The sequence below is a fragment of the Nocardia elegans NBRC 108235 genome, from assembly GCF_001612845.1.
GTDB lineage: Bacteria > Actinomycetota > Actinomycetes > Mycobacteriales > Mycobacteriaceae > Nocardia > Nocardia nova.
Window position 1 is genome coordinate 1 of the sequence record NZ_BDBF01000026.1, and the last position, 57,671, is coordinate 57,671.

General features: G+C 68.7%; 53 protein-coding genes and 2 pseudogenes (1 of these 55 running past the window's edge). 30 read left to right on the top strand and 25 right to left on the bottom strand.

The window, feature by feature from the left end:
• The coding region (locus NE2_RS18940) for a lycopene cyclase family protein (protein WP_063027985.1) at positions 1-779 on the bottom strand (779 nt) is incomplete at its 3' end.
• Positions 780-924: 145 nt separating this feature from the next.
• On the opposite strand from NE2_RS18940, the gene NE2_RS18945 reads away from it, so the two are divergent.
• Positions 925-1,785, top strand: a complete 861-nt coding sequence (locus NE2_RS18945) for a hypothetical protein (RefSeq protein WP_146165170.1) — start codon at positions 925-927, stop codon at positions 1,783-1,785.
• Positions 1,786-1,806: 21 nt separating this feature from the next.
• Here NE2_RS18945 and NE2_RS18950 read toward each other — a convergent pair whose 3' ends face one another.
• From NE2_RS18950 to NE2_RS18960, 3 genes are all read right to left on the bottom strand, one after another.
• A complete protein-coding gene (locus tag NE2_RS18950; RefSeq protein ID WP_030514570.1) occupies positions 1,807-2,571 on the bottom strand; it encodes an SDR family oxidoreductase in 765 nt (254 codons plus the stop codon).
• A gap of 11 nt (positions 2,572-2,582) precedes the next feature.
• The gene (locus NE2_RS18955; RefSeq protein WP_063013937.1) at positions 2,583-4,013 is read right to left on the bottom strand and encodes a DUF1003 domain-containing protein; all 1,431 of its coding nucleotides are present in this window, start codon (positions 4,011-4,013) and stop codon (positions 2,583-2,585) included.
• A gap of 228 nt (positions 4,014-4,241) precedes the next feature.
• A complete protein-coding gene (locus tag NE2_RS18960; protein ID WP_063027989.1) occupies positions 4,242-5,123 on the bottom strand; it encodes an alpha/beta fold hydrolase in 882 nt (293 codons plus the stop codon).
• 219 nt (positions 5,124-5,342) lie between these two features.
• Here NE2_RS18960 and NE2_RS37690 point away from each other — a divergent pair.
• The 8 genes and pseudogenes from NE2_RS37690 to NE2_RS19005 all read left to right on the top strand — a co-directional run.
• Positions 5,343-5,885 (top strand): annotated as a pseudogene (locus NE2_RS37690) (AfsR/SARP family transcriptional regulator); the annotation flags it as partial.
• A gap of 514 nt (positions 5,886-6,399) precedes the next feature.
• Positions 6,400-7,119 carry a hypothetical protein gene (locus NE2_RS37190; protein ID WP_233429825.1) on the top strand — a complete coding sequence of 240 codons (720 nt, stop codon included), beginning with the start codon at positions 6,400-6,402 and terminating at the stop codon, positions 7,117-7,119.
• Between the two features lie 30 nt (positions 7,120-7,149).
• Positions 7,150-7,377, top strand: coding sequence for a hypothetical protein (locus NE2_RS18980; RefSeq protein WP_063027997.1), 228 nt, complete (start codon positions 7,150-7,152; stop codon positions 7,375-7,377).
• Between the two features lie 18 nt (positions 7,378-7,395).
• The gene (locus NE2_RS18985) at positions 7,396-7,716 is read left to right on the top strand and encodes a hypothetical protein (protein ID WP_063027999.1); all 321 of its coding nucleotides are present in this window, start codon (positions 7,396-7,398) and stop codon (positions 7,714-7,716) included.
• A gap of 20 nt (positions 7,717-7,736) precedes the next feature.
• A complete protein-coding gene (locus NE2_RS18990; RefSeq protein ID WP_063028144.1) occupies positions 7,737-8,639 on the top strand; it encodes an SDR family NAD(P)-dependent oxidoreductase in 903 nt (300 codons plus the stop codon).
• A gap of 1 nt (position 8,640) precedes the next feature.
• Positions 8,641-9,561, top strand: coding sequence for a ferritin family protein (locus NE2_RS18995; protein WP_063028001.1), 921 nt, complete (start codon positions 8,641-8,643; stop codon positions 9,559-9,561).
• Positions 9,561-11,081 (top strand): flavin-containing monooxygenase, encoded by a 1,521-nt coding sequence (locus NE2_RS19000; protein WP_063028003.1) that lies wholly within the window; start codon positions 9,561-9,563, stop codon positions 11,079-11,081. The genes NE2_RS18995 and NE2_RS19000 overlap by 1 nt, the downstream gene beginning before the upstream one ends.
• A 99-nt stretch (positions 11,082-11,180) precedes the next feature.
• Positions 11,181-11,939 (top strand): MerR family transcriptional regulator, encoded by a 759-nt coding sequence (locus NE2_RS19005; protein WP_063028005.1) that lies wholly within the window; start codon positions 11,181-11,183, stop codon positions 11,937-11,939.
• A gap of 17 nt (positions 11,940-11,956) precedes the next feature.
• Here the strand turns inward: NE2_RS19005 and NE2_RS19010 are convergent, their stop codons facing one another.
• Positions 11,957-12,676, bottom strand: a complete 720-nt coding sequence (locus NE2_RS19010; RefSeq protein ID WP_063028007.1) for a TetR/AcrR family transcriptional regulator C-terminal domain-containing protein — start codon at positions 12,674-12,676, stop codon at positions 11,957-11,959.
• A gap of 200 nt (positions 12,677-12,876) precedes the next feature.
• Here NE2_RS19010 and NE2_RS19015 point away from each other — a divergent pair, with 200 nt between their 5' ends.
• Positions 12,877-13,530 (top strand): TetR/AcrR family transcriptional regulator, encoded by a 654-nt coding sequence (locus NE2_RS19015; protein WP_063028009.1) that lies wholly within the window; start codon positions 12,877-12,879, stop codon positions 13,528-13,530.
• On the opposite strand, the gene NE2_RS19020 is transcribed toward NE2_RS19015, so the two are convergent.
• Positions 13,523-15,121: a GMC oxidoreductase gene (locus NE2_RS19020; protein WP_063028011.1), complete on the bottom strand. Its 1,599-nt coding sequence runs from the start codon at positions 15,119-15,121 to the stop codon at positions 13,523-13,525. The genes NE2_RS19015 and NE2_RS19020 overlap by 8 nt on opposite strands.
• A gap of 289 nt (positions 15,122-15,410) precedes the next feature.
• Here NE2_RS19020 and NE2_RS19025 point away from each other — a divergent pair, with 289 nt between their 5' ends.
• On the top strand, positions 15,411-15,980 hold the full coding sequence (locus NE2_RS19025; protein WP_030514558.1) for a TetR family transcriptional regulator: 570 nt from the start codon (positions 15,411-15,413) through the stop codon (positions 15,978-15,980).
• 11 nt (positions 15,981-15,991) lie between these two features.
• Here NE2_RS19025 and NE2_RS19030 read toward each other — a convergent pair whose 3' ends face one another.
• The 7 genes from NE2_RS19030 to NE2_RS19060 all read right to left on the bottom strand — a co-directional run bounded on the left by NE2_RS19030 (position 15,992) and on the right by NE2_RS19060 (position 23,345).
• Positions 15,992-17,263, bottom strand: coding sequence for a cytochrome P450 (locus NE2_RS19030; protein ID WP_063028014.1), 1,272 nt, complete (start codon positions 17,261-17,263; stop codon positions 15,992-15,994).
• A 15-nt stretch (positions 17,264-17,278) separates the two neighbouring features.
• Complete coding sequence (locus NE2_RS19035; protein ID WP_063028016.1) at positions 17,279-17,719, bottom strand: hypothetical protein; 441 nt, start codon at positions 17,717-17,719, stop codon at positions 17,279-17,281.
• A gap of 19 nt (positions 17,720-17,738) precedes the next feature.
• A complete protein-coding gene (locus NE2_RS19040; RefSeq protein WP_063028018.1) occupies positions 17,739-18,242 on the bottom strand; it encodes an SDR family NAD(P)-dependent oxidoreductase in 504 nt (167 codons plus the stop codon).
• A 52-nt stretch (positions 18,243-18,294) separates the two neighbouring features.
• The gene (locus NE2_RS19045) at positions 18,295-19,947 is read right to left on the bottom strand and encodes an MFS transporter (RefSeq protein WP_063028020.1); all 1,653 of its coding nucleotides are present in this window, start codon (positions 19,945-19,947) and stop codon (positions 18,295-18,297) included.
• 121 nt (positions 19,948-20,068) lie between these two features.
• Positions 20,069-21,082 (bottom strand): TIGR03617 family F420-dependent LLM class oxidoreductase, encoded by a 1,014-nt coding sequence (locus NE2_RS19050; protein ID WP_063028021.1) that lies wholly within the window; start codon positions 21,080-21,082, stop codon positions 20,069-20,071.
• A 49-nt stretch (positions 21,083-21,131) separates the two neighbouring features.
• Positions 21,132-22,052, bottom strand: coding sequence for an SDR family NAD(P)-dependent oxidoreductase (locus NE2_RS19055; protein WP_030514553.1), 921 nt, complete (start codon positions 22,050-22,052; stop codon positions 21,132-21,134).
• A gap of 69 nt (positions 22,053-22,121) precedes the next feature.
• Positions 22,122-23,345: a cytochrome P450 family protein gene (locus NE2_RS19060; RefSeq protein WP_245931469.1), complete on the bottom strand. Its 1,224-nt coding sequence runs from the start codon at positions 23,343-23,345 to the stop codon at positions 22,122-22,124.
• A 280-nt stretch (positions 23,346-23,625) separates the two neighbouring features.
• On the opposite strand from NE2_RS19060, the gene NE2_RS35770 reads away from it, so the two are divergent.
• Positions 23,626-23,775, top strand: a complete 150-nt coding sequence (locus NE2_RS35770; protein WP_157110946.1) for a hypothetical protein — start codon at positions 23,626-23,628, stop codon at positions 23,773-23,775.
• A gap of 18 nt (positions 23,776-23,793) precedes the next feature.
• On the opposite strand, the gene NE2_RS19065 is transcribed toward NE2_RS35770, so the two are convergent.
• Positions 23,794-25,596, bottom strand: a complete 1,803-nt coding sequence (locus NE2_RS19065; RefSeq protein WP_063028023.1) for a thiamine pyrophosphate-requiring protein — start codon at positions 25,594-25,596, stop codon at positions 23,794-23,796.
• A gap of 114 nt (positions 25,597-25,710) precedes the next feature.
• Complete coding sequence (locus tag NE2_RS19070) at positions 25,711-26,691, bottom strand: SDR family oxidoreductase (protein ID WP_063028025.1); 981 nt, start codon at positions 26,689-26,691, stop codon at positions 25,711-25,713.
• Positions 26,692-26,921: 230 nt separating this feature from the next.
• Between NE2_RS19070 and NE2_RS19075 the strand changes: the two genes are divergently transcribed.
• The 5 genes and pseudogenes from NE2_RS19075 (at position 26,922) to NE2_RS19095 (ending at position 33,661) form a co-directional block, all read left to right on the top strand.
• Positions 26,922-29,840, top strand: coding sequence for an FAD-binding and (Fe-S)-binding domain-containing protein (locus tag NE2_RS19075; RefSeq protein WP_084494165.1), 2,919 nt, complete (start codon positions 26,922-26,924; stop codon positions 29,838-29,840).
• Positions 29,837-30,943 (top strand): enolase C-terminal domain-like protein, encoded by a 1,107-nt coding sequence (locus tag NE2_RS19080; RefSeq protein WP_063028027.1) that lies wholly within the window; start codon positions 29,837-29,839, stop codon positions 30,941-30,943. Before NE2_RS19075 ends, NE2_RS19080 begins: the two co-directional genes overlap by 4 nt.
• A 38-nt stretch (positions 30,944-30,981) precedes the next feature.
• Positions 30,982-31,556 (top strand): annotated as a pseudogene (locus tag NE2_RS36590) (Orn/Lys/Arg family decarboxylase); the annotation flags it as partial.
• Positions 31,557-31,646: 90 nt separating this feature from the next.
• A complete protein-coding gene (locus NE2_RS19090) occupies positions 31,647-33,278 on the top strand; it encodes an ABC-F family ATP-binding cassette domain-containing protein (protein ID WP_063028031.1) in 1,632 nt (543 codons plus the stop codon).
• 140 nt (positions 33,279-33,418) lie between these two features.
• Positions 33,419-33,661 carry a helix-turn-helix domain-containing protein gene (locus NE2_RS19095; RefSeq protein WP_051042699.1) on the top strand — a complete coding sequence of 81 codons (243 nt, stop codon included), beginning with the start codon at positions 33,419-33,421 and terminating at the stop codon, positions 33,659-33,661.
• Between the two features lie 70 nt (positions 33,662-33,731).
• Here NE2_RS19095 and NE2_RS19100 read toward each other — a convergent pair whose 3' ends face one another.
• Entirely contained in the window at positions 33,732-34,232 is a 501-nt protein-coding gene (locus NE2_RS19100) for a cupin domain-containing protein (protein WP_030514543.1), read from the bottom strand.
• 71 nt (positions 34,233-34,303) lie between these two features.
• Here NE2_RS19100 and NE2_RS19105 point away from each other — a divergent pair, with 71 nt between their 5' ends.
• Complete coding sequence (locus NE2_RS19105) at positions 34,304-34,807, top strand: MarR family winged helix-turn-helix transcriptional regulator (protein ID WP_174553958.1); 504 nt, start codon at positions 34,304-34,306, stop codon at positions 34,805-34,807.
• A gap of 7 nt (positions 34,808-34,814) precedes the next feature.
• On the opposite strand, the gene NE2_RS19110 is transcribed toward NE2_RS19105, so the two are convergent.
• The 6 genes from NE2_RS19110 to acnA all read right to left on the bottom strand — a co-directional run bounded on the left by NE2_RS19110 (position 34,815) and on the right by acnA (position 42,664).
• On the bottom strand, positions 34,815-35,774 hold the full coding sequence (locus NE2_RS19110) for an MvdC/MvdD family ATP grasp protein (protein WP_063028033.1): 960 nt from the start codon (positions 35,772-35,774) through the stop codon (positions 34,815-34,817).
• An 11-nt stretch (positions 35,775-35,785) separates the two neighbouring features.
• Positions 35,786-36,259, bottom strand: a complete 474-nt coding sequence (locus tag NE2_RS19115) for a hypothetical protein (protein WP_228817436.1) — start codon at positions 36,257-36,259, stop codon at positions 35,786-35,788.
• Positions 36,260-36,434: 175 nt separating this feature from the next.
• Positions 36,435-36,839, bottom strand: coding sequence for an acyl-CoA thioesterase (locus tag NE2_RS19120; RefSeq protein WP_227462786.1), 405 nt, complete (start codon positions 36,837-36,839; stop codon positions 36,435-36,437).
• Between the two features lie 86 nt (positions 36,840-36,925).
• A complete protein-coding gene (locus NE2_RS19125; RefSeq protein WP_228817434.1) occupies positions 36,926-39,076 on the bottom strand; it encodes a prolyl oligopeptidase family serine peptidase in 2,151 nt (716 codons plus the stop codon).
• Positions 39,077-39,129: 53 nt separating this feature from the next.
• Positions 39,130-39,696, bottom strand: a complete 567-nt coding sequence (locus tag NE2_RS19130; protein WP_030514537.1) for a TetR/AcrR family transcriptional regulator — start codon at positions 39,694-39,696, stop codon at positions 39,130-39,132.
• A 172-nt stretch (positions 39,697-39,868) separates the two neighbouring features.
• Entirely contained in the window at positions 39,869-42,664 is a 2,796-nt protein-coding gene (acnA, locus tag NE2_RS19135; RefSeq protein WP_063028035.1) for an aconitate hydratase AcnA, read from the bottom strand.
• Positions 42,665-42,937: 273 nt separating this feature from the next.
• Here acnA and NE2_RS19140 point away from each other — a divergent pair, with 273 nt between their 5' ends.
• From NE2_RS19140 to NE2_RS19185, 10 genes are all read left to right on the top strand, one after another.
• Complete coding sequence (locus NE2_RS19140) at positions 42,938-43,561, top strand: Rv1476 family membrane protein (protein WP_233429826.1); 624 nt, start codon at positions 42,938-42,940, stop codon at positions 43,559-43,561.
• A gap of 404 nt (positions 43,562-43,965) precedes the next feature.
• Positions 43,966-45,384: an NlpC/P60 family protein gene (locus tag NE2_RS19145; protein WP_063028037.1), complete on the top strand. Its 1,419-nt coding sequence runs from the start codon at positions 43,966-43,968 to the stop codon at positions 45,382-45,384.
• Between the two features lie 96 nt (positions 45,385-45,480).
• Positions 45,481-46,557: a phospho-N-acetylmuramoyl-pentapeptide-transferase gene (gene mraY / locus NE2_RS19150; protein WP_063028039.1), complete on the top strand. Its 1,077-nt coding sequence runs from the start codon at positions 45,481-45,483 to the stop codon at positions 46,555-46,557.
• A gap of 191 nt (positions 46,558-46,748) precedes the next feature.
• Positions 46,749-47,918, top strand: coding sequence for a chaperone MoxR1 (gene moxR1, locus NE2_RS19155; protein ID WP_369801501.1), 1,170 nt, complete (start codon positions 46,749-46,751; stop codon positions 47,916-47,918).
• A gap of 26 nt (positions 47,919-47,944) precedes the next feature.
• The gene (locus NE2_RS19160) at positions 47,945-48,922 is read left to right on the top strand and encodes a DUF58 domain-containing protein (protein ID WP_063015014.1); all 978 of its coding nucleotides are present in this window, start codon (positions 47,945-47,947) and stop codon (positions 48,920-48,922) included.
• On the top strand, positions 48,919-49,923 hold the full coding sequence (locus tag NE2_RS19165; protein ID WP_063028046.1) for a VWA domain-containing protein: 1,005 nt from the start codon (positions 48,919-48,921) through the stop codon (positions 49,921-49,923). Before NE2_RS19160 ends, NE2_RS19165 begins: the two co-directional genes overlap by 4 nt.
• A gap of 57 nt (positions 49,924-49,980) precedes the next feature.
• Complete coding sequence (gene fabG1, locus NE2_RS19170) at positions 49,981-50,700, top strand: 3-oxoacyl-ACP reductase FabG1 (RefSeq protein ID WP_063015016.1); 720 nt, start codon at positions 49,981-49,983, stop codon at positions 50,698-50,700.
• Positions 50,701-50,761: 61 nt separating this feature from the next.
• Positions 50,762-51,598, top strand: coding sequence for an NADH-dependent enoyl-ACP reductase InhA (gene inhA / locus NE2_RS19175; RefSeq protein WP_030514528.1), 837 nt, complete (start codon positions 50,762-50,764; stop codon positions 51,596-51,598).
• A 20-nt stretch (positions 51,599-51,618) separates the two neighbouring features.
• The gene (locus NE2_RS19180) at positions 51,619-52,668 is read left to right on the top strand and encodes a ferrochelatase (protein WP_063028047.1); all 1,050 of its coding nucleotides are present in this window, start codon (positions 51,619-51,621) and stop codon (positions 52,666-52,668) included.
• A gap of 56 nt (positions 52,669-52,724) precedes the next feature.
• Complete coding sequence (locus NE2_RS19185) at positions 52,725-54,338, top strand: FMN-binding glutamate synthase family protein (protein WP_063028049.1); 1,614 nt, start codon at positions 52,725-52,727, stop codon at positions 54,336-54,338.
• Here the strand turns inward: NE2_RS19185 and NE2_RS19190 are convergent, their stop codons facing one another.
• Complete coding sequence (locus NE2_RS19190) at positions 54,339-55,088, bottom strand: S1 family peptidase (protein ID WP_063028051.1); 750 nt, start codon at positions 55,086-55,088, stop codon at positions 54,339-54,341. It lies immediately after the preceding gene.
• A gap of 51 nt (positions 55,089-55,139) precedes the next feature.
• Between NE2_RS19190 and NE2_RS19195 the strand changes: the two genes are divergently transcribed.
• Both NE2_RS19195 and NE2_RS19200 read left to right on the top strand, forming a co-directional pair.
• Positions 55,140-55,631, top strand: coding sequence for a pyridoxamine 5'-phosphate oxidase family protein (locus NE2_RS19195; RefSeq protein WP_063028053.1), 492 nt, complete (start codon positions 55,140-55,142; stop codon positions 55,629-55,631).
• A gap of 75 nt (positions 55,632-55,706) precedes the next feature.
• Positions 55,707-56,576 (top strand): hypothetical protein, encoded by an 870-nt coding sequence (locus tag NE2_RS19200; RefSeq protein WP_063028055.1) that lies wholly within the window; start codon positions 55,707-55,709, stop codon positions 56,574-56,576.
• Here NE2_RS19200 and NE2_RS19205 read toward each other — a convergent pair.
• Together NE2_RS19205 and NE2_RS19210 are read right to left on the bottom strand one after the other, a co-directional pair.
• Entirely contained in the window at positions 56,573-57,382 is an 810-nt protein-coding gene (locus NE2_RS19205) for an Rv1486c family protein (protein ID WP_063015025.1), read from the bottom strand. The genes NE2_RS19200 and NE2_RS19205 overlap by 4 nt on opposite strands.
• Before the next feature lie 83 nt (positions 57,383-57,465).
• Positions 57,466-57,671, bottom strand: partial view of an arylsulfatase gene (locus NE2_RS19210; RefSeq protein WP_063028057.1) — the final stretch only. The gene runs 2,149 nt beyond the window's last position; 206 of the gene's 2,355 nt are visible here — the last part of the coding sequence; the start codon falls outside the window, past its right edge — the gene reads right to left on this strand; it ends in the stop codon at positions 57,466-57,468.

Here is a 57,671-nt window from a genome sequence, read left to right on the forward strand (position 1 = left end):
AGTGCGGCGCCGACGCTGTATCCGGTCGCCGGATGCAGCAGTCCACCCGCCGCCCCGAAGACGCCGTCGCGAGCCCGGCCGCCCTCGACTGGGAAGCGCACCCGTTCGATCGGTGCGTCCGCGCCGAATTCGATTCCCCGGCAGCGCAATCGGTGTTCCAGGCGGCGCCGCAGCTCGTCCTGGCCGATCGCCGGCCGTCCGGCCAGGCAGGTCTCCTCGAACAGCACCCGGCCGCCGCCCAGTGGGATTGTGTACAGGAACGACGCCGGTTCATCGGCCTCGGTGCCGTTGTCCCGGGACCAGTCCATGAAGACGGCCGGTTCGCGATCACGGTGCAGCACAACGCCGTAGGCGGTCTGCTCGGCTCGTCGCACGTCGCGGGCCAGTCCGCGGGCGTCGACCACGCGGTGCGCGGTCAGTGTCCGGCCCGAGGCCAGCCGCACGCGGTCGGGCCGCTCGATGTCCAGGATCCGGTCGGCGATCACCCGCACGCCGGACAGGTCCAGCGCGTCCTGCAGCGCCGCGGTGTCGAAAACCTGATAGGTACGGGCGATCTCGACCTCGCGGATACCCCGGGCGAGCGGCCGCTCGATCGTCGCGGCCACGACCCGGGCCGGCAGCCAGTCCGGCAATTCGTCGGCCCACGTGCCGTAGGTCGCGGGCCACCGGCGCCACGGATGCGGATCGATCGCGGTCACGGCGAGTCCGCGGACGGCCGCGCGATGCGCCAGCGCCCGCCCGGACGGGCCGAGCCCGCAGACGATGAGATCGGCACTCATGCCGCCATTGCAGCAGATCGGACGGACGCGGTGTGACCGGCCGTCGCATCACGGGGGGTATGTCGGGTCCGGTAGGGTCGACCCACGATGCCCGGGGGGACCACAACCGCGGAGGGCGCTGCCCCGGGACGCGGAAGGTGGCAAGATGACGTATCCCCCCGGATCCGGGCCGTACGGTTACGGCCCGCAACAGCCCCACGACGCGGGGTGGGGGCGCGACCCGAACCGGCCCGGCTCGGGTTGGGACGCGGCACCGGGCGGGTGGGAGACGCCGGCGTGGGATCAGCAGATGCCCGCGCCGAACTGGGGGCAGCCCGCGCCCGGCGGCTATCCGACTCCGCCGCCGCCGAAGAACAACAGCGGGCTCGTCGTCGGCATCGTCTTCGGCGTGATCGCGCTGCTGGTGATCGCCGTCGGCATCGTGGTGGTCGCGACTCGCGACTCCGGCGGCGACGACCGGGCCGGCGGAACCAGCACGCCCTCGCTCGTGCCCGCCACCACCGACGCCCGGACCACCACCGCGGCCCCGACCACCAGCGCGAGTCCCGGCACGTCCGGGCACCTGAGCTATCAGGAATACGGGCACGACTGGAACTTCAAGGCCGGCGATGTGGAACTACACGCCGACTGGATCGAGGGCCGCGACCATCCCAGCTGCGCCGATATCGAGGTCGGAGGCAAACTCACGTCGCTGGGCTGCCGGTACGCGGCGGAGATGGTGTACAAGGCCGAGGGCGGTTCGCTGATGTTGACCCAATTCATCATGGGGATGTCGAGCAGCGACACCGCCGCGGCCGCACCCGGCGCGTATACCGACGACGACCTGAAACTGCGGCCCGGTACCTACATCTCGAACTTCACGACCGGCAAGTGGAAGGACGACGCCGAGAAGCAGTTCCTCGTCGTCACCTTCGCCACCGCGACCAGTTCGGTGGACGAGGGCACCGTGAAGAAGTACCTGAAGTACCGGCACGACGACATCCTCGGCGCCCTCGCCTTCCGCTGACGGGGTGTGCGGTCGCCCGGTTCAGATACCGCCGGTTGCGAGCAGGCCGCCGTCGACCCGCACCACTTCGCCGGTGATCCACGCGGCCTGATCGGAGACCAGGAATCCGACCAGCGCGGCCACATCCTCGGGCGTGCCCAGGCGTCGCAGCGGATAGGTCGCGGCCACCGCCTCCTCGTTGTCGGTGACCAGCGCGTCGGCGAATTTCGTCTTGACCACGCCCGGCGCGACGGCGTTCACCCGGATCGACGGACCCAGCTGCCAGGCCAGTTCCTCGGTGAGCCGGATGAGGGCCGCCTTGGACGCGCCGTAGGCGGCGATCACACCCGTCGAGCGGATGCCGGCCACACTCGCGAGGTTCACCACCGCGCCGCCGTGCTCGCCCATCCACGCCCGGTAGGCCTGCTGCACATAGCCCAGCGCCGCGACCACATTGACGTCGAAGATCTTGCGCACCGCCCCGAGATCGGCCTCCATCAACGACCCGTAGACGGGGTTGATGCCGGTGTTGTTGATCAGGATGTCCAGGGATCCGAATTCGGCGACGGCGGTGTCCACCTGCTCGGCCCGCGCCGCCTCGTCACCCGAATTGCCCGCCAGCGCAACGACTTTTCCCGGATGACCGAGCGCGCGCAGCCGGTCGGCCGCCTCGGCCAGCGGTTCCGGTTTGCGGGCGGTGATCAGCACGTTCGCCCCACGTCGCAGCAGCTCCGCCGCCACCGCGTACCCGATACCGCGGCTCGCACCGCTGACCAGCGCACCCTTACCCAACAGATCCTCGCTCATGGATCGCGACCTTACGTCAGGTGAGCGCGGGCGGCGTCGCGGACCCGGGGCGGGGTGCTGCGCAGCACCTGGAAGCCGGCACCGGAGACCATGACCGGGATGCGCCGGGCCGCCTGCAGGTAGCGGATCCGCGCAGAGCGGGGCAGCTCCGGCCACGGCAGCGGTTCGGCGTCGTCGGGGTCGGGGTGGGCGGCTCCGCCGAGCAGGGCGCGCCGATCCGCGATCCGGCGTTCGTAGTCGAGCCGCGCGAGCAGCCCGATCTCGTCGTCGTCGAAGGTGACCGCGAAGGCCGGATCGAAGGCGGGCACCATGAAGCAGCCGATCGCGGCGAGATCTTCGCCGATACCGCGGGCCTGCAGCCGATAGGTGCGGCGGTCCTGGTCGCTGAGTTCGTTCCAGTGGCGCAGGGCGGCGGCGTCGGCCGGCGCCTCACCGGTGGTCATGACGGTGTGAGCGCGGGCCTGGTGGTCGACCCGTTCGCTGGTTTCGTGCAGCGCGCGCCCGAGTTGTTCGCTGACCCGGTCGGTGACGTATCCGGTGAGGCTGTCGATGACGCGGTCCTGTGCGGTGAGCCGGGCCTTCATCCGCCGGCATTCGTGCAGAACCGCCTGCGCGTCGAGGAAGGTCTGCTCGGAACGGCGGTCACCGGTGCGCCCGAGCACGTCCTGGCCCACCATGATCACGATCATGAACACCAGTTGCGCGAGCGTGGACAGAAACGCCATGAAGGCGAACGGGTACGGGTCCACCCGCTGAATTCCCGCCTGCGCCAGCACAACCCACAGAATCTGCGAGCCGAGCGCGAGATAGAAGCCCCACACGCTGCCCAGTCGCTCGGTCAGCCACACCGCGATCCGGTCGTTGGTGCTGACCGCCTGGTCGGCGGCCTGCGGCGGCGGCTGCACCCGATGCCGTTCGATCCACGGATGCGGTGTCGACTCGAGCAGGCTCAGGCCCCGGCTGAGCGCGCGGTCGTGGTGGTCCAGATGCGCCTGCAGATCCGCGACCTGGGCGAAGATCGCCTCGGTGTTCTCGTAGGTCTGCACCGACCGGCGGTCGGCGGCGGCGCTGAGCACCCGCTGGCCCACCAGGATCACCAGGCACAGGATCAGCTGCGCGACATTGTCGACGAACAGCAGGAACGGGAACGGATACGGGTCTACCGGGCGCAGCGGCCCCCAGGTCGCCAGCGCCATCCAGGCGCTGAACCCGATGAGCACCAGATACAGCGCGGGCATCGATCCGATCCAGCGGGTGAGGACGGCCGCGACCGCGTCGTTGACGCCGATGCGTTCGTCGGCCATCGTCACCGCACCGGTGTGCGTCTCGAAATCCAGAGCGGTATCGACATCGGCGTCGGTGGGCGCAATCGCGGTCGCGCCGCTGTGCGCGTTAGGTTCGCCGCCGCTGCGTATCTCGTCGGCCCGGCTGTCGCTGCTCACCTCTACGGCCCCCTCGCCTGCGCTCGTCCGATACCGCGCACTGTACGTGCCCGCTATGGCACGTGCGCATCCGCTACGCGGGGGAGCAGGTCATGTGGCGGTGAAACCCGCAGTGGTGCAGGGGTTTCAGTTTTCGGCGCCGGCAGCTCGCCCGCGCCGAGGAAAGCCGGCGGTTCCCTCGTCGGCAACTGCCGGCCTCCCTCGGCCGCGATATGCCCGGCGTGTCGCTCAGCGCCGCAGGAGATCGGTGATCACATCGACCACCGCGTCCGGCGCCTCCTCGGCCATGAAATGTCCCAGCGCGAGGGTGCGGTGGTCGAGGTCGGTGGCCCATTCACGCCATACCGCGGCCGCGTCGTAACCGAGTTCGGCGCCCCAATCCTGCTGAATCACGGTGACCGGCATGGTGAGTCGGTGTCCGGCGGCGCGGTCGGCCCGGTCGTGGTCGAGATCGACGGTGGCCGAGGCACGGTAATCGGCGACGATCGAATCCACCGCGCCGGCACACGCGCGCAGGTACTCCCGGCGGACGTCGTCGGGAATCGCGTCGGGGCGCAGGCACCAGGCGTCGAGGAAATGGCCGAAGAAGTCGTCGGCGCTCGCGCGGATCATGCGCTCGGGCAGCCCGGGCGGCTGGGCCATCAGATAGAGGTGGAAGGCGACCGCGGCGGTACGGCCGTGCAGGACCTCCCACATATCCGATGTCGGCAGTACATCCAGCACCGCGAGATGGGAGATCCGATCGGGACGGTCGAGTCCGGCGCGAATCGCCACCAGGGCGCCGCGGTCGTGTCCGGCCAGCGCGAACCGATCGAATCCGAAGTGGTCGGCCAGCGCGATCACATCGGAGGCCATCGTGCGTTTGGCATAGGTGCCGGAATCGGCGGCGACCGGTTTGTCGCTGTCGCCGTAGCCGCGCAGGTCCGGGCACAGCACCGTGTGGTCGCGGGCCAGCGCCGGTGCGACGTGACGCCACATCAGATGCGTCTGCGGAAAGCCGTGCAACAGCACGATCGGAGTACCGGAGCCGGCGTGCGCCACGGACAACGCGACATCCTCGGCGACCGGAACGCGATCGTAGTAAAGACCGGGGACGGTGGGTGCGGACATGCGGTGACGATCCCTTCTCTAGGCTGGTTCGGTGCGATATCCATGCTCGGCGGCGGCAATGAGCAACCGATGAGTGCGCAGCTCACCGGCTCCGACGCGGCACCGACGGCCGGTGTCCTGGGCCCGGTGCGGGCCGTCGCCGCCGACGGGACGCCGCTGCCGCTGCACGGCCCCCGGCATGCCGAGGTGCTGGCCCGCCTGATCGCCGCCGGCGGACGGATGGTGCCGGTGCCGGCCTTGGTGGCAGACCTGTGGGAGGACCCGCCGCCGGGCGCGGTCGCCGCCGTGCGCACCTTCGTCGCCGCCCTGCGCCGTGCCCTGGAACCCGGCCGCGCGCCGCGCACCCCTTCCCGCGTGGTCGTCACCGAGGGCGCCGGATACCGCGTGGTGCTGCCTCGCGATCACGTCGACGCCTGGTATTTCGACGATCTGGTCCGCGCGGCGGCGAATCAGGCCGGGCCGCAGCGGATCGAGACGCTGGAGACGGCCCTCGCGCTCTGGCGCGGAGACGCCTACGGCGACTACCGGTGGGCGGCCGGAGACATCGCGAAGCTCGATGAATTACGTTCTGCGGCAGTGGAAATGCTCGCGGAGGCGCGGATCCGCCAGGGACGGCCGGAACAGGCCGTCGCCGAACTCGAAACCTATCTGCACGAGCATCCCGTGCGGGAGCGAGCCTGGCTGCTGCAGGCGCGAGGACTGTGGCAGGCCGGGCGGCGGGCCGACGCGCTGGCGGCGCTGCGGCGGGCCCGATCCCGGCTGGGCACGGAAGCCGGATTGGATCCCAGCGCCGAACTGATCGCCCTCGAACGCGAAATCCTCACCGGAGAAACGGAATTCGGTGAGCGCCGATTGTGGCGTGACACTGTCGCCGCCTACGGTGCCACCGGCCCGCGCAGCCGCATCACCTCCGCCGCCGATCTGCTGCGCGGCCTGGCCCTGACCGACGCGACCGGTCTGATGACCGCCCAGGATCGCCGGGCGCACGCCATCGACGACCTGTTCGCGAGTGACGATCCCGAACTCACGGCCACCGCGCTGACCCGCATGGAGGTACCGGGGGTCTGGTCGGTGCTCGATGATCCGGCCCGGTCGGCGCGCGTGGCCGAGGCCGCCCGCACCACCCTCGAACGCTTGGACGACGATGCCGCGCCCGCGCTGCGCGCCCGGCTGCTCGCGCTGTTCGCGATCGAAACCCGTCGGCCGCCGTGGCGCGTCCGGCGCCGACGCCGCGCGAGCGGCCGAACGCATCGCCCGCGACCTGGGGGATCCGGCCGTGCTCGTGCTCGCTCTCGACGCCCGATTCCTGCAGTCCTTCCACACGCCTGGCCGCTGGCCGATGCGGGCGCGGCTCGCCGAGGAGCTGATCACGGTGTCGCGCCGGCACGACCTGTCGACCTACCTGATCTTGGGTCACCTCGTCGCGATGCAGGCCGCGGCCGCGGTGGGCGAGGTGGGCGTCGCCGACGAGCATGCCGCCGCGGCGGACCGGCTCGCGGTGCGCTACGAGCGCGACCTCGTCGGGGTGTTCACCACCTGGTACCGCGCGCTGCGCACGGTCCTCACCGACCGGCCGGAACCGGAAGTGGCAGACGCCTACGAACGCGCGCTCGCCACCCTGCCGGGCTGCGGCATGCCCGGTGTCGCAGCGGGTCTCGCGCCGCTGACCGGCCTGTGCCTCGCGCTGCGGGCAGGCCGGGACCCGGCCGAATTCGCCGCGGCCGACTTCGGGCCGAACACTCCGTATGTCGCCGCGCTGCTCGAACCCGAGCGCGCCCACGAACTGCTGCGCGCGGCGCCGGCGCCGGCGCCGGACCACTTGGCCGAATTGCGTTGGGCGCTATTGGGAATCGCCGCCGACCGATGCTCGGACCGGAGTACCGCGCGTCAGGTGCATCGCGCCCTGTCCCCGGCGCGCGGCGAACTGCTCGGAGCGGGCACCGGCATGCTGAGCCTCGGTCCGGCCGGTGCACTGCTCGATCGTTCGGCACCGTAACGAAACATCCGGCGTGGCGATCCCTCGGATGTGAGTATCAACGGCCTCTCGGCCGCCCAGCAGCGCGCCGCGTTGCGACGCCTGGTGGTGGCCTTCGGTGAACTGAACACCATCGTCGAACTCGCCGCGAACGAAGCCTCTCCGGACCTACGCGAACACGCCGAACTCGCGCGGGACATGCTCGGCGCCCTGGTCACGGAGGTGGCCCAGCCGGGGCGCGACCAGCCATGCTATCTGCCATTGACAAATGGCACATAGGTAGCTGATGCTCGGTATATGGAGACGAGAAGGTCAACGGAGACCTCACCGTCGGCCACCGCACCGGTCCCGTCGTCACCGTCGCTGCGTTCGCGGCTGGCGCTGACCGCGGGACGGTACGGGGTACGGCCGATCAACTGCCTGCTGCCGGCGAATCCGCTCGGCATCGCCGCGGCCCGTGGGCTGGTCGCGTCGATCATGGCGATCTGCGGGCCGGTGCTGCCGCTGGCCGTACCGGAGGCCGCGGCGGCGTTGCACCGCGCGGCCGCCTTCATCACCGGGGTACTCGCGCGATCCCGTGCGGCACAACCGGTATCGAGTGCCCGAGAGGCGGGATAGTGATGTGGATCGTGGATGCGATGGCGGGGGCGAATGCGGCGCTGCGGTCGGTGATCGGCGGCGACCGCAGTACCTATGACGCGAAGGCCGTCGTCACCGGAGCCGGCAGCGGGATCGGGCGTGCCTTCGCCCTCGAGCTGGCCCGGCGCGGGGGAGAGGTGATCTGTGCCGACATCGACCTCGGCCGCGCCGAGGAGACGGTCGCGCTCATCGACCGGATCCATGGCCGCCGCGCGTACGCGTATCGCTGTGACGTCGCCCAGCGCGCGGAGATGGAATCGCTGGCGCAGCACAGCGAAGCGATCTTCCACGGCCCGCCGACCCTGGTGATCAACAACGCCGGTGTCGGCATCGGCGGAAAGCCGGTGGGCGACATCGGATTCGAGGACTGGCAGTGGGCGCTGGGCATCAACCTGTGGGGTGTGGTGCACGGATGCGAACTGTTCGTGCCGCGGCTCCGCCGGGCCGGGCGCGGCGGCATCATCAATGTGGCCTCGGCGGCCGGATTCGCCGCCGCACCCGCGATGGCCCCGTACAACGTCTCCAAGGCGGGCGTGGTGTCGCTGTCGGAAACCCTCGCCGCCGAACTGTCGGGCACCGGCGTCACCGTGACGGTACTGTGCCCGACCTTCGTGCGCACCAACGTCGCCCGCGACGGGCGCATCACCGCCGGATCGGCCCGCCTGGCCACCGAACTGATGCGCTGGACCGGCTTCTCGCCCGGCCACGTCGCGCGCATCACCCTCGACGCCCACGAGCGCGGCCGCCTGCATGTGCTGCCGCAGCTGGACGCGGTGGTCGTCTGGCATCTCAAACGACAATTCCCGGCCACCTACACCCGGGCCCTCGGCGTGCTGAACCGATATCTGCCGCAAGCGGATTCGGCTCCGGCATCGGCCGACAGCGAGAAGACAGGAGTCTGACATGTCCTTCGACTTCGACGATATGCTGGCCAAGATCAAGTCCCGGCAGTGGGCGCTGGCCGATATCGAGTGGGACGCACCGGGCGCGGAACTGATCGATCCCGAACTGCACGCGAAACTGACGCCGTTCATGGCGGATCTGATGTGGATCGAGAACGTCGGCGCGCGCGGCTTCGCGGCGATGGCGAAGAAGGCCCCGACGCAGACACTGCGCGAGATCTACCGGTACTTCCACGCCGAGGAACAGCGCCACGCCAATGCCGAACTGGCCCTGATGCGCCGCTGGGGCATGCTCGACGGCGACGAGATCCCCGAACCGAATATCAACGTCAAGCTGGTTATCGACTTCCTCGACAAATACGCCGACGGCATGTCGCTGTCGTTTCTGGGCACGGTGATTCCGATGCTGGAGGTGGCACTCGACGGCGCGCTGATCAAATTCGTCACCGACGAGATCGCCGATCCGATCGCCCAGGAGGTGTTCCGCAAGATCAACTCCGACGAATCCCGGCATCTGGCCACCGATTACGCGGTGATGGAACTGCTCGGGCACTCCACCGCCCGCAAACTCGCGATCGATCTGGTCGGAGGCTGGGTGAAGCCGTCGCTGATGATCGGCGTGCTCAGCTATGTGCCGCTGCTGAACAAGATGCGCGACAACATCGTCGCGATGGGCGTCGACGAGGACAAGCTGTATGCCGCGATGCGCCGGTTCAAGGCGGTCGGGGAGCGTACCCCCGTGGTGAACCGGGTGCCGATGTACCGGATCGTCAAGATGCACAGCGACTGGGTGATCAACCGCGACCACCCCTACCACCTGCTGGCCGACACGCTGGTGAAGGTGACCGCCCGCATCCCCGACCGGGTGCTGCCCGCGCAGCCGACCTGGTCGAAGGAACTGACCTACGAGCCGGTCGCGTGATGAGCGGGAACACCGTGCTGGACGTCGCGATCGTCGGAGCCGGATTCGCCGGGATCGGGGCGGCGATCCGGCTACGGCAGCGCGGAATCACGAATATCGCGATCTTCGAACGGGACCGGCGGGTCGGCGGCACCTGGCGCGACAACACCTATCCGGGGGCGGCCTGCGATATTCCGTCGCGGCTGTACTCCTACAGTTTCGCGCCGAATCCGGAGTGGTCGCAGACCTATTCCGGCAGTGCGGAAATCCTCGGCTACATCGATGCGATGGTCGAGAAGTTCGCACTCGGCGCATCGATTCGCTTCGGGCACAACGTATCCGGATTGGCCTACGACGAGGCGGCGGGAGAATGGGAGATCGCCTTCGACGCCGGCCGGCCACCGGTGCGGGCCCGTTCGGTGGTGCTCGCGTCCGGGCCGCTGGCCAATGCGAGCCTGCCGGACATCCCGGGTCGCGACAGCTACGAGGGGCATATGATCCACTCCGCCCGCTGGGATCACGACTACGACTTCACCGGTAAGAAGGTGGCCGTGGTCGGCACCGGCGCCAGCGCGGTGCAGATCGTCCCGGAACTGGTCGAGCGGTCCGGGTCGGTGAAGGTCTTCCAGCGCACGCCCGGCTGGGTTCTGCCGCGGATCAACCGGCACACCACCGGCCTGACCCGGCAGCTGTACCGGCACCTGCCGCTCACCCAGCAGCTCGCCCGGCAGGCCTGGTTCTGGGGGCATGAATCGGTGGCGCTGGGCGTGGTGTGGAATACCCCACTGACCAGGATCGTGGAATCGGTGGCACTGGCCCATCTGCACAGTCAGGTCCGCGATCCGTGGTTGCGGCGGCAACTGACTCCCGATTTCCGGGCCGGATGCAAGCGGCTGCTGATGAGCAGCGACTACTACCCGGCGCTGCAGCGCGACAACTGCACCCTGGTCACCTGGCCGATCGCGGGGATGTCGCCGGCGGGCATCCGCACCGCCGAGGGGATCGAGCACCGGTTCGACTGCATCGTGTTCGCCACCGGTTTCGAGGTGTCGAAGGCGGGCGCGCCGATCCCGATCACCGGCCGCGGCGGGCGGGTCCTGGACGACGAATGGCGCAGGGGCGCATACGCGTACAAGAGTGTGACCGTCGCGGGCTACCCGAACCTGTTCTTCACCTTCGGGCCCAATTCCGGCCCCGGGCACAATTCGGCGCTGGTGTACATGGAGGCGCAGATCGACTATCTCGCCGCGGCGATCGGCATGCTGCTCGAGCGGAATCTGCATTCGCTCGAGGTGCGCCGCGACCGGCAGGACCGCTACAACCACCGGCTGCAGCGCCGGCTGCGGGCGACCACCTGGAATTCCGGGTGCCGCAGCTGGTATCTGACCGAGGACGGCTTCAACGCGACCATGTTCCCGGGCTTCGGCAGCCAGTTCACCGGTCAGCTCGCCACCCTCGATCCGCACGACTATGTGCTGATCCCCGGGCGGGGCGGCGCCCGCGCGCCTGTCGCCGATCGGGCGGTGACCTCGTTGGGCTAATGTCGACACGATGCGTCGCGCCCGAGCTGCTCACACGGGCCGGAGGCGGGTGCGACGCGGGTCGGCGTCCGGCACGAGGAAAGGGTGGGCGAGAACGGGATGGCGGAGTACCGCATCGATGAACTCGCCCGCGCCGCAGGCACAACCAGCCGCAATGTGCGCGCCTACCAGGAACGCGGCCTGCTGCCGCCGCCGGTGCGCAGGATCGGGCGCGCGCTGATCTACGACGATTCCCATCTGGAGCGGTTGAAGATCATCGACGTGCTGTTGCAGCGTGGGTTCACCACCGCCCATATCGCCGATTTCATCACCGGCTGGGAAACGGGTAAGGACCTCACCGAGATCCTGGGGCTGCAGCACGCGGTCACCGCCGCGTGGGGGCAGCAGGACGAGACGCTGCAGGTACCGCGCGAATTGATCGACACCTTCCTGGGCGAGGAGGCGGCCGATCCGGAGATCCTGGAACGTCTCGCCGAACTCGGGCTGGCCCGGATCGGCACGGAGACAATCGAATTCACCGATCCGCAGCTGCTGGAGAATTTCGCCGAACTGCACGGCTACGGGTTCCGGCTGGGCCGGCTGGCCGATCTGCAGGCAGCCGTCAGCGGCCGCCTCGACGAGATCGCCCACGACATGATGTCGGTCGCCAAGCAACAGATCGTCGATGCCCACGGCCCCGGCTGGCTGCCCGACACCGACGACGAAATCGCCGAAACCGCGAAGATGCTCAACCATTTACGCGGTCTCGCCGTCACAGCGGTGAACAACACCCTGGCACGGTCGCTGGATCGTGTGCTGCGCGAGGAGCTGGGCGACTATCTCGCCGAGGCCGTGGACCGGCGCGCCAAGGAACACTGACCCGCGCCGGCGTGAAGTCACCGGCCGGAACCACCCGTCGGCGCCACCGCAGCGGCGCCGTGCCGAACCTCCAGCCGCCGTTCCAGGCCCTCGATGATCAGCGCGAGAACGAATTCGAACTGCTCACCGGGGCGGCCGTCGCTCTCGCGCGCGGTCGCGACCGCGCGCAGGAGCGGGAATCCGGACTCGTTTCCCAGCGTGCGCCGCACCGCGGCCGCTTGCGGATCGGCCGGCCCGCCGGTGGCGTCGAGCGCCTCGCGTGCGGCCGAATAGGCCATCGCGGCAACAAGTTTCAGCGTGCGACCGGCTTCGTTCACCTCGAGTCCGGCGCCGACCAACGCGGCCATGATCCGTTCGACCAGTTGCAGTGCCGACAGCCCCGCCTTCCCGTCGAACCGAACGTAGGCGATGAGCGCCCCCACCTGCACCAGAGCATCGACCACCGCGTAGCCGAACGATCGCAGCAGCTCACGCCAGTCCGCTCGCTCGGGCAGGTCGACCCGGCGGAAGCCGGTGTCGAACGCGTCGAACGCGACCAGTTCCAGCAGGCCCTGGCGGTCGCTGACGTGATAGTTGAGCGATTTGCGATGCACGCCCAGCGCGTCGGCCACCGCCTGCATGGTCAGATTCTCCGGCTCCAGGTCGCGCGCGGCGGCGAGGATGAGATGACGGTTCAGCCGGGGCGGGCGTCCGCGAGCACGGGCGGGGGCGGCCACCGCATCATCGGTCTCCGCCATGGGGTCTCGCTGTTCCTCGGGAAGCGACGGTCGGCACGACGCGTCGCACAACGCTGGGCGATCGCGCCGCGATATCGAGGGTAGCCGCTTTTTCCCGGCCGGAGAAAATAATTTGGGAACTTTCCCAGGTCTCGGCGGGACCGTCCGCCGGGTTAGGATCGGCGATCGGTCCTCGGGCGAAGACCGGGTAGGAGTGTGTGATGGCGTCGAAGGCCGCCGGGCAGCGTCGCCGGCCCACTCAGGAGCGCGCCAAGGCGACCCGGGAGCAGATCCTCGACACCGCCGCCCGGCTTTTCGGTGAGCGTGGGATCGCCAACACCTCGACCAACCGGATCGCCGCCGAGGCGGGGATGAGTATCGGCACGGTGTACCGCTACTTCTCCGATCGCACCGTCATCGTCGAGGAGCTGCTCGCGCGTCTGCTCGAGAACATCGAAAAGCGCGCCACCGACAGCATTTTCGACCGCTCGGACGCCAGCATGCACGAGCTGACCGCTCGCCTGCTGAACTCGATCGCCGAGGAACTGGTGGCCAATGCGCTCCTGGTCCGGGCACTCGTCGCCGGGGTGCAGTTCTACAGCAGCGGCATCCCGGAGTTCGAGCCGCGGCTGCGGCTGCTGATCAAGGTGCTGCTGATCCAGGTACTCGGCCCCGGCGACGATCACGAATACGACGTGATGACCTTCGTCATCATCAACACCGGCTTCTCCGCGGTGCTGCGGGCCTCGGCCATCGAATTCGACGAGCGGCAACGCCGCGAGGCCATCGATATGACGGCGCACATGATCGGCGACTGGATCGAAGCCGAGGCCGCGCGGCGCAGCGGCGAGGCGCGCGTGCCGCGCCTCAGATGACGGTGCCGATATCGGTGGCGACGATCCGGTCGAGGGCGCGTTCGGCGACCGCGGCGATGGTCATCGACGGATTGCAGGCCGCGGTACTGCCGGGAATCAGGGCGCCGTCGAGGACGTAGAGACCGCGCGTGCCGTGGACCCGGCCCTCCAGATCGCACACCGTGCCCATCGGCGCGCCGCCCAGCGGATGCCAGGTGCTCGGGGCCGCGGCATTGGTGTCGAGCACCGTACTGCCGGGTCCCGCGATGGCGTGGACGCGAGCGGCGATGCGCTGCTGCAGTGCGGCGTCGGCATCGGCGGGCCAGTACAGTTTCGCGTCGTCGGTGGCCGCGTCGTAGGCGAGATGTCCACGGCCGTCGGTGATTCCGAATCCGACCAGCATGGTCGAATGCGCGTCGACACCGGCCGGCGGAATCGACGCTTGGATCACGGTGTTGGCGATGGCCGGGTCGTCCCACTCCTTGCTGCCGTAGACCACCGGCCCGCCCTGGGCGGTGCCGAAATCCTCGGTCGCGCTGGTCCAGGTGAAGATCCGGTCGCCGTTGTTGCCCCACTGGCCCCCGAGGCCGTCGGGCAGATCCGGGATCTGTCCCTTCGCTCCGGCCCGCAGCAGCAGCTTGGTGGTGTTGATACTGCCCGCGGCCATGATCAGCGCCTGCGCAGTGAGGACGAGTTGTTCCACGACCCGTCCGGCGGTATCGATCCGGTCGACGCTGATCTGCCAGCGGCCGTCGGGCGTCCTCGCCACGTCGGTGACCTCGTGCTGGGTCCGCACGGTGGCACGGCCCGTGGCCTCGGCGCGCGCCAGATAGGTGACATCGACGGAATGTTTGCCGCCGTTGTTCACCCCGAGCGCGCAGTCGCCGTTGATGTAGGACGGTTTCATCTCGCCGCGCACCTCGCGCAGCGCGAAGCTCCAATCGATCGGCATGGGGATCTTCGACAGCTCGTAGCCGGCCGCGCCGACGTTGCGCGCGAACGCCCGGGAGGGCAGATAGGTGGCGCTGTCGATCAGTTCGTCGGGCGCGACATCGGCGCCCAGCATCCGCGCCACCCGGGGATAGTGCTCACGTGCCATCGGCGCGTAGTCGAGTTCGGCGGGGAAGACCGCGGCGAAGGTCGCCTCGGTGGGCTGCAAAGTCATGCCCTGGTACACCAGGGAGCCGCCGCCGACGCCCGCTGCGCAGACCGCGGTCATGTTCTCCCCGACGACGGCCTCCAGCAGGCCGGTGTACGGCTCGACCGCCACCGGCACGCCCAGCACCTGCGGCGCGGACCGGTACCAGAGCATGCGCTTGTCCGGGCGCGACGGATGCGGGAAGGTGTCGGCATTGGGGCCGGTGCGCCAGCGCATCCCGCGTTCGAGGACCAGGACGTCGACGCCGGCCTCGGCCAGCCGCAGCGCGCTGACGCCGCCGCCGAATCCGGACCCGATGATGACGACGCGATGATCTTCCCTGGTCAGCGGGACGGACGTGCGCCGTCTCCCGGTGGTCATCCAGGGCTGGGCGCTCGCGGTGGCCGCCGTGGCCAGAGTCAGACCGGCGGTGGTGGCGCCGAGCAGAAAGGAGCGTCGCTTCATCGGGGGCATGCACTCTCCATCAAGACCTACAGGTACGTAATATCGGTCGCGAGGTTCGCTCCGGCCGCGAAAGCGGGGTGCGTGCCGGACCGGTGCGACCGAATCCAACCGGACAACTGTCTCCGGTTGCTAGCGCAGTCTGTACGACCCGGCCGGTCTCGTCAACTGCAACTTGTTTCAGTTGAGGTCGCGAGGCTCCGCGATCGCGAAATCCGTACGCGCCGAACGACACCGGGCTCGGGCGACGGCGTCGGTCCGCTATGCCGGGTCGCGGCACGCGTGCGGTAACGTCGGGCAGATGACCGCGTCACCCCGGGCCAATCGAGGGCCGAAGGCAGCTGCGGCGAACCGACGGGCGTTGGTTCGCGCGGCGCGGGAGGTGTTCGCCGAGAACGGTTTCGACGCTCCGATGAACTCGATCGCCCGCGCGGCGGGAGTGGGCCCGGGCGTGCTGTACCGGCATTTCCCGACCCGCGAATCGATGATCCTGGCGGTGTTCGACGACAACATCGTCGAGATCGAGGAGGTGGCCAATCGGCCGGGGACCACGGCGGTGGATCTGCTGGATTTCATCGTCGACCAGATCGCGGTCTCGGCCGGCTTCATCGCCACCATCGACCCCACCGGCTTCGACGATCCCCGGCTGTTCGAGGTGTCGCGCCGGCTCGTCGACCTGATCGGCGCCAAATTGGCCGATGCCGATTCGCGTGGTTCGCTGCGACCGGAACTCACCGCCGAGGACGTCGTGACGGCTCTGGCCATGCTGGCGGCCGTGCTGATCAAAACCGAACTTCCGGCGCGCCAGGCCACCGCACGACGCGCCTGGCGCCTGCTGATGCGCGGGCTCAGCCGCGAATCCGGCGACTGAGCTGCGGCTGGTCAGCGCAGGCTGAGCGGCAGGCGCTTGATGCCGTGCACGAAAGCGCTGTGCACGTAGTCCGGTTCGCCGACGTCGAAATCCGGCAGCCGGGTCAGGAGTTCCCGGAACAGATGCCGCAATTCCATCTTCGCGAGTTGCCTGCCCAGGCAGAAGTGCGGGCCGGGACCGCCGAACCCCACATGCGGATTGGGGGAGCGGGAGAGGTCGAATGCGTGCGGGTGGTCGAAAACGGCGGCATCGCGATTGGCGGAACAGTAGAACAACACCAGCTTCTCACCTGCCGCGACCGGTGTCCCGGCAACGTCGGTATCGACGGTCGCGTGGCGCGCGAAATGCATCACCGGTGTCGCCCAGCGCACGAATTCCTCGACCGCGCCGTCGATGCGCTCGTCGAAATCCGCCAGTAACCAGGCCCGCTGCGTGGGATGTGCGGCCAGCGCGGCGAGGGCATGCGAACTCGCCTGTTTGGTGGTGTCGTTCCCGGCAGAGCCGAGCAGCACCGTAAACGCGCCGATCTCCTCGTCGCTGAGGCGGTGCCCGTCGACCTCCGCGGCGACGATCCCGGACATCAGATCCTCCCGCGGCCGCTCGCGCCGGCGCCGCGCGAGATCGATGCCCGCCCCGGTGAGCACCGACAGCTGTCTCATCAGGTGCGGGGCGCGTTCGGCCAGGCTCGCGTATTCCTCGTCGGTCGTGCTGAACAGGCTTTCGACGGCGAAAGCCACCGGTTCCCGGTCTGCCGGGTCCAGTCCGATCATGTCGGAGATGGTGCGCATCGGCAGCTTCTTGGCGTAGGTCGCGGCGAAGTCGACGGTGCCGGCGGCCCGCAGGTCGGCGAGGAGTTCGTCGACCACGACGGCCGCGTTGGCGCGGATCTGAGATTCGATGCGGCGCACCTGTTTCGGGGTGAACGCCGAGCTGATCAGTTTGCGGTAGCGCGTGTGTTCGGGTGGATCCATCGTCAGGAAGAACGAGATGGCGCGTTGCATCTCGGCCGGCATCGGATCCATGCTGATGCCCATCCGGGAACAGAAGATCTCCGGATGGCGGCTGATGTGCTGGATATCGGCATGGCGGGTGACGGCCCAGTAGCCGCGCTCCTCGTGCGGGAAGATCGACTCGACGGGCGGATGCCAGCTCAGGCCCGGTTCCGACCGCAACGTCGCGAAGGTCCGGTCACGGGTGCGGAAGTTGTTGCGCCAAAACGTGGAATCGGAGATATCGAGCTCGTGGAAGCTGCGCCGGGACGCGCCCGGCCGATCGGCGGACATCGGGGACGCCGGTTGTCAGGCGGCCAGGTCGGACGATTCGAACGGTGCGAAGAAGGCGCCCATCCCGCCGACGGCCAGGACGTCGCCCAGCGCGATGAAATCGTAGCTGCCACCGGACTTTCCGGCGACCGCGCGCACCTCGGCCAGGATGTCGCCGGTGTCGTGGCGCAACAGCCGATGCCGGGCCCGGGCCAGATCGTGGGCCGGCACCTGCGCTTCGGCGTGGGCCAGCATCAGATGCAGGCACAGCTGCTGGGCCGGGGTCGCCGGACCGGGCGGGCGGCCCGAGGACAGATCGTCCTCCAACTGGTCGAAGGTCTGGGCCAGATAGAACAGGAAGACCGGGCGCGGGCTGTGCAGCAGGACGGCGCGCACCTCGTCGCCGAGCAGGTGCGCCGCGGTGCACAACGCCGCAGCGAGCCGCGGGGTCGGTACGGTGCTGTCGAAGTCGCTCATCTGTTCTCTCCCAACCACTTCAGTACTGCGTGCTGCCCCGGTCCACCGGGATCGCCGCCGCGGTGAGATACCGGGATTCGTCGGAGGCCGGCCAGCAGACGGTATCGGCGACGTCCTCGGTATTCCACGTGCCCGTCACACTGATGTCGATGACGTCGCGGAAGGACTGCGGGGTGATCGCATCCCACGGTTCCGGGACCGCGATCCCGGCGTTGGCCACCACCACGTCGAGCCGGCCGAATTCACTCACCCCCTCGTCGACGGCCTTGCGCATGCCGTCGAGGTCGCGGGTGTCGACCGCCGCGGCGCGGATCCGCCGGCCGGCCGCCTCCACGAGGCGGACCGTCTCGGCCAGATCCGCGCCGGTCGCGGAATCGTAAGGGACGCAGAGCGGTAGCGGTCCCGCGATGTCGACGGCGATGATGTCGGCGCCCTCGCGCGCCATCCGCACCGCGTGCGCGCGGCCATGCCCACGGGCGGCCCCGGTGATGAATGCGACCCGGTCGGTGAGTCTGCCGGTCACGTGCCCTCCTGTGGCCCGATGCGGAATGGCTGCGGCGAGAACGGGTGTCGATTCAGTGGGCGGTACCTCCGGTACTCGGCCGGTTGTAGTTGCGCAGCAACACCAGTGCCAGGACGAAGGCGACGGCGGACGCGGCGGCGAACACGTAGAAGATGTTCGTATAGGCGGCACCGTCCGGAAGCTGCGCCAGTGGACCGGTGTTCAGTTTACGTTCCTCGACGTGTCCGGGGGCGTTGATGTGCAGTATCAGCGGGTTCGCCGACATGACCGCCGCGACGGCGGCGGTGGCGGCCGCGGTGCCGAAACTGTTGAAGGCTCCGTACATTCCGGCGCTGATGCCCTGCTGTTCCTGCGGCACCGCTTCCACCACCATATTGGGCAGGGTGCCCAGATATGCTCCCGCACCGACACCGATGATCAGCGCGATCAGCGCCATCTGCCACACGCTGTCGTGGAAGCGGGCGAACAGCAGACATCCGATCACGAACGCGATGGTCGAGGCGAGATAGGGCTTGAGCAATCCGATCCGGGTCGACATCCAGCCGCACAGCGGGGCGACGAGCACGTACACCAGCGCCAGGCCCAGCATGGCCTGCACGGTGAACTGCAGCAGCGTCAGACCGAAACCGGGCAGGGTGCCCTCGACCGAGAAGTATTGCGTGACAGCCGATGTGGGGACCTTGATATGCATCTGTTCGGAGGCCTGCTTCGCGGCTTCGGCGGCCGCGCCGTCGACGATCTGCTTCTTGATCGCCTCACCCTCGGCTCCGCCGGGTGTCTCCGCGAGATAGCCCATCGCATACGACAGGCCCTGCATGACACCCACCGACAGGAACGCCGCGGCGAGGATGCCGGTGAACCGCGGGGCGCGCAACAACTTCGGATCCATGATCGGTTCCGGAGTGATCAGCTCCCAGACGTAGAACGCCAGCAGCAGAACCACGCCGCCGATGAGCCAGGCCAGCGCCGACAGTTCGCCCCAGCCCCAGGTGGCGCCGTTGCTGAGATAGATGAGCACACCGGCGATGCCGGCGCCGAGCAGTACCGCACCGAGCAGGTCGATCTTGACCTTGGCGCGCAGCTTGGTCTCGGGCACGAACAGTGCCAGCGGCAGGATCGTCACCACGGTCCAGATCACGCAGAACCAGAACAGTGAACGCCAGCTGTAGTGGTCGGTGAGGACGCCGCCGATCACCGGGCCCAGGATCGCGCCGACACCGGTGCCGCCGCCCGCGAGCGCGATCGCCATGTTCAGGTGGCGGCGCGGCGCGAGATCGCGGATCAGACCGTAGGACACGAAGATCGCCGGGAAGGCCAGCCCCTGCAGTCCGCGGCCGAGCAGCATCAGCACCCAGTTCGAGGTCAGGGCATCGATGAGGCAGCCGATGATCGACAGCAACAGGCAGAACAGGATGATCTTCTTCTTGCCGACCAGATCGGACAATTTGCCGAAGACCGGTACCGCTACGCCGCCGATCAGTGAGTACAGCGTGGTCAGCCAGGTGAGCTGGCCGGCGTTCTGCTCCGGGAAGGATTCACCGATGAAGCGGGCGCTGAGACTGATGAACGTGAAATGGAACGGGACGATCTCGGTGCTCGCGACGATCGCCACGATGATGAGGACGACACGGAGCGTGGAGGCGTTTTCCAGGCGTCCGGTGTCGTTGTCATCGGGGCTTTCGACGCTGGTGGTCGCGGTTGCCATGGGTAGTTCTTCTCCTTCACCGCCACCCGTGCGTCGGCTCGCTGCGGCCTGAGTGCGGTGAATCACATAATAGACATGTGAGAATTCAGTTTCCACTAAACGAGAAGGAGATTTCTGACCGTTATCGCGCGGACTGCAACCGGCCCACGAATTCGGCCACGTCGTCGGTCGCGGGGTCGTAACCCGGGAAGTAACAGCAGATGTCGCGGGCGTACTCGCCGAAGCGGGCGTGAGCCTGGGCCGCACAGTCGGCGGGAGAGCCGACCAGCGCGAGGGTGCGGACCATAGGCTCGGTGATCAGCGCCCGCATCTCGGCGTAGCGACCCTGTTTGGACAGGGCGTTGAGTTCGGGTTGCAGCTCACCCCAGCCCTCGGCGTCGAGGACCGGGCGGTAGGCCGGAGTGGACGCGTAGAAGGCGATGAGCCGCGCGACCGCGTCGACGGCGGCGGCCAGGTCGGGCGCGGTGCGGCCGAGCGCGACCATGGCCTGCGCGACCACCTCGAAGTCGTCGAGCGTGCGCCCGGATTCGGCCAGCCCGCGCCGCAGCGCCGGTACCGTGCGCCGGGTGAAATGAGTGGCACTGTTGAACGGCATGACCAGCAGCCCGTCGGCCACCTCGGCGGCGGTGCGGGTCATCACCGGTCCCAGCGCGCCCATCAGCACCGGCGGCGGGCCGAACGGATTGGGGCCGGGATCGAATGTCGGCGGCATCAGCGTGTGGGTGAAGAACTCGCCCCGGAAATCCAAGGGCGCGTGACCTTCCCACGCCGCGAGGATGGCCTTCACCGCCGCTACCGATTCACCCGTGCGCCGGGCCGGGCGTTCCCACCGGCTGCCGTAGCGCTTCTCGATGTGCACCCGGATCTGCGACCCCAAGCCCAGCCGGAACCGCCCTCCGCTGAGCGCCTGCAGATCGTAGGCGGTGTGCGCCAGGTGCAGCGGACTGCGCGGGCCGGCGATGGCGACATTGGTCATCAGCCGCAGATCGGTCTCCGTGGCGGCGAGAACCAGCGGCACGAAGACGTCGTGCGGGCCCTCGAAGGAGAAGATGCCGTCGGCGCCGAGCGCGGCGATCGCCCGGGCGCTCTCGCGGGCGCGCAGTGGCGAACCCTCCACCTGCAGATGCACTTTCACCGGTGATCCTTCCGTTCGGTGGCATCACGCTAGCGGAAGGTGAAGCGGCTCAGTCCGGATGCGCAGCGGTGAGACGTTCGGCGCACTCCCACACCTCGCGTTCGCGAGCCGGATCGTAGGACTCGGGTGAGGACTCGGTGACCCGGTGGCGATCGATGTAGCTGCCGGACTCGGCCCGGACGGATCCGGTGACCACTGCGGCGAGGCGCCGGCCCGCGGTCTTCGGCGTGCTCGCCAGCGGGGTCCAGGTGAGCGCGCGGGCGAGGCGGCGGGCGGCGAAGCGCTCCAGGCGGCCGGCGTTGCGGGTCAATTCCGTGCCGGGAACGAAACCCGGGTTGTAGGAAAGGATCTCGACTCCGGCAGGAAGCCGGCGCGCGTACTCGTGCACCAGATAGATCATGGCGAGTTTGCTCGTCGAGTACGCGGTGCGGCCCGCTGCCGTACTCGACGGATCGGCGAAGGCGCCGGGGTGGGCCAGCACATCGGGGGAGTGCCACACCGGGCCGGGCACCATGCCCAAGTTGTGCCGCAGATCGCCGAAATGGGTGTCGCTGACGGTGATCACGATCCGCGACGGCACGACGAAGCGGTCGCCGAGCAGGCGCAGCAGCAGGTGGTTGGCCACGACGTTGACAGCGAAGGTGGCCTCGAGTCCGTCCTCGGTCGCGATGGTCGCGTCGGTGTACTGGATGCCGGCATTGCCGACGAAACCGGCCAGCGGCGGCACCTCGCCGCGATCGAGCATGTCGTGAATTCGCCGCGCCGCCGAACGGATACCGGCCAGCGACGCGAGATCGGCCTCCACATGCGAGGCCGCGTATCCCGCACCGGACAGTTCCGCGCACACCTGTGGTCCGGACGCGCCGCGCGCCAGCACCAGCAGGCGGGTATCGGGTGCGAGGCGCAGGATCTCCCGGGCAGCGATCCGGCCGATTCCACGTGTCGCGCCGGTCATCACGAGGGTGTGCATGCCACGACGGTAGCTCGCGCGCGGCTCGTGCGCCCGGCAGCGGATCGCCGCTCCGCCGTCGTGGGCCCGCTAGCCGAGCGCGCCGCGCAATGGCGGCGAGGGCGGGAAGGTGACCGGTAGGGCGGTCAGGGCACGGTGGAAAGGTCCTGGGCGCCAGCGAAGTTCGCTCACCGGCACGGCCAGCTCGATATCCGGCAGCGCGTCCAGGAGCTGGTCGACGGCGTCCTGGGCGACCAGATAGCCGATCTGCCGGGCCGGGCAGGCGTGCGGCCCGGCGCCCCACGACAGATGGGAGCGGTTCCCGTTGCGGTCGCCCTCGCGCACCTGCGGATCGTTGTTGCAGGCCGCGATGCCGATCAGCACCGGCTGATGCGCGGGCAGCCACACGTCCTCGACGAGCATCGGCTGCCGCGGATAGCTCGCGCAGTAGTTCACCAGGGGGGGATTGTTGAACAACACCCAGTCCAGCGCGTCGCGGGTGGTCAGGGCGCCACCGAGCAGGCTTCCGGAGAACCGTTCGTCGGTCATCATCAGCAGCAGGGCGTTGGCGACCAGATGCACCTGCGGTTCGATCCCGGCGCCGAACAGGCTGACCAGCTGGTTGATGACCTCCTCGTCGTCGAGACCGCTGTCGTGTGCGATCAGCCGCGAGGTGATGTCGTCGCCCGGGTAGGCGCGCTTGCGATCGGTATGTTCCTGCAGTGCGGCGGCCAGCATCCGGTTGCCCGCGGCCGCGTCGCCGGTTGCGTCGAAGATGGCGGCCATCCCGGCCGCCACCCGCTTGGCGATATCCGGTTCGATGCCCAGCATCGTGTTCAGGTTGGCCGACACCAGCGGATGGATGTACTGGGTGAGCAGATCGGCGTGGCCGTCGGCGCTGAAGGAGTTGATCAGCGGCATCGCGATCTGCTCGACGACCGTGTGCACCGTGTGCAGATCCACCCCATCGATGGCGGCGACGTTGGCGGCGCGAAAACGCGCATGCTCGGGACCCGTATTGCGCAACGCATTCGGGCGCCACTCGAGCATCGGCAGAATCGGGCTGTCGGCCGGTACGGTGCGCTGCCAGGTACGCGGGTCGGCCGGGAAATGCTCGGGATCGTTGAGTATGCCGACGGCGGCCTGATAGCCGATCACCAGTGTGGCCGGCACTCCGGGGGCGAGCTCGATCGGAGCGAAGGAGCGGTGGTGGCCGCGCATTCGGTCGTATCCGCCGCGCGGGTCGGCGGCGAATTCCTCGGTGTAGATGGGAACACGCGGTCCATCCGGGGCGATCGGTGAATTGTGTGCCACGGGGCACCTGTTCGACGACGATTCCAGCGAATGCGGCGTGGTCACAGAAGACAACTCCAAACGGTCGTGGTGGACGACGACGGCGGCAGCGGCCACCGTCGTGAAGCCAAAAGCGTTGGACCGAACCATAATCTGAGGTACGGGGGCCGATGATACCTACCGGCGTGCCGGTTGCGCAGCGGAAGCCGGGCATCGGCCACGTGGCCGACGCCCGGCTTCCGGGCCAGTGATGTGGTAGTGGCTCTGTCGCTTCGTGGCCGATCGTCGCAGACTGGCCGCTATGACAACTCTGCTGATCATCGCGGTCGTGGCGGCGGTGGCGGCCTGCCTGTTCGACAGCGTGGCACCGGGCGCCGACCGCGAGCGGTTCCGGTGCGTGCTACGGCAAGCCAGGCATTCGCTGACCGATTGGGATGCCGCGCGCGAGTAGGTCCGAGCGCGGCCGAACTCATCGGTCGTCGGAGCGACCGCCCGGCAGGAACTCCTGTGCCTTCGTTTTCATGCCCTGAGCGACCAGATGCCAGGCGTTCGGATCGCCACGCAGCACCGCTTCGGCAGTCGCCTTCATCTGATCCCAGGTGGCGTGCGGCGGGATCGGCGGCACCTCGGGATCACAGCGCACGTCCAGCAGCGTCGGGCGGTCGGCGGACAGGGCGCGTTCCCAGGCCCCGGCCAGTTGCTCCGGGTCGTCGACCTCGATCGCCGCGAGTCCGAAACAGCGCGCCGCGTCGGCGTACGAAATGTCCGGAAGCGATTGGGAATCCTCGAATTTCGGTGAACCGCCCATGGACCGCAGTTCCCAGGTCACCTGGTTGAGGTCGTTGTTGTGGAAGACGCACACCACCAGTCGCTTGTCGTCCCAGCGTTCGGCGTAGCGCGCGATGGTGATCAGCTCGGCCAGCCCGTTCATCTGCATCGCGCCGTCACCGACGAGTGCGACCACCGGCCGGTCCGGATGGGCGAACTTGGCGCCGATCGCGTACGGCACGCCGGGGCCCATGGTGGCCAGCGTGCCCGACAGCGACCCCCGCATGCTGCCGCGGAACTTCAGGCACCGCGCGTACCAGTTGGTCGACGATCCGGAATCGGCCGTGACGATGGTGTTGTCCGGAATCTGTTGCGACAGTTCCCAGACCACGCGCATCGGGTTGACCGGTTTCGCGGCCAGCGTCGACTGCCGTTCGACGGTTTCCCACCACCGCGCCACATTCGACTCCACGGTTTCGCGCCAAGACCGGTCACTCACCGGCTTCAGCAGCGGAACAAGCTCGGCCAGAGTGGCTTTCGCGTCACCGACCAGATTCACCTCCGTCGGATACCGCATGCCGATCATGGTGCCGTCGATATCGATCTGCACCGCCCGGGCCTGGTCCAGCTCAGGCAGGAACTGGCTGTAGGGGAAGTTGGAACCGACGATCACCAGGGTGTCGCAGTCGCGCATCAGCTCGTAGCTGGGACGGGTGCCGAGCAACCCGATCGCACCGGTGACGAACGGCAGGTCGTCGGGCAGCACATCCTTACCGAGCAGCGCCTTGGCCACCCCGGCGCCGGTGATCTCCGCGAGTTCGGTCACCTCGCGCGCGGCCGAGCGGGCGCCCTGGCCGACCAGGATCGCCACCTTGGAACCGGCGCTGATCACCTCCGCGGCGCGCTCGATCTCCGCGCGGGCGGGCACGACCACCGAATGCATCTCGGCGGGCGCGCTCGACGGCACCTGCTTGAATTCGTGCTGCGGCGGTTCGTAGCTCTCCTCCTGTAGATCCGCCGGAATGATCACCGCGGTGGGCGCGCGCCGGGTCCACGCCGTGCGGAAGGCGCGGTCGAGGGCGTTGGGCAGCTGCTCGGCGACATTGACCTCGACGAGATATTCGGAGGCCACATCCTTGTACAGGCTCTGCAGGTCGATCTCCTGCTGATAACTGCCGCCCATCGCGCTGCGCGCGGTCTGGCCGATGATCGCCACCACCGGCACATGGTCGAGTTTGGCGTCGTAGAGGCCGTTGAGCAGATGGACCGCGCCCGGGCCGGACGTCGCCATGCACACACCGACGTGCCCGCTGAACTTGGCGTAGCCGGTGGCAGAGAACGCCGCCATCTCCTCGTGCCGGGCCTGAACGAACGTCGGACGGTCGTCGGTGCGCCCGAAAGCCGCGACGAGACCATTGATTCCGTCGCCGGGATAGGCGAAAACCTCTTTCACGCCCCACTCGTTGAGCCGGGCCACGACGTAGTCAGCAACCTGTTGCGCCATATCCTCTCCTGTCCTGTCCGGGTCGATCCCACGGGAATTGCCCTGCGTGCCCTGGTCGCCGGGCGGGTACCCGCGGCGGTCGAACTCAACCGCGGCCGACCGGCCCGTTCGCGGTCAGTGCCGGGCCATCCGGGCGACGGAACCGGCCACCGATTCGACACAGCGCGACATCCACGCCTGCGGGCTGTGCCGGTGGGCCCGGCCGTCGAAATCACCGTGCGCGCCGAAGTCGTGGCCGTCTTCGTCGTCGAGCGGGCGCCACAGGTTGTCCGGCCGGTCGGTCTCCTCGGCGTCGGTCTGCTGCGAGTCGTAGCCGGTGCGCGCCAGATAACGGTCCAGCACCGCCGGCGCGAGCCGCTGCGCGACGACCGTGCCGACCGTGCTCGCGCCCACCCAATACTGCTTGCGTTCCGGATGCTCGGCCGCGAAGGCGATGGTGTCGGCCACCACCTCGGGCTGGTAGATCGGCGGCACAGGCTGCGGCTTCTTCGGCAAACGCGAACGCACCCAGGAGAATTGGGGTGTGTTGACCGCCGGCGCCTGCACGATCGTCACGTGCACGTCACTGTGCTCGTGCATCAGCTCCACCCGCACCGCCTCGAGAAATCCGTTGACCGCGTGCTTGGCGCCGCAGTAGGCCGACTGCAACGGAATCGCCCGCTCGCCGAGCGCCGACCCGACCTGCACGATGGTGCCGCGGTTACGCGGGCGCATCCGGGCCAGCGCCACCATCACCCCGTGCACCGAGCCGAGATAGGTGACCTCGGTGACGCGGCGATACTCCTTCGGCTCGATCTCGGTGAAGGGGGCGAAGACCGAGGTGAACGCCGAATTCACCCACACGTCGATCGGACCCCACTGCTCTTCGACGCGGTCGGCGGCCGCCTCGACGGCGTCGAAGTCGGCGACGTCGGTCGGGATCGGCAACGCCGTACCACCGGCTCGTTGCACGTCCTTCGCCGCGGCGTCCAGTCCGGCGCGCCCGCGGGCCAGCAGCGCCACGCGGGCACCGTCGGCGGCGAAGCGCCGCGCGGCGGCGCGCCCGATTCCGGCGCTGGCTCCGGTGACGACGACTACGGGTGACTGCGCGCTCACTCGGTCTCCTCTCTCGCGCGGTTGTCCGGCGCCCCGCCGAAGGCCGCGGCAGGGACGTCGCATCTGCGGCGTACCCGCGCCGCGCGCCGTTATTCGGGCCGGGATCGCCTGCCATCGTGTCCGATTCGTCGGGTGTGACCTGCGGTCGACCGGGTATTCGCGCGATGTCCGGCCGCCCGCGGCGAGGTGCGGCCGCACCACATCCGGCCGACCACGACAGGGGTGCACGAATGGCGATTTCGGATCGCGCGGCCCGCCCGCACCGCGGCTCGAATCGAGACCGATGGCCGCTGCAGGCACTCGAAACCGCCCTGAAGGAGGCGGTCGACGGGGAGGTCCGTTTCGATTCCGGAAGTCGCGCCACCTATTCCACCGACGCCTCGAACTATCGCGCCCTGCCACTGGGCGTGGTTGTTCCGCACACACCGGATGCCGCCGCGATCGCGGTCGGAATCTGCCGCGGCCACGACGTCCCCTTACTCTCCCGTGGCGGTGGCACGAGCCTCGCCGGGCAGAGCTGCAATACCGCGGTCGTGATCGACTGGACCAAGTACTGCCACCGGCTGCTCGGCGTCGACCCTGAAACGCGCACCGCCGTGGTCGAACCGGGGATAGCGCTCGATCCGCTCAATCAGCAGTTGAAGTCGTCCGGGCTGATGGTCGGCCCCAAGCCGTCGACTCATGTCAGTTGCACGATCGGCGGAATGATCGGCAACAACTCGTGCGGTGCCACGGCACAGGCCTACGGAAAAATGGTCGACTCCGTGCGCCGGCTCGAGATCCTCACCTATGACGGGCTGCGGGCCTGGGTGGGTGCCGAGGACCCGATCCCGGGCGCGAATCCGGAGGCCGACGAGCTGGTCCGCCGGCTGCGGGAGATCCGGGACCGCTACGCCGACGACATCCGCGCCGCGTATCCGGACATTCCCCGCAGGGTCTCCGGATACAACCTGGACGCGCTGCTGCCGGAGCGAGGATTCGATATCGCGAAGTTCCTCGTCGGCAGCGAAAGCACACTGGTGACCGTGCTGCGCGCGGAGATCGAGCTGGTCCGGGTGCCGGCCGCCAAGGCGATGGTCGTGCTCGGCTTTCCCGACGTCTATCACGCCGCCGACGCGGTCTCCCGCATCCTGCCGCACGACCCCGCCGCCCTCGAGGGCCTCGACCATCGCCTGGTCCAACTGGAGCACAGCCGGCATCTGGCGGCGAAGGCCATCTCCCAGTTGCCCGACGGGAAGGCTTGGCTGATGGTGCAATTCGACGGCGACAACCAGAAACAGGCCGACGCGCGGGCGAAGAAGATGATCGCCGATCTCGAACGCGCCACCGGCGCGAGCTCCACCATCCTGGACGATCCCGACCGCGAGGCCGAGGTGTGGGCCGCCCGCGAGGCCGGACTCGGCGCCACCGCCTATCCGCCCGACGGCCCGGAAACGCACGAGGGATGGGAGGATGCCGCGGTCCCGCCCGAGCGGCTCGGCGACTATCTGCGCGACTTCGACGCGCTGCTCGAGGAATTCGGATACGAATCCAGTTCGCTCTACGGGCATTTCGGTCACGGCTGCGTGCACACCCGCATCCCGTTCGACCTGCGCACCGCTGACGGGATCGCGCACTACCGGCGCTTCGTCGAACGGGCCGCGCGCCTGGTGAGCCGCTACGGCGGGTCGCTGTCCGGCGAGCACGGCGACGGCCAGTCGCGCGCCGAACTGTTGCCGATCATGTTCGGCGACAAGGTGGTTCGCGCCTTCGGTGAGGTGAAGGCGCTGTTCGATCCGCGCAACCGGATGAATCCGGGCAAGATCGTCCAGCCGCATCGACTGGATTCGGATCTGCGCCAGGGGAGCGACTACCGGCCGTGGGAACCGGTGACGCACTTCGCCTTTCCCGACGACGACCACCGCTTCAGCGAGGCGGCCGGACGCTGCGTGGGTGTCGGCAAATGCCGCGGCGAGAGCAGCGGGGTGATGTGCCCCAGCTACCGCGCGACGCGGGAGGAGGAGCATTCCACCCGCGGGCGGGCCCGGCTGCTCTTCGAAATGCTGCAGGGCGAGGCGATCACCGACGGCTGGCGATCCACCGAGGTGCGCGACGCGCTCGATCTGTGCCTGGCGTGCAAGGGATGTCGCAGCGATTGCCCGGTCGATGTCGACATGGCCACCTACAAGGCCGAATTCCTGTCCCACCACTACGAACACCGGGTCCGGCCGATGGCCCACTATTCTATGGGCTGGATTCCGCTGTGGGCCCGGCTCGGCACCTCGATGGCTCCGCTCGCCAACGCCGTGACCCACACCCCGGGCCTGCGGCGCCTGGTCTCGGCCGCGGGCGGCATCGCGCAGGAACGGGAAATGCCCCGCTTCGCGCGCAGCCGGTTCACCCGCACCTTCCGCAACCACACGAGCTCCACCACCGGCGAGCGCGGCACGGTGCTGCTGTGGCCCGATACCTTCACCAACAATTTCGAACCGGGAATCGCCGAAGCCGCGGTGACGGTGCTCGAGGCCGCGGGCTTCTCCGTGATCGTGCCCGAGCGCACCGTCTGCTGCGGTCTGACCTGGATCTCCACCGGCCAGCTGCCCACCGCCAAAGGCGTGCTGCGCCGCACGTTGCGGGTGCTGGCGCCGCAGTTGCGCGACAGCACGCCGATCGTCGTCCTCGAACCCAGCTGCGCGGCCGTGTTCCGGGCCGATCTGCCCGAACTGCTCTACGGCGACCAGGACGCCGAGCGGCTGTCGAAACAGACCTACACTCTCGCCGAACTGCTGGCCGAGCGGGCGCCGGACTGGAACCCGCCGCACGTCGACACCGCGGCCATGGTGCAGCCGCACTGCCACCATCACGCGATCATGCATTACGACACCGATCGCGAACTGCTGTCCTCGACCGGCGCCGACGTGCAGGTCCTCGATGCCGGATGTTGCGGTCTGGCAGGCAATTTCGGCTTCGAACGCGGCCACTACGACGTCTCGGTGGCCTGTGCCGAGGACAAGCTGATGCCGGCGGTGCGCGAGCGCAATCCGGGCACCGTGGTGCTCGCCGACGGATTCAGCTGCCGGACCCAGATCCGGCAGCTGCAACCGGACGCCGATCCGCGCCACGCGGTCGAACTGCTGGCGGCGGCGCTGGCGGCGAAGGGCCAGGGATGAGTGCGGCGACCATCGACGAGTCGGTCCGGGTCGGGGTCTACCGGTTTCCGACGCCGGAGCCGGAGGCCGACGGCACCCTCGAATGGGAGGCGACCACCGCGGTGACCGTCGAGATCGACGCGGGCGGGCAGACCGGGCTGGGGTGGACCTACAGCGGCGGCGCCACCGCGGCGATCGTGCGCGAGGTGCTCGCCCCGGTCCTGGCCGGGCGTTCGCCGTTCGATATCGGCGACTGCCGGATCCGGATGCAGCGCGCCTGCCGCAATCTGGGCACCGCCGCCGTCGTCGCACATGCGCTCAGCGCCGTCGACATCGCCCTGTGGGACCTGAAGGCGCGCCTGCTCGGCGTGCCGCTGACCCGGCTGTTCGGCGGGGTGCGCCCGGCGACACCGGTCTACGGCTCGGGCGGATTCACCACCCTCACCGACGATGAGCTGGGTGAGCAGATCGACGGCTGGCTAGCGGCGGGGTGCCGGTGCGTCAAGATCAAGATCGGGGAGGATCGTGGCGAGCGGACCGAGCGGGACCTCGAGCGGGTGTCTTTCGCGACCGGGCTGCTCGGTGACCGCGCCCGCCTGATGGTCGACGCGAACGGCGCTTACTCCGCCGCTCTGGCCCGCCGGGTCGGCGCCGACCTCGACCGGCACCGCGTGATCTGGTTCGAGGAGCCCGTCACCAGCGACGATCCGCCCGGGCTGGCGTTGCTGCGGGCGGCACTGCGCTGTGATGTGACCGCCGGCGAATACGTCTACCGCCACTACGACGCGGCCGCGCTGATCGGCTCGGTGGACTGCCTGCAACTCGATGTGACCCGCTGCGGCGGCTACAGCGGCTTCCTGGAATGCGCTGCCCTCGCCGCCGCGCACGGCCTGGACATCTCCGCCCACTGCGCGCCCTCGCTGCACGCCCCGATCGTGTCCTCGTTCGCGCATCTGCGTCATGTGGAATGGTTCATCGACCACGCCCGGCTGGAGCCACTGCTGGTCGACGGCGTGCCCGAGGTCCGCGACGGTGTACTCGCGACCGGCCGCGGCACCGGGCACGGTATGCGGCTCGCCGACTCGGTCGGAAAATTTTCGGTCGGCGGCGCCGACCGGCAGTGACCTGGTGCGCCCGGGCGGCCGAACGAGCCCTGACCGGGCTCGACCGCATTCCCGGCATCTCGGTGATGGAGGACGAACCGTTCGGCGCGCAGGCCTCCCACGACGTCGATCGCATGCAGGTGCTGATGGACGTATCGGGCACCGGCGCAACGGGTTTCGAGGTCGCCGACTGGCTGCGCCAGCATCGCCGCATCGATATGGGGCACAGCGACCATCGCCGGATCCTGGCGACGCTGTCGATGGCCGACGACGCCGACACCGTCGACGCGCTGGTCGGCGCCATGACCGCGTGCCGGGTGCGGTACCGCGGTTCCGGCCCGAGCCCCGCCGACATCCACGTGCCCGCACCGCGCGAACTACAGCTGGAATCGGTGATGAACCCCCGTGACGCCTTTCTTCGGCCCGGAGGAGACGGTGCCGTTCGAGAAGGCCGTCGGCCGCATCACCGCCGAACAGGTCACGCCGTATCCACCGGGTATCCCGGTGATCGTGCCCCGGGGAACTGGTCGACGCCGCGGTCGTGGACTACCTGCGATCCGGAGTCGAGAACGGGATGAATGTGCCGGATCCGGCCGATCCGAGCTTGCGCACGCTGCGGGTGGTGGCCGAGTGACCGTCGACGGCCGGTAAAATGGGTGGTTCTGGTGTGTCCGAGGGATGCACAATCGAACCGTTTGCCCCCTTACCGTGCTAGGAGACTGTTGTGATCACCGCGACCGACCTGGAGGTCCGGGCCGGAATCCGCACCCTGCTCACCGCGCCGGGGTCGGCGCTGCGGGTGCAGGCCGGTGATCGGATCGGTCTCGTCGGCCGCAACGGCGCGGGCAAGACCACCACCCTGCGCATCCTGGCCGGTGAGGGAGAACCCTACGCCGGCAAAGTGATTCGCTCGGGCGAAATCGGCTATCTGCCGCAGGATCCGCGCGAGGGAAATCTCGACGTGCTGGCCCGCGACCGCGTGCTCTCGGCGCGGGGACTCGACAAGCTGATCCGCGATATGGAGAAGCAGCAGGCACTGATGGCCGAGGTCGTCGACGACGCCGAACGCGAGAAGGCGGTGCGCAAGTACGGCCGGCTCGAGGAACGATTCTCGGCACTGGGCGGCTACGTCGCCGAGAGCGAGGCCGCCCGGATCTGCCACAGCCTCGGTCTGCCGGATCGGGTGCTCGGCCAGGCCCTGCGCACGCTATCGGGCGGTCAGCGCCGTCGCATCGAGCTGGCGCGCATCCTGTTCTCCGCCTCCGACGGCTCCGGCGGCAAATCCGATACGACGCTGCTGCTCGACGAGCCCACCAACCACCTCGACGCCGACTCCATCACCTGGCTGCGGGGCTTCCTGCAGAACCACGACGGTGGCCTGATCGTCATCTCCCACGACGTCGATCTGCTCGCCGACGTGGTGAACAAGGTGTGGTTCCTCGACGCCGTGCGTGGTGAGGCCGACATCTACAACATGGGCTGGAAGAAATATCTCGACGCCCGCGCCACCGACGAACAGCGCCGGGTCCGCGAGCGCGCCAACGCGGAGAAGAAGGCCTCCGCGCTCAAGCAGCAGGCGGCCAAACTCGGTGCCAAGGCGACGAAAGCCGCTGCGGCACACCAGATGGTCAAGCGCGCCGAGCGCATGCTGTCCGAACTCGACGACGTGCGCGTGGCCGACAAGGTGGCCCGCATCAAGTTCCCCGAACCCGCTCCCTGCGGCAAGACGCCGCTGATGGCCACCAACCTCACCAAGCTCTACGGGTCGCTGGAGATCTTCACCGGCGTGAACCTGGCCATCGACAAGGGCAGCCGGGTCGTGATCCTCGGCCTCAACGGCGCGGGCAAGACGACCATGCTGCGTCTGCTCGCCGGGGTCGAGCCGCTGACCGCCGGGCAGATCGATCCGGGCCGCGGCCTGCGCATCGGCTATTTCGCGCAGGAGCACGACACCCTCGACGACAACGCCACCGTCTGGGAGAACATCCGCCACGCCGCACCCGATGCGGGGGAGCAGGACCTGCGCGGGCTGCTGGGGGCGTTCATGTTCACCGGCCCGCAGCTCGACCAGCCCGCCGGCACCCTGTCCGGCGGTGAGAAGACCCGGCTCGCGCTGGCCGGCCTGGTGTCCTCGGCGGCCAACGTGCTGCTGCTCGACGAGCCCACCAACAACCTCGATCCGGTCTCGCGCGAACAGGTCCTCGACGCGCTGCGCAGCTACGCGGGCGCCGTCGTTCTGGTCACCCACGACCCGGGCGCGGCCGAGGCCCTGAACCCGGAACGGGTGATCATGCTGCCCGACGGCACCGAGGACCACTGGTCGCAGGACTACCTGGAGCTGATTCAGCTGGCCTGAGCGTGGCGAATGCTTCCTGCGACGCGCCGAGACACGCCGAAAGATCCTCGCAATCGGTGAGTTTCATCACAGTGAGGCGTTGATCACTGCGGATCGAGTGTCTAGCCTGGAATGAGGCTGCACGGCGACCGGAGGAAGCCATGAGTGACAGGCCCGCACAGGGGAAGTCGATGTTGGGTAAGGGCACGCGCGTCACGGGCAAGTCGCGCGACCGGCTGCAGACCCAGCTCAAGAAGCAATACGAGGCGGGCGCCAGCATTCGTTCGCTGGCGCGGGAGACCGGCCGCTCGTACGGATTCATACACAACGTGCTCGTGGAGTCGCATGTGCAACTCCGCAGTCGTGGTGGTGCCAACCGGCGCAAAGCGGTCAGCAAGGCCTGACCCGCCCACTCGCCCGAAGCGGCCGATCGGCTTCCGCGGTCGTCGGCGTCTTCTGCTGCTCCGCCGGAGGTCACGCGCGGTGGGCGTTGCGTTCGGCCCACCACTGCGGCGCGTCGACGAAGTGGTTGTCGTATTCGTCCTGGGTGGCGGCGAGTTCGGCGAGGGTGGCCTCCCCGGAGGCCACTCGCTCGAGCAGCCGGAAGTAGCCGAAGCGCTGCACGGCCGGGGTCAGCGCGATCAGGATCCGCGCCGGTGAACCGGGGGCGGCGCCGAAGGCGTGCGGCATGAACCGCGGCACCGTGATCGCGCCACCCGCGGCGACCGTCGTGATCTGCTCGCCCGCGAGCACCTGCAATTCGCCCTCGGCGACGTAGAACAGCTCGTCGGACAGCGTGTGGTAGTGCGGAGTCGCCCCGTCGGCGCCGGGGGCCATCGTGACCTCGAGCGTGCTGACGCTGCCGCCGGTGCGGTCGGAATCCAGCAGCAGCCGCATGGTCACAGCGTCGGTCGCGCGCACCTCGGCCTCGGCGGGCTGGACGACGGCGGCGGGAATGCGGGGTGCGGTGGTCATCGGATCTCCCAAAGTAATTCGCTATCGGATAGTTCGCTACCGAACTATATCCCGTCGAATAGTATGTGTCCATGGCTGGACGACAGACCGATGCGGTGGATGCGATCGTGGCGCAGTGGGAGCGTGAGCGCCCCGACCTGGATCTCGCGGCGATGGCGGTGCTCGGCCGCCTCGGCCGCCTGTACGTCCTCGCCGAGCGCGCGATCGACGCGGTGTTCACCGCGCACGGGCTGCAGCGCGGTGAGTTCGATGTGCTTGCGGCACTTCGTCGTTCGGGTGCACCGTTCGAACTCACCCCGTCGGTCCTGGCCGACACCCTGATGTTGTCGCGCGCCGGCATGACGGGCCGCCTGGACCGCCTGGAATCGGCCGGACTGGTGCGCCGTATCGCCGATCCCGCCGACCGCCGCGCGGTCCGGGTCGCGCTGACCGAGGCCGGTCGCGCCCGCGTCGACGAGGTCGTGACTGCGCACACCGAAAACGAGACCCGTCTGCTGTCCGGGTTGTCGGTGCGCGACCGGGCCGAACTGGACCGGATCGCGCGGCTGCTACTGGCCGAACTGGACCGGCCGTGACACCGGCTCAGCCGGAGACCATCGCCTCACCGTGGACGAGGAACTGAGCGAGACTGGCGAAGATCGGCAGCCCCGTCTTGATCTCCAGGTACGCGAACTGCCCCTGCGGATTCACCTCGAGAAAGTAATACTCGCCGTCGAGTCCGAGTCTGATGTCGAGCACGCCGAAGACCAGTCCGAGCGCACCCATCAGCGTGGTCAGCGACTTGCTCACCGAGGCCGGCAGCCGCTCGGGCGTGAAGGCCACCGAGGTGTCCAGGCGCGAATCCACCCATCCCACACCGGATTGCGAGTCGATCCGCACCGCCCATTCGACGCCGTCGATCCACACCACCCGCAGATCGCATTCGGCTTCGACATAGTCCTGGAAGGTGGTCGGCGCCGAGCGGATGGTGTCGAACCGGCCGAGATCCTCGCTGCTCACGATGCGGGTTTCGGAGAATTCGGAGCGGCCGGTGCCGGTCCGCTTGTAGATCACCGACCCGCCGCGGGAATCGACGAAACTACGGGCCTCGTCGGGATCGTTGGTGATCAACGTTTCCGGGATCGCGAAACCGCTGCGCCGGGCCGTGTCGAGTTGCACGATCTTGCGGGTGGCGGTGCGGTCGGCGCCGGGATCGTTGACCCAGACCGCCGGTATCGACCAGAGCAGGCCCTGCAGGAACCCGTCGCATTCGGCCTGCCGGAAATCGTCGTCGCCGTCCAGGAAACCGCCGGGCACCTGGCACGGGCGGGGCCGGCGCCACCAGACGGCAGTCACGTCGTCGAGACCGGCGATATGCGACATCGAGCGAGCGGCGCCGGCCCGGTCGAGCCGGAAACTGCCGCATTCGCGCGGAAAATCGCGCATATCCAGACGAATCGGACTGAGCCGGTACATATTCCGCAGCATCGAGGCCATCGCGTCGGCGTGCAGATCGCCGGTCTCCGCGACGATCAGCACGGCACCCGGCGACCGGGCACTCATCGAACGGCCCCTCAGTCCAGGCTGTCGCAGGCGGTGCCGTCGTCGCTGCCACCGCCGCTGCGAGTCTGGCTGTAGCTCACCGTCGCACCGGCGGCTCCCGGGGCGGGCGCGACGTCGAGCCGCCGGGCCCACTGGTCGGTCAGCCGGGCCAGCAGATCGTCACCGACGGCGGGGCTGGGACGAGGCGGTAGCGTCAGCGGGCGTTCGGTGAGCTGAATGCGGCGCCGCTGCGTGAAATCGGCTGTGGCGCCGGGCCGTATCCAGACGAGCACGGGGCGTTCCGCGGCGCCGGTGCCGGCGTCCGGGGATCCGTCGCGCAGCCGGAGGACGTCGTCGCGACGGAGAGTCCAGATTCCCTCGGCGACGCGGACGCTGATGGTGTCGCGAGATTCGGCGACCAGGCGACCGGACAGCGGTGGCGCCGGGTGACGGGGTAGCGGGCGCGGCCGGGTGCGTTCGGGTACCTGGCGGCGGGCATCGTTCATGGGCTGGACTCCGATCTGCTCGCAATTTGCCCCGGAAGTCGAGCGTGATCTGGATCATAGCCCGCCGCGGTGCCGGGCCGGTTCGCAACGAAAGATTTCCGGTGCAAACTCGGTGCCCTGGCCCGGGCGCGGAAAACACTATCGCCGAAAGCGATTCGGTTGAGCTGTCAACGGGTCACAGGCCGAGCACATCGGGGGATTCGGCAAGCTCGAGGAAGCGTTTACCCGGGTTCGACACGAGTTTGCGCGCGTCCAGATCCATCAGCCCGAGCACGACGGAGAATTCCGCGGAGACGGTCCCGTCCAATTTGCGGATCTGCTGGTCCATCCAGAACGCCTTGCCCTCGCCCCAGCGGCATTCGCAGGTCACGGTGATCTCGTCGCCCAGATGCAGCTCCCGCCGATACTTGACGGTGGATTCCAGAACCACCGGACCGAGTCCGGACAGCCGCATCTTGTCCGGGACCAGACCGGCCGCGCGCAGCACCTCCCAGCGGGCGTGCTCGGCGTACTGGTGGTATACGGCCTGGTTGAGATGGCCGTTGACGTCGAGTTCGTAACCGCGGACGGTGACGGGCACAGAGAAGGTCATATCCGAGGCGAACGGGTGCCGTGTTCCCGGTATTTCCGGATCGAGCGTGGGATCGGTCACCGTCCGGGCGGCGGCTACATGAGTCGCCGCATCAGATACGTGTACTCGAGCGCGCTGGTGTGGGCCTGCTCCTCGCGGTCGGCGCCCGCACCGTGGCCGCCCTCGCCCGCCTCGTAGAACAGATACGGATCGCCGAATTCGGCCAGCCGCGCGGCGAATTTGCGGGCGTGCTGCGGGCCCACCCGGTCATCCTTGGTCGTGGTCCAGACGAACGGTTCCGGATAGTGCGCGCCGCGTCGCAATTGCCCGTACGGCGAGATGGATTCGAGAAACGCCCGCTGAGTGGGATCGTCGACGCTGCCGTACTCGTCGACCCAGGAGGCGCCCGCGGCGATCTTCTCGTAGCGCATCATGTCCAGCAGCGGTACCTGGATGTCGACGGCGTTCCACATCTCCGGATGCTGGACGAATTCGACACCCGTGAGCAGGCCGCCGTTGGAGCCGCCCTGGATGCCGAGCCGCCGCGCGCTGGTCACGCCGCGGGCTACCAGATCCTTGCCGACGGCCGCGAAATCGTCGAACGCCCGCTGCCGGCCGGTCGTGCGCGCGGCCTCGTGCCAGGCGGGCCCGAACTCACCGCCGCCGCGGATGTTCGCCAGGACGAAGACACCGCCGTGATCGAGCCAGAGCCGGCCGAGCAGTCCCTGATAGGACGGAGTCTGCGACACGCCGAAACCACCGTAGGCGTACATCAGGGTGGGGTTCGAGCCGTCGAACGCCATAGCGGCGGCGTGGACCACGAAATACGGCACGGCCGTGCCGTCGGCCGAGGTCGCCTTGCGCTGCTCGACCACGTAGCGCGACGAATCGAACTGCGGCGGTGTGCTTTTCACCTGCCGGGCCGTGCCGGCGGCGGTGTCCACACTCCACAGCGTGGTCGGCACGAGGAACGAGGTCACCGAGAGATAGGCGCGATCGCCCGTCGGATCGGCGGTGACGGTGTCGACGGTCGCGTTGTCGGGCAACGGCACCGGAGTCGGCGACCAGCTCCCGTCCGGACGTGGCGTGTAGACGGTGGCGCGACCGCGCACGTCGTTCAGCGAGGTGACCACCGCGTGGTCGCGCGTGGTCTGCACACCACTCAGACTCTCCGACGGACCCGGAACATAGACCGGTGTCACCTGCGGCCGGGCCGGATCGGCGATCAGCCGGTCGGCATCCACCGACACCAGCGCACCCGACGGATAGGTCGTCGCGCCGACCGCCCAGTCCTGCCGTAGCGACACCAGGATGTGATTGCCGACGAAACCCGCGAGGTCCGACTTCGCCGGGAGCGCGGTCGGTACCGGGCCGGTCGCGGTGAGCAGGTCGACGTCGTGTTCGAAGAAGGTGCGCCCGCGTACGACGAGATCGAGCCGGCGGCCGGCGCCGTTGTCCAGCACGACCGGCGCGGTCGACAGCTGATCGGTCCGCTCGCCCCGCGCGAGTTCGGTTGCGGCGTCCAGGGATTGGCCGCGGCGCCACTGCCGGACGATATACGGGTATCCGGAGGCCGTCGTCTCGCCCGGCTGCCATTCCCGGGCGATCAGCACCGTATTCTCGTCGCTGAACGTGAGGTCCACCTTGCCTCGCGGCACCACGAATCCGCCCGGCACGAACTGCCGTGTGCCCCGGTCGAATTCGCGGACCGACACGGCGTCCTCACCGCCGTCGGACAGACTGATCAGGCACCGGCGATGGGTGACCGGATCGCAGTCGGCGCCTCGCCAGACCCAGTTCTTCCCCTCGGCTCGTGACAGCTCGTCGAGGTCGAGCAGGGTGGTCCAGGCCGGTTGCGGCGCTTCGTAATCGGCGGTTGTCGTCTCGCGCCAGATGCCGCGTTTGTGGTCACCGTCCTGCCAGAAGTTCTCGACGGTGCCGTCCTCGAAGCGTGGCATCGGGATCCGGTCGGATGTCTTCGCCAGCGCCGTCGCCTGCACGAGATTGTCGGCGTAGCGCGGATCGTGTTCGAGCACGTCGAGGGTCCGGCGGTTCTGTTCGCCGACCCACGCCTGCACGCGCGGACTGTCGAGTTCTTCGAGCCAGAGATACGGATCCTGCGGTGAGGCGCCACCGCCGCACGCCGCGGCCAGCACGGCGATCGACAGCAGGGCCGCCGCGCGCCGCAACGAGGTACGCGGCGCACCGCCGGCCAATCCGTGTCGTCGTCCCCGCCCCATGATCATCAGCACATGGTACGGCGAATCCGGCCCGGGCACGGACGGTTGTCGCGGCCGGTTCACTCCCGGCGGCGAACCGACGCCTCCACGAGATCGAGTACGGCCGTGAGGTTTTCGTTGACATGACCGGAGGCGATGCGGGCGATGAGGCCGTCGAGGACGAGATCGAGATAGCCGAGCAGCACGTCGGTGGGAACGTCGTCGCGCAGCGCGCCGGCCGCCTTGCGGCGTTCGAGGCGGGCCAGGGTGGCCGCGGTCAGCTCGGCCGAACGCTGGGTCCAGCCGGCGGCGAATTCGGGATCGGTGCGCAGTCGCCGGGCGATCTCGAGGCGGGTGCCCAGCCAGTTGTACTGCGCGGGATTGTCGAGCATCTCCCGCATGACCTGCACGATGCCCTCGTTGGCCGCGACCTCGGCCATCCGTTCGGCATCCTCCTGGGCCAGTGCCAGGAACAGGGCGTCCTTGTCCCGGAAATGATGGAAGATCGCGCCGCGGGACAGCCCGATCGCCTCTTCCAGGCGGCGGACGGTCGCACCCTCGTACCCGAATTCGGCGAAACACCGCCGCGCCCCGTCCAGAATCTGGCTGCGCCGGGCGGCGAGGTGATCGTCACTGACCTTGGGCATGGGCTCCTCCAGCGGGGAATGCACGGACCCCCGCGCCGGGACGATCCGGCGCGGGGGTTCTCACAGTACGAGCATGAACGCGTAGATCCTGCAGCGGCGCAACGCTGTTCGTGCCGGCCCGGCGAGCCGAACGGACGCCGGGCGCGGCACGACGTAGCGCGGATACGGGATATCAGCCGCGAATCATGTTGCGCAGCACGAACTGCAGGATGCCGCCGTTGCGGTAGTAGTCGGCTTCACCGGGGGTGTCGATGCGCACGACCGCGTCGAAGGTGACCTTCTCGCCGTTCTCCTTGGTCGCGGTGACCTTCAGGGTCTTCGGCGTGGTGCCCTCGTTGAGCTTGGTGATGCCCTCGATGTCGAACACCTCGGTGCCGTCCAGGCCCAGCGACGCGGCCGACTCACCCGCCGGGAACTGCAGCGGGATCACGCCCATGCCGATCAGGTTGGAGCGGTGGATGCGCTCGAACGACTCGGTGATGACGGCCTTGACGCCCAGCAGACGGGTGCCCTTGGCCGCCCAGTCGCGCGAGGAACCCGAGCCGTACTCCTTACCGCCCAGCACGACCAGCGGAATGCCGGCCTTCTGGTAGTTCTGCGAGGCGTCGTAGATGAACGCCTGCGGGCCGCCCTCCTGGGTGAAGTCGCGGGTGTAACCACCCGAGACGTCGTCGAGCAGCTGGTTGCGCAGCCGGATGTTGGCGAAGGTGCCACGGATCATGACCTCGTGGTTACCGCGCCGCGAGCCCAGGGAGTTGTAGTCCTTGCGCTGGACGCCGTGCGAGTCGAGGTACTGCGCGGCCGGGGTGCCCGGCTTGATCGGACCGGCCGGGGAGATGTGGTCGGTGGTGACCGAATCACCCAGCAGGGCCAGCACGCGGGCGCCCTTGATGTCCTCGACCGGGGCCGGCTCGAGTTCCATCCCGTCGAAGTACGGCGCCTTGCGGACGTAGGTGGAGTTCTCGTCCCAGGCGAAGGTGTCACCGGACGGAGTGTCGAGGTTGCGCCAGCGCTCGTCGCCCTTGAAGACGTCGGCGTAGGACTTGCGGAACATGTCCTGGCTGATCGCCGACTTGATGGTGTCGTCGATCTCCTGGGCCGAGGGCCAGATGTCGCGCAGGAACACGTCCTTGCCGTCGGTGTCCTGACCCAGCGCGTCCTTCTCGAAGTCGAAGTCCATCGTGCCCGCGAGCGCGTAGGCGATGACCAGCGGCGGCGAGGCCAGGTAGTTCATCTTCACGTCGGGGGAGATGCGGCCCTCGAAGTTGCGGTTGCCGGACAGCACCGCGGTCACCGACAGGTCGTTGTCGTTGACGGCCTTGGAGATCTCCTCCGGCAGCGGGCCGGTGTTGCCGATGCAGGTGGTGCAGCCGTAGCCACCCAGGTAGAAGCCCAGCTTCTCCAGGTAGGGCCACAGACCGGCCTTCTCGTAGTAGTCGGAGACGACCTGCGAACCCGGGGCCATGTTGGTCTTGACCCACGGCTTGCTGGACAGGCCCTTCTCCACCGCGTTGCGAGCCAGCAGCGCCGCGCCGATCATGACCGACGGGTTGGAGGTGTTGGTGCAGGAGGTGATACCCGCGACCACGACAGCGCCGTGATCGAGGATGAACTCGCCGCGATCCTCGGAAACCACCTTGACCGGCTTGGACGGACGCCCCTCGGCGCCGTTGGCCGCCGAGTGGGCCGGTGTGTAGCTCTCCGCGCCCACGCCGGCCGACACCGAGACCGGATCCGAGGCGGGGAAGGTCTCCTCGACGCCCTCGTCGAGCGCGGTGTAGTCACCGGTGACGTAGTCGGTGATGTCGGAGCGGAACGCCGCCTTCGACTCGCTGAGCAGGATGCGGTCCTGCGGGCGCTTCGGACCGGCGATCGAGGGCACCACGGTACTCAGGTCGAGCTCGAGGTACTCCGAGTAGGCGGGCTCGTGCGCGGCGTCGTGCCACATGCCCTGTTCTTTGGCGTAGGCCTCGACCAGGGCCAGCTGCTCGTCGGAGCGGCCGGTCAGACGCAGGTAGTTGATGGTCTCCTCGTCGATCGGGAAGATCGCCGCGGTGGAGCCGAATTCGGGGCTCATGTTGCCCAGGGTGGCGCGGTTGGCCAGCGGCACCTCGGCGACGCCCGCGCCGTAGAACTCGACGAACTTGCCGACCACACCGTGCTTGCGCAGCATCTCGGTCACGGTGAGCACGACGTCGGTGGCGGTGACGCCCGGCTGGATCTCGCCGCTCAGCTTGAAGCCGACCACGCGCGGGATGAGCATCGAGACCGGCTGGCCCAGCATCGCGGCCTCGGCCTCGATACCGCCGACGCCCCAGCCCAGCACGCCCAGGCCGTTGACCATCGTGGTGTGCGAGTCGGTGCCTACGCAGGTGTCCGGGTAGGCCTGGCCGTTGCGGGTCATGACGGTCGGGGCCAGGTATTCGATGTTGACCTGGTGCACGATGCCGGTGCCCGGGGGGACGACCTTGAAGTCGTCGAACGCGCCCTGGCCCCAGCGCAGGAACTGGTAGCGCTCGCCGTTGCGCTGGTACTCGAGGTCGACGTTGCGCTCGAGGGCGTCGGCGCGGCCGAAGACGTCGAGGATGACCGAGTGGTCGATGACCATGTCGGCCGGGGAGAGCGGGTTGACCTTGTTCGGGTCGCCACCGAGCGCGGTGACGGCCTCACGCATGGTGGCCAGGTCGACCACGCAGGGCACGCCGGTGAAGTCCTGCATGATCACGCGGGCGGGGGTGAACTGGATCTCGATACTCGGCTCCGCCGACGGATCCCAGTTGGCGATGGCGCGGATGTGGTCGGCGGTGATGTTGGCGCCGTCCTCGGTGCGGAGCAGGTTCTCCGCCAGGACCTTCAGGGCGTAGGGCAGCTTCTCGGTGCCGGGCACGGCCGAGAGGCGGAAGATCTCGTAGGAGTTGCTTCCGACCTCGAGGGTGCCCTTGGCGCCGAATGTATCGATACTTGTCATACGTTCAGCTCCACTCGTCGGTGTTCCGATCGGGGCGCGTGCGGGCCCCGGGGGTGGCCACCGGCGGGGCTGCGCCGGCGGCTGTCGCCGAGGACGCGTTTCGGGCTGCGCGCCTCGTACTTCCGAACTCTAACAGTACGCTTGTCCTATGAAGCATGCGGGGCACGTACGGCGCGGCGTGCCGCCATCCATGATGCCCCCGTCGCGTACTGTGCTCGAAGGCCCCGTCGGAGTCGTCGCCTCCGGTGTGCCGGCCAGGTGTGTGTTGATCTCGTGAATGTGTTGGACGTCCGTCGCTGGAGTCGGCGGCTCGACAAGACCGGATGGAAGATGACCGTCTCGTATGCCTCGGTTTTCACCCCTATGGCCGCGGAGCTACCGCCGGATACCGACGTCGACGCCATCGTGCTGGATCTGGCCGACAACCACGTAGCCGCGCCGCCCTCCAAGGATCAGGACAAGCTCGCCGAGATCGCGGATCAGGCCCGGGCGCACGGCATCGAGCTGAACATCGTGGTCGTGAAGGGAAATCCGGGCCGCGATTCGGATCTGCGCGACCTGGCGACCACCCTCGGCAAGAGTGAGCACGGCACGGTCGTGGTGTTCAGCGACGACTGGATCGGCACCTACAGCGATTCCATCAACCGCGCGCGGCTGGAGTGGGCCGAGGACAAGGCCAAATATCAGGGCGGGCACACCGCGACCGCCGCGCAGATCTTCGTCGACCGGCTGGAGACGCCGGAAAAGGTGTCGTGGACGGCGATCACGGGCGTTCTGCTGGCGGGCACCGTGCTGACCATCGGTGGCCTGTACTACCTGAAGTCCCGCCGCGCGGCGCGCGAGCGGGCCGCGGTGGCGGCCGACGCCGCGCCGAATCCGGCGGTGTCGTCCCGGTAGGCGTTCCGGCGGCCATCGGCGTGTCGTGAGCCGATACGGATGATCGCCGGAATCTAGCCACCACCTCGGCGTCATGCCCGATTCGAGGGATACGTCTCTATTCGCGGGACGAAACTGAACGACCGGTTTGATTCGTCCCCGAAACCCCTATTCACGGTTAGCAAATTTTCAGCAAACCGGAAATTACTCCCCTGTGATTTGTCGTCCGATGTTTCCTCTGTGAAAGAAGTGTCGTACGGTTTCGAGGTGACACTCTTGGGGAAGAAGTGTCACATGGGCCTCCAGCGTCCCTCGAGGGCAGATGGACCGTTGGTGCTCGTGCGGCGACGCCTCGATCGGTCGCCCAGCGCAGTCCTGGCGAATCTGGTGCTCGCCGGGAGCCGCAGCGGGATCAGGGAGGTGTTATGCGAATATCGGCGAGGCGGTCCGGGGGCGCCGCAAAGGTCGCTGTGGGGTTGCTCTTATGCGGGATCGCTCTGACGGTGACCGCTCCACTGGTGGCCGCGGTGCCCCCGCCACCTCCGAATCCGAGTGACGGCGATATCGCCACGGCGGGCGCGCAGGTCGATGCGGGAGTGAATCAGGTCAGCGGTCTGATCAATCAGGTCGCCACCGCCGACCAGCAGCTCGCCCAGCTCGACACCGAGGTCGCCGGCAAGCGGGAAGCCGTGAACAAGGCGCTGGTCGATCTCCAGAACGCACGCGACGCCGCCGACGCGGCCGCGGCGACGGTCGCCGCCACCCAGCGCGACCTGCAGTTCGCCGGGGCGCAGCTCGATCAGGCCCAGGGCAGGTTCGACGAATTCGCCGTCGACGCCTATACCCACCCGGGTTCGACGTCGATGGTGAACTATCTCGCCGGCTCCGATCCGGCCTCCGCGCTCGACCGCGCCGATCTGCTCGGCATGGCGTCGAAGAATCAGCAGGCCGCCATCGACGGCCTGCGCCGGGCGCAGGTCGAACAGGCCAACAAGGATTCCGCGGCCCGTCAGGCCAAGAAGGCCGCCGACACGGCCGCGGCAGCGGCCGATCAGAAGCGCGAGCAGGCCCAAGCCGCGGTCGCCGCCGCCAAGGCCGCTCTCGACGAGCAGGCGCAGAAGCGCGATGCCCTGATGGCCCAGCGCGATTCGGCCCAGCAGCAGCTCGACCAGGCCCGGGCCACCGTGACCGGACTGCAGGGCCAGCGCGACGCCTACCTGGCCTGGGATCGTCAGCGCCGGGCCGAGGTCGCCGCCGCCCAGGCCGCCGCGACCGCTGCCGCCGCACGCGCCGCCGCCGATCAGGCCGCCCAGGACCGCGCGGCCGAACTCGGCGCGGGCAAGCGGCCGCACACCCAGCTGGACAACGCACCGCCGCCGCGCCGATCGATGTCGACCCCCAGCCGGCCCAGCGGCAGCCGCTCCGAACTGATCGAGACGGTCGTCGACCGTGCGATGTCGCAGCTCGGCGTGACCTATGCCTGGGGCGGCGGCGACGAGGACGGCCCCACCAAGGGCATCCACGACGGCGGTGTGGCCGATTCCTACGGCGACTACAACAAGGTGGGCTTCGACTGCTCCGGCCTGATGATCTACGCCTTCGCCGGTGTCGGCATCTCCCTGCCGCACTACAGCGGCTACCAGTACACGATGGGCACCCGGGTCAAAGTCGCCCAGCGCGAGCGCGGGGACATGCTGTTCTGGGGCGCCAACGGCAGTGAGCACGTCGCGCTGTACCTGGGCGACGGCAAAATGATCGAGGCGCCCGAATCCGGTGACGTCGTGAAGATTTCGCCGGTGCGCGAGGGCGGCATCATGCCGTACGCCGTTCGCCTGATCACCTGACGCACCTCCGAATGATCTTGGCTACCATGCGAATCGGCACACATCGTGCCGGTCCGTTCGGCACGAGCCGAGAGTTCGGCAGTAGTTGGGGTATTGATGAGGCAGATCCTGTTCTCGGCGGCGATCGCACTCGCGGTCTCGATCACCGTGACGCCGTTGCTGATCAGGTTGTTCGCACGCCGGAATCTCGGCCAGCAGATCCGCGTCGAGGGACCGCAGAGTCATCAGGCCAAACGTGGCACTCCCACCATGGGCGGCATCGCCATCGTGGCCGGGCTGTGGGCCGGATATCTGGGCTCACACCTGATCGGCCTGCGCTACGACGCCGACGGGCCCTCGGCCTCCGGGCTGCTGGTGCTCGGCCTGGCCAGCGCGCTGGGGTTCGTCGGGTTCCTCGACGATTTCATCAAGATCCGCAAGCACCGCAATCTGGGCCTCACCGCGACGGGCAAGTACATCGGCCAGATCGGCGCTGCCGTGGTGTTCGGAATCCTCGCACTGCGCTTTTCCGGCAGCACCGGGCTCACCCCGGCCGGCCGGCAGGTGTCCTACGTGCGGGACTGGCCCACGGTGGCGTTTCCGCTGGTGGTCTTCCTGCTGGCGGTGTGCTTCGTGGTCGTCGCCTGGTCCAACGCGGTGAACATCACCGACGGGCTGGACGGGCTGGCCGCGGGATCGATGGGTTTCGCGCTCGGGGCCTACGTCATCGTGACGTTCTGGCAGTACACCAATTCCTGTGCCGCCCACGCGCTTCCGGGCTGCTACAGCGTGCGTGACCCGCTGGATCTGGCCGTGGTCTGCGCGGCCGGTGGCGCGGCCTGCATCGGATTCCTGTGGTGGAATGCCAATCCGGCCAAGATCTTCATGGGCGATACCGGGTCGCTGGCCCTGGGCGGGCTGCTGGCCGGAATCTCGATCACCACGCGCACCGAATTGCTGATGGTGGTCGTGGGCGCGTTGTTCTTCGCCGAAATTCTGTCCGTGGCGTTGCAGATCGCGGTTTTCCGCACCACTCGCAACCGGTTGTTCAAGATGGCGCCGTTCCACCACCATTTCGAACTCGGCGGCTGGCCCGAAACCACGGTGATCATCAGATTCTGGCTGCTCGCGGGCATCGCGGCGGCGGTCGGGCTGGCCCTGTTCTACGCCGAATATCTGGCCGCGGTGGGCTGATACCGCCGACGGCGACCGGCTGCGACACGGCAATTCGGAATCGGCGCATTCCGGACACCGTCGAGTGCCTTCCGATCCGCCCGGGAGGCCTGGCCCGCGACATTGTGCGAGCCCAGTTGCGGCAATCTTGCTCGATACCTGGAATAGTTGGGGCGGCACGCATGGAGACCGAAGCGAAAGCGGGGAGTTTGGTGACTTCGACGGACGATGTGAGCGCTGGGAGTGCGGTGAAGCAGGCGGAGGCCGCCTCGGGCACTTTGGAGCGTGACGTCGCGACCCTGGAGAAGGCGATCTACGAAGTCAAACGGGTCATCGTCGGTCAGGACCGGTTGGTCGAGCGGCTGCTCGTCGGCGTTCTGGCTCGCGGGCACGTGCTGCTCGAGGGTGTGCCCGGTATCGCCAAGACGCTGGCGGTGGAGACCTTCGCGAAGGTGGTCGGCGGCAGCTTCTCGCGCGTGCAGTTCACCCCCGACCTGGTGCCCACCGATCTCATCGGTACCCGCATCTACCGGCAGGGACGCGAGGAGTTCGACACCGAACTGGGTCCGGTCGTCGCCAACTTCGTCCTCGCCGACGAGATCAACCGCGCGCCCGCGAAGGTGCAGTCGGCGCTGCTCGAGGTCATGGCCGAACGGCACGTGTCGATCGGCGGCAAGACCTACCCGATGCCCGATCCGTTCCTGGTCATGGCGACCCAGAACCCGATCGAGAGCGAGGGTGTCTACCCGCTGCCCGAGGCGCAGCGCGACCGCTTCCTGTTCAAGGTCGTCGTCGACTATCCGACGGTCGAGGAGGAGCGTGAGATCATCTACCGGATGGGTGTGACCCCGCCGGAGCCCAAGCAGATCCTGGAGCCGGCCGAACTGATCCGGCTGCAGAAGCTGGCCGCCAACACCTTCGTCCACCACGCCCTGGTCGACTATGTCGTGCGCGTCATCGCCGCGACCCGCAAACCGGCCGAATTCGGGCTCGAGGACGTCGCGGGCTGGATCGCCTACGGTGCCTCGCCGCGTGCCAGCCTCGGCATCATCGCCGCCGCCCGCGCGGTCGCGCTGATCCGCGGCCGCGATTACGTGGTGCCGCAGGATGTGGTCGAGGTCGTTCCGGATGTGCTGCGCCACCGCCTCGTGCTGTCCTACGACGCGCTCGCCGACGAGGTCAGCCCCGACGACGTGATCCGCCGGGTGCTGCAGACCGTCGGCCTGCCGCAGGTCGCCACCCAGGCCAACGCACCCGCCCCCGGCGGCCCGGCGCCGATGCCGGCCCCGGGCCCACAGGCTGCCGCGCCGCAGCCCATGGCCCCGCATCCGGCCGGTCAGCCGCAGAACGGTCAGGGCGCCGGGCAGCCGCAGCGCCAGTGAGCGGGGCATCGGATTCGGTTGCGCCAGTGACGAACTCAGCTCACGTCCCCGCTCACCACGACAGCGCGCCGCCGTCGTTCCGGTCCGGAGATCTGCGTGATCCGCGATTGTCGGCGGCGTTGAAAACCCTCGAGTTGACGGTGCGCCGCCGCCTCGACGGCGTCCTGCACGGCGATCATCTCGGCCTGATCCCCGGCCCCGGGTCCGAGCCCGGGGACGCGCGGATGTATCAGCCGGGTGACGATGTGCGCCAGATGGATTGGTCGGTCACCGCGCGCACCACCCATCCGCACGTGCGGCAGATGATCGCCGACCGGGAGCTCGAGACCTGGCTGGTGGTCGACCTGTCGGCCAGTCTGGACTTCGGCACCGCGCTGTGCCAGAAGCGCGATCTGGTGGTCGCGGCGGCCGCCGCGGTGACGCATCTGACCAGTGGCGGCGGTAACCGGATCGGCGCGGTCGTCGCCAACGGCGAACGGCTGTACCGGATTCCGGCTCGCACCGGCCGGGTACACGCCCAGTCGCTGCTGCGCAGCATCGCCACCACCCCCCATGCGAGCGACGGCGTGCGCGGCGATCTGCGCGGCGCCATCGAGTCGCTGCGCCGGCCGCAGCGCAAACGCGGTCTGGCCGTTGTCATTTCGGACTTCCTCGGCGAGATCGACTGGCAGCGTTCGCTGCGCGCGATCTCCGGCCGTCACGATCTGCTCGGTGTGGAGATCCTGGATCCGCTGGATCTGGATCTGCCCGACGTCGGTGATGTGGTGCTCCACGATCCCGAAACCGGCCGCACCCGCGAATTCACCGTCACTCCCACCCTGCGCGCCGATTTCGGACGTGCTGCCCAGCAGCATCGCGAACAGGTCGAGGCGGCGCTGCGCAGCTGCGGCGCGCCGGTGATGACGCTGCGCACCGATCGTGACTGGATCGCCGACGTGGTCCGTTTCGTGTCCACTCGGCGCCACACCTTCGGCGCCCCGACCGGGCGGGTGCCCCGACAGTGAGTATTTCGCATTTCACGTCCGCGATCTGGCTGGCGTTCCTCATCGTCGTCGTCGCGATCGCGCTGCTCTACGTGCTCGTCCAGCGGCGTCGCAAACGGCACATGCTGCGGTTCTCCAATATGGAGGCCCTCGAACGCGTGGCGCCCAAGCGTCCCAGCAACTGGCGGCACGCGCCGGTGGCGCTGATGCTGGTGGGCCTGGCCCTGCTGACGGTCGCCGCGGCGGGTCCGCAGGCGGCCAAGAAGGTGCCGCGCAACCGGGCCACGGTCATGCTGGTGATCGACGTGTCGCTGTCGATGGAGGCCACCGATGTGCCGCCGTCGCGGATCCAGGTCGCGAAGAAGGCCGCGACCGATTTCGTGGACGGTCTCACGCCGGGCATCAACCTGGGCTTGGTGACCTTCGCCGGTACCGCGTCGGTTCAGGTCTCCCCGACGACCAACCGGGAGGCGATGAAGGCGGCGATCAACAATATGAAGCTCGCCGAACGGACCGCCACCGGTGAGGGCATCTTCAGCGCCCTGCAGGCCATCGATACGCTCGCCTCGGTCCTGGGCGGGGCGCAGACACCGCCCCCGGCGCGGATCGTGCTGATGTCCGACGGCAAGCAGACCGTGCCCGACGACAAGGACGTCGACAATCCCCGCCACGGCTTCGTCGCGGCGCGGGTCGCCAAGCAGAAGGGCGTCCCGGTCTCGACCATCTCCTTCGGCACCACGTGGGGTTCGGTCGAGATCCCGGATCAGGACGGCAAGGGCTCCCAGCGCGTCCGGGTGCCGGTCGACGACGACTCCTTGCGCGAGATCGCCAAGATCTCCGGCGGAGACTTCTACACTGCCTCCACGCTGGAAGAACTCAGCGCCGTCTACGACACCCTGGACAAGCAGATCGGCTACGAGATGCAGATGGGCGATGCCAGCCGGCCGTGGTTGCTGCTGGGTCTGCTGCTGACCGCTGCGGGTGTGGTGAGCGGTTTGGTCTATCGTCAACGCCTGCCATAAACGGGTACCGCGCAACCCGGCCACGACAGTCGAACTCGAACAGATAGGTTGACATTCATGTCGAACTTCACTTCCCGATCGGTCCTGGTGACCGGTGGCAACCGCGGTATCGGTCTCGCGGTGGCCCAGCGGCTGGCCGCCGACGGGCACAAGGTTGCCGTCACCCATCGTGGCTCGGGCGCGCCGGAAGGTCTTCTGGGCGTGAAATGCGATGTGACGGACTCGGATTCGATCGATTCGGCCTTCAGCGAGATCGAGGCCAAGCAGGGCGCGGTCGAGGTGCTGGTGGCCAACGCCGGAATCGTCGACAACACCCTGCTCATGCGGATGAGCGAGGAGCAGTTCACCCGGGTCATCGACGCCAACCTGACCGGCGCGTGGCGCTGCGCCAAGCGCGCCAACCGGGCGATGCTGCGGGCCCGCTTCGGCCGCATCATCTTCCTGGGCTCGGTCGTGGGCCAGATGGGCGGTCCCGGCCAGGTGAACTACGCGGCGGCCAAGGCCGGTCTGGTCGGCATGGCGCGCGCGATCACCCGCGAGATCGGTTCACGCAACATCACCGCCAATGTGGTGGCGCCCGGTTTCATCGACACCGATATGACTCGGGAAGAGATGACCGAGGACATGCGCGAGATGGCGCTGAAGGTCATTCCCGCGGGCCGCATCGGCCAGCCCGAAGAAGTCGCGGCGGCGATCAGCTTCCTGGCCTCCGACGACGCGTCCTACATCAGCGGTGCGATCCTGCCGGTCGACGGCGGCATGGGCATGGGCCACTGAGCCAGCGGCCCCCGAGCCTGTCGACTTCCCATCCGAGTTTCCCGAGGAGAATTCACCACCCATGAGCGGAATCCTGGACGGTAAAACCGTCCTGATCACCGGCATCATCACCGATTCGTCGATCGCCTTCCACGCCGCCAAGGTGGCCCAGGAGCAGGGCGCGAAGGTGATCATCACCGGTATCCCCGAGCGGCTGCGCCTGATCGACCGTATCGCCAAGCGCCTGCCCCAGGAAATCGCGCCCGCGATCGGCCTCGACGTCACCAACGAGGAGGACCTGGCCGGTCTCGCCGACAAGGTGCGCGAACTCGCGCCCGAAGGCATCGACGGCGTGCTGCACTCCATCGCGTTCGCCCCGCGCACCCTGATGGGCCCCGACGCGCTGCCGTTCCTCGACGGCCCGGGCGCCGACGCCGCCAAGGCGTTCGAGATCTCCGCGTGGAGCTACGCCTCGCTGGCGCGCGCGGTGCTGCCCGCGATGAACGAGGGCGGCTCGATCGTGGGCATGGACTTCGACCCGCGCACCGCGATGCCGTTCTACAACTGGATGGGTGTGGCGAAGGCCGCGCTGGAGTCGGTGAACCGCTACGTGGCGCGAGAGGTGGGCGAGGCCAAGCGAGTTCGCTCCAACCTGGTCGCCGCGGGCCCGATCAAAACCCTCGCCGCCAAGGCGATCGCCGGCACCGCCACCGACGATGCCAAGCAGCTGAACATGCTCAACACCTACTGGGACGGCGCCTCGCCGATCGGCTGGGACGTCGACGACCCGACCGTGGTCGCCAAGTCGATCGTCACCCTGCTCTCGGACTGGCTGCCCGGCACCACCGGTTCGATCATCTACGTCGACGGCGGCGCCAGCCACAACACCTGGTTCCCGGAGAACTGGTCGGCCAACTGAGAGCCTGGAGGTAGTCAGCCGTGACCGGGACCGTCGACGCACTGCTCCTGCTGTCCTTCGGCGGTCCCGAACGCCCCGAAGACGTGATGCCGTTCCTGGAGAACGTCACTCGGGGCAGGGGCGTACCGCGGGAACGCCTCGACGAGGTGGCCCAGCACTATCTGCACTTCGGTGGCGTCTCGCCGATCAACGCGCTCAACCGCGAGCTGATCGCCGCGATCGAGGCCGAATTCGCCGCGCGAGCAGTGGATCTGCCGGTGTACTTCGGAAACCGCAACTGGCATCCGATGGTCGAGGAGACCGTCGCGACCATGCGCGCCGACGGCATCGGCCACGCCCTGGTGTTCCCGACCTCGGCGTGGGGCGGCTACTCCGGTTGCCGCCAGTACGACGAGGACATCGAGCGTGCCCGCGCGGCCGTCGACGGGGCGCCGGAACTGACCAAGCTGCGGCAGTACTTCGATCATCCGCTGCTGATCGACTCCTTCGCCGACGCCGTGCGCGCGGCGGTGGCGGACCTGCCGGCCGAAGTGCGCGATCGGGCCCGGCTGGTGTTCACCGCCCATTCGATCCCGGTCGCCGCCGATGGCGCGGCCGGACCGCCCGCCGACGGTGGTCACCTCTACAGCCGCCAGGTCGGCGAGGCGGCCCGATTGTGCGCCGCGGCAACGGGTTTCGACGACTTCGACGTGGTGTGGCAGTCGCGGTCCGGACCGCCGCAGGTGCCGTGGCTGGAGCCCGACATCGTGGACCATCTGGAAGCGCTGTCCGGCAAGGGGGTCGAGGCCGTCGTGGTGTGCCCGGTCGGATTCGTCTCCGATCACCTCGAGGTCGTCTGGGACCTGGACAACGAGGCCGCCGAGAAGGCCGCCGAACTCGGTATGGCTTTCGCCCGCGCCGCCACCCCCGGCCCGGACCCACGCTTCGCCCGGATGGTCGCCGAACTGGTCGGCGAACATCTCGACGGAAACGAACCACGGCGCCTGGGCGCGGTGCCCGGGTACGGTTGCACCCGTAACGGGGCGATCTGCGCACCCGGGTGCTGTGAACCCGTGCGTCGCCGAAAGTAACCGCCGCCGAGCGGGTATGCCCCCGGTATGAACGTGCGAAAGGTGGCGGTGGGGCGATGACGCGATTCTTCCTCTTCGGTCTGCTCACGGTGACGGTGGTCGTCCTGGGCGTGATCGCGGCGATCGGTTCGTGGGCCTGGTGGATACTCGCCGTCGCAGCGGGATCGCTCGTTCTGGTCGGCGCCTACGATCTGGCGCAGCGCCGGCATTCGATCCTGCGCAACTATCCCTTGCTGGGGCACATGCGCTACCTGCTCGAAAGTATCCGGCCCGAACTGCAGCAGTATTTCATCGAGCGGAATTTCGACGGCCGCCCCTTCGACCGCGACGTGCGGACGATGATCTACGAGCGCGCCAAGGGAATTCACGGCGAACTGTCCTACGGCACCGAGCGCGATATCGAAGCGGTCGGATACGAATTCCTCGTCCATTCGGTGGCCGCGCTTCCCGAGCCGGAGCAGCCGCCGCGCGTGCTGATCGGCGGCCCGGACTGCCGGCAACCCTATGCGATGTCGCTGCTGAACATCTCGGCGATGAGTTTCGGCGCGCTGTCGGGGAATGCGCTGCGCGCGTTGAACATCGGCGCCGGCCGCGGCGGTTTCGCCCACGACACCGGTGAGGGCGGGCTGACTCCGTTCCATCTGGAGGGCGGCGCGGATCTGGTGTGGGAGATCGGATCGGCGTACTTCGGCACCCGCACCCGCGACGGTCGCTTCGATCCGGACCAGTTCGCCGAGAAGGCCGGCTACGAACAGGTGAAGGCGATCTCGGTGAAATTGAGTCAGGGCGCGAAACCTGGACTCGGCGGGGTCCTGCCGGCCGCGAAGGTGAGCGAGGAGATTGCCCGCTATCGCGGGGTGCCGGCACACGAGAAATGTGTCAGCCCGCCGTCGCATTCGGAATTCCACACCCCGCGCGAATTGATTCGCTTTCTCGTCCGCCTGCGTGAACTGTCCGGCGGCAAGCCCGTCGGGTTCAAGCTGTGCGTCGGTTCGCGCACGGATGTTCTCGCGATCTGCAAGGCGATGATCGCCGAGGGGACCGCACCCGATTTCATCGTCGTCGACGGCGCCGAAGGCGGTACGGCGGCCGCGCCGCTGGAATACGAGGACCATGTCGGCCTGCCGCTGACCGACGGTCTGATGACCGTGCACAACGCACTCGTCGGAACCGGTCTGCGGGAGCGGATCCGGCTGGGCGCCAGCGGCAAGGTGGCCACCGGCACGGATATCGTCAAGCGATTGGTGCAGGGCGCGGACTTCACCAATGCCGCGCGGGCGATGATGATGGCGGTGGGATGCATCCAGTCCCAGCGCTGCCACACCAATCAGTGCCCGGTCGGCGTCGCCACCCAGGATCCGCGGCGAGCGCGTGCCCTCGACGTCGCCGACAAGGCCGAGCGGGTGCAGCGGTATCAGGAGGCCACGGTGCGCCAGGCGATGCAGATGATGGCCTCGATGGGTGTGCACGACCCTGCCGAACTGGATACCCATATGCTGCGGAAGAAGGTGGCGCCCAACGAGATCCGGTCGTACGCCGAACTCTACGAATGGCTGGCGCCCGGGGAGCTGCTCGTCCATCCGCCGGCGAGCTGGCGCGCCGATTGGGAGGCCGCCGACCCGGATTCGTTCCGTCCGGTCGCGCCGGCCCAGCCGGTTCCGGCGCGGTGATCAGAAGTCGAGGGCGGGCACCCGCGCGTACACACCGGGAAATCCGGGCTCGGCAGCACCCTTACCCCACGAGGTGACGCCGACGATCTTGCCGTCGACCAACAGTGGTCCGCCGCTGTCGAATTCACCGGTGTCGGCGGCGGGGGAGCCCGCGCACAGCGCCTCGCCCGGATCGAATTCGGCGCCGTAGGCGACCGCGCAGGCCGTATCGGATACCAGCGGCACCGTCGCCGCTCGCAGCACGCTGTTGGACTGGTCGTCCTCGGAGGTGGCGCCCCAGCCGACCACCGTCGCGGTAGCTCCCTGTGGCGCCGCGACGGCCACGGTCGGCAGGGCGACCGGTGCGCTGAGCACCAGGACGGCGACATTGTGGTGATAGCTCAGATCCGTGCCGAACAGCGAGACCCGGAAAGCCGGGTCGATCCGGACATCGGCGATTCCGACGGTGACCCCGCCGTGCCCGGCGACGTCGGTGCGGCCGAAGGTCACCGTCGTCCCCGGCAGCGTGCGGGCCAGGGCGCCGCAGTGCGCGGCGGTGAGTACCCGGTCCGGGGCGATCAGGGCGCCGGCGCAGAACTGGCCGCCCGGCCTCGTCGCATAGGCGGGCGTGCCGATGGCCGCGAGCCACGGATAATTGGCGGCGCTGATCGGGACACCGCCGACCACGGCCTGCGCCGCTGTCGTCGGCACCAGAGCGCAGGCGAGCGCGGCGGCGACGGCGCCCGCCGCCCGGCGCGGGGAAATCTTCATGACCACCTCGATGCTGTATGACCTGCCCGCCGAAAGTTCTACCGTACGACCATGACGAGGTGGAGCGAATTCGCCGGTGCCGCCCCGCGCATCGCGGGAATCTTCCTGCGCCGCCATGCGGCGGCGGGCAATCTGTGCCTGCTGGCGACGACTCGTCGCGATGGTTACCCACGGATCAGCCCGCTGGAACCACGCCTGTTCGAGGAGCAGTTGTGGCTGGTGGGCATGCCGGGCACCCGCAAATTCGCGGACCTGCGCCGGGACCCGCGCTTCTGCCTGCACACCGCCACGGTCGACCCCCAGGTCGGCGACGGGGACGCCAAGCTGTGGGGCGTGGTGCGCGAGGTGCCCGATCCCGAGCTGCAGCGCCGGTGGGCCGAATCGCTGTACGCCGATACGGGTTTCGACCTGCGCGGACAGCGCCTGGATCCGTTCTTCGCCGCCGATATCACCGGCGCCTCGGCGGTCGAGGTGGGCGCCGGGCATATGGATGTGGTGATCTGGAAACCGGCCGAGGGGGAGACGGTGGTGCGCAAGCACTGAGCTCGTCTGGCCGGTCGCCGACGTTTCGCGCGGTAACTGGCCTGCGATCAGCTAATTCACCGCTATTGTGCGGAGGTGGACATCGCGCTGGAGTGGGACCAGCATCCGGGAACGGGTTTGCGGCTGGCCGCCGAACTGGCGGGCCGCACCGGGTTGCCCCTGCTCGAAGATATGTCCGTCGCCGACGGCACCGCCGATCTGCTGGGCGTGATCGCGGCCCGCGGTGGCGGTGAGCTGCTGGGCTGGGCGGAATTGCGCGATGCCGGGCTGGGCGAGGCGTGGGTGCAGGCGGTGTCCGCGCAGCGCCTCGTGCATTCGCTGCATCTGGGCCGCGCCGACGAGTCCGAACCGCAGGCGGCGGAAACCGAGATGATCTGCCGCTTGACCGCCGAGGCCGTGCGGCGGGCCACCGCCGCCGGATACCGGGTGTTGCGCTGGCAGGGCACCGATATCGGGCCCTCGGGCCGGGCGGCCGTCGAACTGGGGGCACGGCGGGTCGACGAATACGCGCGGCTGTGGGAGCTGGATCTCACCCGGCCGCCCGCACCGGACACCACCGCGCCCCTGCGGCGGCTGGTGCACACCCTCGCCGAATCGGCCGACCCGCCGGGCCGGGTACTGCTGACGACCGTGCTCTCGGCCCGCTCGGCGACGGAACCGATCACCACGATCACGACCTTCGCCGGTGGCGTCGAGGCCTACATCAGCGCCGAGGAGGGGTTCGCCCACCGCGAGGCCGACGCCGATCTGCTGACCGCGGCGTTCGGTGCGGTCGTGGCCGAATTGCGCGCTGTCATGCCCGATATCACCGTGCTGCGGGTGTTCGAATTCGACGACGAGGCGCTGCGCGCGGCCCTGGCCCGGATCGGCATGCGAGTCTGCGGGCGCTACAACGACTACGAGCTGAACCTGCCCGGGCCGCGCACCGGCGAGGCCGCGACCTAACGCGGGCCGGCCGCCGCGTTCACCGCGGCCAGACGGGCCGCGCGCAGGGCGTTCCACAGCGGTCGCAGCAGTGTCTCCTGGGCCTGTACAGCGCTCGCCGAACTGGGGGAAGACGGGGCCGTCTGCTGGGCCACGGTGAGGATCGCGGCCACATGGTCGGCCGAATCGAGGATACGGCGGGCCCGCAGCGGCGCCGAGTCGGGGTAGATGTGGCGCGAGCAGGCGGCCAATTCGGCCTCGATCAACTCGCGCGGATCGTCGTCACCGCCGATCGCGGTGGTGTGCAACCGCATCAGGGCTTCCGCGGCCTCGCGCACCGCCTCGCGCATCGCGTATTCGGCCTCGCCGAGCGCCATATCCGGTGCCGGGACCGGAACCGGGGTGTGGAAGACCGTCCACTGCAGCGATTCCTCGTCGGTCCACTGCGGCACCAGCGCCACACCCTCGCCGCCGGGTACGCCGGCGATCACGCCCTCCTCGGCATCCATTGCCGCCGTGGCGAATTCGGTGCCCGCCGGCAATCCGCGCGCATCGCCCGGCACGGGCAGCACCAGCCGCATCCGGGCCCCCGGCTCGGCCATCGCCTCGCGAATGACCTTGAGCAGGACCATGATTCCGGTGCCGGCCTCCAACGGCTCGGCCGAGGGCCACGGCAGTCCCGTCCGTCCGCCGGTCAGCGGGTCACCGGCGGCGACACTGTGCTGCGGAGACCAGGCGCGCAACGCGTCCAGCACGTCGTCGGGCGCGCTGCGGCCCGCCAGCCACGAGCCCGCCCACACCGTCAGCGTGGCACTGGGAGAACACATGGTTCGAGGATAGTGGTGCCGCGGCAATCCCGTGGGCACTGGTGCAGCTATCGTGCGCGTCGGGGTTGCCGCGGCGGGCAGCCTCAATCCCGCGAAAAGGCAGCGGCGGCAGCCATTTCGAGGTCGAGATACGGCTTACCACTCACATCCTCGACGACCTGGTGCATGATTCCACCGGTGAACGGGAAGGGTGCGTGGTAGCGCGGCGATACCGACTGGCCGCCGTCGCGACCGACCCGGACGCCCTCGCCGACGCCGGAGAACACGGTCGGCTGGGTCCGCATATCGT

Bases quoted from the DNA above. Each gene is read 5' to 3' on its own strand.
- acnA (WP_063028035.1), bottom strand. From the start codon at position 42,664: ATGACAAGTATCGATACATTCGGCGCCAAGGGCACCCTCGAGGTCGGA.
- NE2_RS19110 (WP_063028033.1), bottom strand. From the start codon at position 35,774: ATGAGTGCCCGGTCGCCGGGTGCCGTGCTGATCGTCGCGGAGACCGGC.
- NE2_RS35770 (WP_157110946.1), top strand. From the start codon at position 23,626: ATGACAACTCTGCTGATCATCGCGGTCGTGGCGGCGGTGGCGGCCTGC.
- NE2_RS18950 (WP_030514570.1), bottom strand. From the start codon at position 2,571: ATGAGCGAGGATCTGTTGGGTAAGGGTGCGCTGGTCAGCGGTGCGAGC.
- NE2_RS18960 (WP_063027989.1), bottom strand. From the start codon at position 5,123: ATGTCCGCACCCACCGTCCCCGGTCTTTACTACGATCGCGTTCCGGTC.
- NE2_RS19015 (WP_063028009.1), top strand. From the start codon at position 12,877: ATGGCGTCGAAGGCCGCCGGGCAGCGTCGCCGGCCCACTCAGGAGCGC.
- NE2_RS19025 (WP_030514558.1), top strand. From the start codon at position 15,411: ATGACCGCGTCACCCCGGGCCAATCGAGGGCCGAAGGCAGCTGCGGCG.
- mraY (WP_063028039.1), top strand. From the start codon at position 45,481: ATGAGGCAGATCCTGTTCTCGGCGGCGATCGCACTCGCGGTCTCGATC.
- NE2_RS19020 (WP_063028011.1), bottom strand. From the start codon at position 15,121: ATGCCCCCGATGAAGCGACGCTCCTTTCTGCTCGGCGCCACCACCGCC.
- NE2_RS19000 (WP_063028003.1), top strand. From the start codon at position 9,561: ATGAGCGGGAACACCGTGCTGGACGTCGCGATCGTCGGAGCCGGATTC.
- NE2_RS19190 (WP_063028051.1), bottom strand. From the start codon at position 55,088: ATGAAGATTTCCCCGCGCCGGGCGGCGGGCGCCGTCGCCGCCGCGCTC.
- NE2_RS19010 (WP_063028007.1), bottom strand. From the start codon at position 12,676: ATGGCGGAGACCGATGATGCGGTGGCCGCCCCCGCCCGTGCTCGCGGA.
- NE2_RS19125 (WP_228817434.1), bottom strand. From the start codon at position 39,076: ATGATCATGGGGCGGGGACGACGACACGGATTGGCCGGCGGTGCGCCG.
- NE2_RS18985 (WP_063027999.1), top strand. From the start codon at position 7,396: ATGGAGACGAGAAGGTCAACGGAGACCTCACCGTCGGCCACCGCACCG.
- NE2_RS19045 (WP_063028020.1), bottom strand. From the start codon at position 19,947: ATGGCAACCGCGACCACCAGCGTCGAAAGCCCCGATGACAACGACACC.
- NE2_RS19195 (WP_063028053.1), top strand. From the start codon at position 55,140: ATGACGAGGTGGAGCGAATTCGCCGGTGCCGCCCCGCGCATCGCGGGA.
- NE2_RS19080 (WP_063028027.1), top strand. From the start codon at position 29,837: ATGAGTGCGGCGACCATCGACGAGTCGGTCCGGGTCGGGGTCTACCGG.
- NE2_RS19095 (WP_051042699.1), top strand. From the start codon at position 33,419: ATGAGTGACAGGCCCGCACAGGGGAAGTCGATGTTGGGTAAGGGCACG.
- NE2_RS19065 (WP_063028023.1), bottom strand. From the start codon at position 25,596: ATGGCGCAACAGGTTGCTGACTACGTCGTGGCCCGGCTCAACGAGTGG.
- NE2_RS18990 (WP_063028144.1), top strand. From the start codon at position 7,737: ATGGCGGGGGCGAATGCGGCGCTGCGGTCGGTGATCGGCGGCGACCGC.
- NE2_RS19005 (WP_063028005.1), top strand. From the start codon at position 11,181: ATGGCGGAGTACCGCATCGATGAACTCGCCCGCGCCGCAGGCACAACC.
- fabG1 (WP_063015016.1), top strand. From the start codon at position 49,981: ATGTCGAACTTCACTTCCCGATCGGTCCTGGTGACCGGTGGCAACCGC.
- NE2_RS19035 (WP_063028016.1), bottom strand. From the start codon at position 17,719: ATGAGCGACTTCGACAGCACCGTACCGACCCCGCGGCTCGCTGCGGCG.
- NE2_RS19115 (WP_228817436.1), bottom strand. From the start codon at position 36,259: ATGAACGATGCCCGCCGCCAGGTACCCGAACGCACCCGGCCGCGCCCG.
- NE2_RS18945 (WP_146165170.1), top strand. From the start codon at position 925: ATGACGTATCCCCCCGGATCCGGGCCGTACGGTTACGGCCCGCAACAG.
- NE2_RS19145 (WP_063028037.1), top strand. From the start codon at position 43,966: ATGCGAATATCGGCGAGGCGGTCCGGGGGCGCCGCAAAGGTCGCTGTG.
- NE2_RS19130 (WP_030514537.1), bottom strand. From the start codon at position 39,696: ATGCCCAAGGTCAGTGACGATCACCTCGCCGCCCGGCGCAGCCAGATT.
- NE2_RS19205 (WP_063015025.1), bottom strand. From the start codon at position 57,382: ATGTGTTCTCCCAGTGCCACGCTGACGGTGTGGGCGGGCTCGTGGCTG.
- NE2_RS19055 (WP_030514553.1), bottom strand. From the start codon at position 22,052: ATGCACACCCTCGTGATGACCGGCGCGACACGTGGAATCGGCCGGATC.
- inhA (WP_030514528.1), top strand. From the start codon at position 50,762: ATGAGCGGAATCCTGGACGGTAAAACCGTCCTGATCACCGGCATCATC.
- NE2_RS19030 (WP_063028014.1), bottom strand. From the start codon at position 17,263: ATGTCCGCCGATCGGCCGGGCGCGTCCCGGCGCAGCTTCCACGAGCTC.
- NE2_RS18995 (WP_063028001.1), top strand. From the start codon at position 8,641: ATGTCCTTCGACTTCGACGATATGCTGGCCAAGATCAAGTCCCGGCAG.
- NE2_RS19075 (WP_084494165.1), top strand. From the start codon at position 26,922: ATGGCGATTTCGGATCGCGCGGCCCGCCCGCACCGCGGCTCGAATCGA.
- NE2_RS19185 (WP_063028049.1), top strand. From the start codon at position 52,725: ATGACGCGATTCTTCCTCTTCGGTCTGCTCACGGTGACGGTGGTCGTC.
- NE2_RS19100 (WP_030514543.1), bottom strand. From the start codon at position 34,232: ATGACCACCGCACCCCGCATTCCCGCCGCCGTCGTCCAGCCCGCCGAG.
- NE2_RS19105 (WP_174553958.1), top strand. From the start codon at position 34,304: ATGGCTGGACGACAGACCGATGCGGTGGATGCGATCGTGGCGCAGTGG.